Below are 57,671 nucleotides of genomic sequence, written 5' to 3'. Positions count from 1 at the left end.
CTCGTCCGTACCGCCGCCGTCCTGCTGCCGTGAGTGCCCGCCACCCGGCCGCCATCGACCACTCGGGCGGTCAACACGGGCCGCTCGGTGTTGCCGCGACGCGCTAGCGTCAGACGGTTCGCGTCCCCAGAACGGTGCCCGAGGAGTACGGTGAGCCACCCCCAGCCCCCAACCGGGCCGCAGGATCCCCACCAGCCGCACCCCGAGCAGGCCAGCGATCCGTGGGCACCGCCGCCGACGCCCGGCGGTACGCCGCAGGACGGCACCTGGGCGCCCCCGCCGCAGCCCGACCCCGGCAGCCCGTGGAGCGCGCCACAGCCGCCGGGCACCCCGCCGGCCGACCCGTACCAACCGGGCGGCGCGTACCCGCCGAGCGGTCCGTACCCTCCGGCCGGTCCGTACCCGCCCGGTGGCGCCGGGTACCCGCCCGGCGCGCCCCCGCCGACGGGGGTGGGATATCCGCCCGGCCCGCCGCCACCGGTGCCGACCGGCGGCAGCGGCGGCAGGACCGTCCTGATCGTGGTGATCGCGGTGGTCGTCGTGGCGCTGCTCTGCTGCGTCGGTGGGGTGGTCGCGCTCGTCGCCGGGCTGAACCGGACCGCCGAGCAGATCTCCGAGGCGTTGCCCACCCCCTCGGTCACCTACCCGGTGCCCGAGCCGAGCCGCACGCCCACCGAGGCCAGCCCGCCCCGGCCAGCCGGAGAGGGCGAGACGTTCAACATGCGGGCCGGCGACACGCTGGTCCTCAACGACGACGACGGCACCCTCGAGATCACCGTGACGAGGTTCCGCACCGTCACCGAGGGGTGCCGGGCCTTCGCGCCGAAGCCGACGAAGGGGCGGTACCTGATCGCCGAGGTGACCGCCACGGTGACCGAGGGCACCAGCTCGATCAACCCGTTCTACTTCGAGTGGGTGGGCGATGACGGGGCCACGGTCAACGGTCTGATCGGCGCGCTGTCCGGTTGCGGTGAACCGCTCGGTTCCGGCAACGGCCTGCGGGCCGGCAGCAAGCGGGCCGGCACAGTGGTCTTCGACGTCGCCGACACCTCCGGCGTGGTGGAGTACCGCCACCGTTTCGAGACCGCCGGATCCTGGAAGCCGTAGTCGGGCGAGCACCGCGCGCAGCCGGGTGACCGGAGTCTTTGTCCTGATTGGACAGCGCTACACTCCGCCCGGTGATCAACAAGAGATGGTCGTCAGCGGTCCTTCTCGGGCTGCTGGCGGCGACCACGCTGGCCGGCGCCCAGCCGGCATTGGCAGACGACCGGGCAGAACCCGTCACCGAACCGCCCCGCGTCCAGCTCGTACTCGACGTGAGCGGTTCGATGCGGGCCAAGGACATCGACGGACGCAGTCGCATCTCCGTGGCGCAACAGGCGTTCGGCGAGGTGGTGGACGCGCTACCCGACGAGACCCAGTTGGGCATCCGGGTGCTCGGCGCCACCTACCAGGGCAAGGACAAGCAGCAGGGCTGTCTGGACACCCAGCAGATCGTGCCGGTCGGCCCGGTGAACCGCGAACAGGCCAAGGCGGCGGTCGCCACCCTGCGCCCCACCGGCTTCACCCCGGTCGGTCTCGCCCTGCGGGAGGCGGCGAAGGACCTGGGCAGCGGCACCACCGCCCGGCGGATCGTGCTGATCACCGATGGTGAGGACACCTGCGCCCCGCCCGACCCGTGCCAGGTTGCACGCGAGTTGGCGGCCCAGGGCACCACGCTGGTGATCGACACCCTCGGTCTGGCGCCGGACGAGAAGGTCCGCCGTCAGCTGCTCTGCATCGCCGCCGCCACCGGCGGCACGTACACGGCCGCGACCAGCGCCGAGGATCTCACCGGCCGGCTGAAGCAACTGGTCGACCGGGCCCGCGACACGTACGCCACCACGCCGTCGAAGGTCGACGGCGCCGACGCATGTCAGGGTGCGCCGCTGCTGGCGCCGGGGGTCTACACCGACCGGGAGACGTTCTCCGAGCACCGGTGGTACCGGGTGCCGGTCCGGCCGGACCAGGAGCTGCGGGCCTCGGTCAGCATGGCGATGGACCGACCGGTCAACCCCGACTACGGCGTACTGCTGCGGGCCACCGCCACCGACGGCCGGGAGCTGGTACGCGGGGTGGACGCGGGCAGCGGTCGTACCGATGTGGTGTCGGCCGGTCTGCGCTGGTCGGCCGGGGCGGACGAGGACGCGGACGAGCCCGACGAGGAGACCTCACCGAGCCCGTCGGCCAGCGCGACGCCCGCCGTCACCACCGTGTGTCTGGTGGTCAGCAACATGTTCTCGCCACGGGCCGGCACCGAGAAGGATCCCGGTATGCCGGTCGAGTTGACCGTGGACGTGGTCGCCGCCTCGCCCACCCCGGACGGGCCGGATCTGGGCCGGGGCTGGGTGCTGTTGCTCCTGCTGACCCTCGCCGGTCTGCTCACCGGGCTCGTCACCGGCCTGCTCACCCGCTGGTGGGTGGCCACCTGGAGGGAGAACTGATGCGTACCCGATCGGCAAGCCTGGCCGCGCTGGTGGCCGCCGGTGTCGTACTGTCACCGGCCACGGCGCTGGCCGCGCCCACCCCGACTCCCTCGCCCGGCTCGACCACCGTCACCAAGGCCGGTACGTCGTTCCTGAGTGCCACCCCGATCGCCGCCGGTCAACCGGTCCGGGTGGGCGCCTCCACCGGCGAGTACCTGTACTGGTCGTTCACCGCCGGGGCGGGCGAGATCCACGAGATCGACGCGAGCGTGTCGCCGGCCGAGGACCGGACCGGCAGCTCGACCTGGACGGTCGAGGTCTTCGACGGGCTGCGTCGCCGGCAGGCGTGCACGGCCGGCGCGCAGACGCCGACGGCCGACGCCTCGGTGCGCAGCGTGGCCCTCGGCTGCACCCTGCGCCGGGTCCGGCCCTGGGCCGAACCGTGGTCGGTCGACCCGCTACCCGGCACCTACTACGTCCGGTTGGCCGTGGTCGAGGTGCCCGAGCGGGACCTCGGCCTGCCGATCGACGTGGAGCTGCGGATCTCCGCCACCGGCGACGCCGGCACCGCGCCCGAGGACGGCAGGCTGGAGACGCCGTTGGTACCGCCGACCAACGCCGGTGAGGTGCTGGAGGCGGTGCCGACTCTCGCCCCGGCGGCCGAGGACGACGGCTGGAACCTCGATCTCACCGGTTGGCTGCCCGAGGCCGGTTCCCGGTGGATCTGGACCACGGCCGGCGGGGTGCTGGCCGCGGTCGCCGGTGTGTTCGGCTTCGCTCTGACCCGGCGCCCCCGGGTTCGCACCGCCGTCCGGTGAGCCGCTGCTCTCCGTAGACCGTCCGTTCGGTGGACCGTCCGTCTCGGTGGACCGGGAACAACCTGCCCCGGCGGTCGTGATTGCACTCAGAAATATTTATTTCAGTGTGCAATCACGACCACCAACGGCAGTCAGCCCCGCCGCCGGTGCGCTACATCGACAGGACCGCATCCCGCGAACCGCGCAGGGGCACGCCGCCTCTTGTTTGGGCGCCCGACCGTCTATTAGTTTGTTTACCATCCAGACGAACTCACTCCCCCGGTGAGCCCGCCCGCACCCCTGAGCCCTTCTCGAGAGGGAGACCGATGACACGGCACAACCCCGGCGCGGAGACCTCACGCCGCAACTTCCTCGGCCTGCTCGGCCTCGGCGCGGCCACCATCGCCGGCGGTCCCGTGCTCGCCGGGTGTTCCGAGAAGCCGGCCGGCACCGGCACCGCGCAGAACCTGGACGCCTTCGCCCACCTGCTGCCCAACCAGAAGGACCTGGCACAGCGCATCGCCCCCGACATCGCCGGGATCCGGCCGGTGCCGGACGGCTACACCCGGTTCCCGGACACGCTCGTCGACCTGATCACCGAGAAGCCGGGCACCAGCGGCAAGGAGATCACCGCGATGACCCCGGCCTGGGGTCCGGCCCCGCCGGGGATCGGCCAGAGCGCCTACCTGCAGGCGGTCAACGCCGAGCTGGGCACCCCGGTCAACTTCACCATCCAGGACGGCAACACGTACGCCGACAAGCTCAACGCCATGCTCGGCGCCCGTGACGTACCCGAGCTGCTCTGCGTACCGAGCTGGGAGGTGGAAAAGATCCCGCGGTTCGCCGAGGCGATCGGCGTACTCTTCGAGGATCTGACGGAGCACCTCAAGGGCAGCGCGGTCGACGCGTACCCGATGTTGGCCAGCTTCCCCACCGGGGCCTGGCGGCACGCCATCTGGAACGAGCGGCTGGCCGCCGTGCCGAACCCGACCGACGGACCGTTCGCCTGGGTGATGTTCAGCCGCAAGGATCTGCTGGACGCGCGGGGCCTGGCCGTCCCCACCTCGCTGGACGACCTGCTGGCCGTCGCCAAGCAGGTCACCGACCCGGGGCGCAAGGTGTGGGCGTTCAACGACGTCTTCCCGATGATCCAGATGTACCACCGGGTGCCCGGCGCCAAGCAGGGATGGCGGCTACGCGCCGACGGCACGCCCGAGTTCAAGTACGAGACCCCGGAGTTCCGGCAGGCCCTGGAGGTCATGGCCAAGATCTACCAGGACGGTCTGGTCCACCCGGACGTCGTGGCGAGCAAGGGCGCGGACGCCAAGCAACTGTTCGCCAAGGGCGGCAACATCGTCTTCATGCAGGACGGCTTCGGCTTCTGGCAGGCCGGCCAGGCCGAACACCAGAAGGTCAACAAGGCGCTGAACATCCAGCCGGTGCCGGTCTTCGCCGCCACCGGCGGCGACCCGCTCGTCTGGGGCAGCGACCAGCCGATCTCCTACACCTTCGTGCGCAAGGGCGCCGGCCAGGAGCGGGTCGCGGAACTGCTCCGGATCATCAACTGGTGCTCGGCGCCGATGGGCAGCCAGGAGGCACAGCTGCGTGACTTCGGCGTCGAGGGCCGGCACCACACCCGTACGCCGAACGGGCCGGTCAAGACCGACCTGGCCTTCAAGGAGATCAACAACCAGTACTTCTTCATCAGTGGCCGCAACCCCACCATCGGCCCGTTCGCGGACACCCCGAACTACGTCCGCGACGCACTGACGTACTCCAACGAGATGGTCAAGTACCTGGAGCCCGATCCCTGGGTCGGCGTGAAGCTCGAGATGCCGGCCGCCTTCAAGGCCAACCAGGTGCCGACCGAGGACAAGTTCACCGACGTACTGCGCGGCCGCCGGCCGCTGTCCGACGTGGACGCCATCCTGCAGGAGTGGAAGGCCGGAGGCGGGGAGGCGGCGCGGCAGCTGCTCGCCGACTCGCTGCCCAAGGCTGGCTGATGAGCACCCGCGAGGCCACCGCCGGAGCCGGGCCGCAACGGACCCGGCCCGGCGCACCGGCCCCGGCTTCCCGGCCACCCGCCCGCCGTCGGCGCGTGCCCCTGCGGACCCGACTCCGCCGGGACTGGCAGCTGCTGGCCATGGTCGCGCCCGGCTTCGTCATCCTGCTGGTCTTCAGCTACGTGCCGATCCTCGGCAACGTCATCGCCTTCCAGGACTACAACCCGTACCTCGGCGCCAACCCGCTGGAGGCGTTCCTGCAGAGCGAGTGGATCGGCTTCGGCCAGTTCCAGCTGCTCTTCGAGGACCCGGCGTTCTGGCACGCGTTCCGCAACACCCTGGCGATCACCGCGTTCCAGCTCGTCTTCTTCTTCCCACTGCCGATCCTGCTGGCGATCGTGCTGCACAGCCTGCTCTCCAGCCGGTTGCGCGGGTTCATCCAGACCGTCGTGTACCTGCCGCACTTCTTCAGCTGGGTGCTGGTGGTCAGCTTCTTCGTCGCCATGCTCGGCGGCGCCGGTCTGCTCGCCCAGACCATGCGGGAAGCCGGGATGGAACCGTGGAACGTGATGACCAACCCGGACACCTTCATCATCCTGGTCACCGTCGAGGCGATCTGGAAGGACGTCGGCTGGGGCACCATCGTCTTCCTCGCCGCGCTGTCCACCATCGACCAGAACCTCTACGAGGCGGCGGCCGCCGACGGCGCCGGACGGTGGCGTCGGCTGTGGCACATCACCCTGCCCGGCCTACGGCCGGTGATCGTGCTGCTGTTGATCCTGCGCCTCGGTGACGCGCTCTCGGTCGGCTTCGAACAGTTCCTGCTGCAACGCGACGCCGTCGGCCGGCAAGCCGCCGAGGTGCTGGACACCTTCGTCTACCACTTCTCCATCGCCACCGGGAACTACGGGTACGGTGCCGCGGCCGGCCTGTTCAAGGCCGCCATCGGGCTCATCCTCATCCTGGCCGCCAACAAGGTCGCGCACCTGCTCGGCGAACGAGGGATCTACTCACGGTCATGACAGCCACCGTCGCCCGCAAACCGCCCGGCGCCCGCCCCCGGCGCCCGGCCTGGGAGGAACCGCCCAGCCCGCTGGGCCAGGGCGCCAAGGCCGTACTGCTCGGCCTGCTCGTGCTCAGCGTGCTGTTCCCACTCTGGGTGATCCTGGTGACCAGCCTGTCCTCGCGCGAGACGATCGCCCGGGCCGGCGGCCTCGTGGTGATCCCCCGGGGAATCGACGTCTCCGCCTACGAGACGATCTTCGCCGGTGGCGCGGTCACCCGGGCCCTGTGGATCAGCACCCTGGTCACCGTCATCGGCACCGCGCTGGCGTTGACCGTGACCGTACTGGCCGCGTACGGCCTGTCCCGGCCCCGTTCGCTAGGCTACCGCTGGCTGCTCGCGTACTTCCTGCTGCCGTTCCTGATCTACCCGCCACTGGTGCCGAAGTACCTCGTGGTGACCGGGCTGGGCCTCAAGGACACCATCTGGGCGCTGGTCCTGCCGCCCGCGATCAGCGTGTTCAACCTGGTCGTCGTGCGCGGCTTCTTCCAGGGCATCCCGCAGGAACTGCTGGACAGCGCCCGCATCGACGGTGCCAGCGACTTCCGCACCCTGACCCGCATCGTGCTGCCACTGGCCCGGGCGGTCATCGCGGTGGTCGGCCTCTTCTACGCGGTCACCTACTGGAACGTCTGGTTCGACGCGCTGCTGTTCATCGACCGCAACGACATGTACCCGATCCAGCGGGTGTTGCAGAGCTACCTGCTCGCCGGTCAGGCGCCCACCACCTCCGGCGCGGCCAGCGGCGCCACCATGCCGCCCACCGAGGCGATCAAGATGGCCGTGGTCGTACTGACCGTGGCACCCATCGTCGCTGTCTACCCCTTCATCCAGCGGCACTTCGTCAAGGGCGTCCTGATCGGCGCCATCAAGGGCTGACCGGGGGCGGTGTGGCGGGCGGCGGCGATCCCGCCACACCGGCCCCGGTCGCACGGGCGCGCCCGGAGGTGGTGCCCGGGCGACGATCGGCCGGGCACCGGTCGGCGTCAGAGCCGGGCGAGGATCTTCTTCATCGTGTCGATCTCGGCCTGCTGGGTGGTGACGATCTGCTGGGCCAACGCCTTGGCCTCCGGGTTGGCCCCCTCCGCGATCTCCTCCTCGCCCATGGTGATCGCGCCCTCGTGATGGGCGATCATCATGGTGAGGAACTGCCGGTCGAACTCCGGACCCGTGGCGGCTTCGAGCCGGGCCATGTCGGCGTCGGACATCATGCCCGGCATCTCGTGATCCATCTCGGGCGACCCGTGGTCGGTGCCGTGCCCGTCGGTGGTGGGCATCGGTGCGCCCCACTGGGCGAGCCAGCCCCGCAGTTGGGTGATCTCGGGCGCCTGCGCGTCCTTGATCTGCGCGGCCAACTCCTTGACCTCCGGGTCGGCCGCCCGGGTCGCGGCCAGGTCGGACATCTCCACGGCCTGTTCGTGGTGCGGGATCATCATCTGGGCGAACATCTGGTCCGCCGCGTTGTTGGCGGCGGCCTCCCCGCTGAATGCGCTGCTCGACGGGGTGGCGGGCTTGTCGTGGCCGGCTCCGGCCTGGTGATCCGAGCCGCAGGCGGCAAGGCCGACGGCAACGGCGAGACTCACGCCGGACAGCAGGGCCCGACGCAGGTGGGTGCGGTTCATGGTGGGTGAAAGCCTTTCGGTGCAATGGGCAGGAGTCATCGGCGCGCCCCCTGGCGAGGGACACGCTGGTCGCTCCTATATCCGCAGCACCGACACCGCGGTCGTGGTCAGACCGATCGGGACGCGCGCCGGTGGGGCCCGACCGCCGTTCGACGGGGTCGGCGTACGGCCCCGTGGTCGCCGGCCCCGGGTCGCCCGCAGCAGCAGGACGGCGAGCACCACGGCGAGGGCGAAGCCGGCGGTGATGGCGAGGCAGACCGCCCAGCCGGCACCATCACCGTGCCCCGGCTCCTCGGAGGCCGGGGCGGCCGGGGCGGCCGGTGGAATGCAGTGCCCGTCGGCGCAGGCGGGGGCGGCCTCGACGTGACTGCCGTGCCCGGCCGCCCCGATCATCGGTTCGTGGCCGAGGCTGTGCATGCTGGCCAGCCCGAACAGAGTGCAGGCCAGCAGCACGAACCGGGCCCATCGCCCGGTGGTGGCCGCCTCGCCTCGCACCCGATCACGGTATCGTCCGGCCGACCACCACCCGCGCCGAACCCCGGCATCCGGCCCGCCCCGTCGGGTTACCCGCCGGAGCCGATCTGCCGGGTGATCGTGACATCGGTGATCTCGGCGTCCTTGGCCAGCAGCATCGCCTTGCTGAGGATGACGGCGAGCATGCCGTCCCCCTCGAACGGAAGGAACTGCTGGTCACCCAGCCGGCCCGCGGCACGGTCCGCCACGATGCAGAGATAGGTGTCGTTCGGGCTCATCAGGATGTTGCCCGACCCCAGATGGATCCGGTAGGTGCGCAGGTCACCATCGACCACCAGAAACCGGCCGTCGATCCGGGCCCGCTGCCCCACCGCGAGCCGGGGCAGCAGCCGGCTCAGCAGGTCTCGCCGGGTCTCGGCCGTGGCGGACAACTCCCCGAAGCTGTACGACGACCAGTAGTCCCGGAACCGGCCCTGCGGCCCCCCGTCGGACCAGGTCGGGTCGTTGCCGACGCTGGCCACCCCGACGAACAGGTCCACGTCCCGCATGATCTCGCTGAGCACCAGCGGCGGGATCTGGTCAAGCGGCAGCGGGTCGGTCGGCCGGGCCTCCGCCCACGCCCACCGGCCCGAGGTGTAGCCACCACCAGAGGCGTGGGACCAGTTCTGTGCGGCGGCGATCGGGTAGAAGCGCACCTGGTCGGTGACGAGCCGCAGGTAGGACCCGCTGTCGGTGGTGTCGACGCCGTACTCGTCGCCGCAGCCCTCCACCCAGTACTCGGCGCGCAGTCCCCAGCCGGGCAGTTCCCGGGAGGTCGGCGGGTACGAGTCGTCGACCATCAGCCGGAGCCGGTCGCTCCAGCCCCGGATCGCGGCCAGCGCATGGTACTGGTGTTGGCGCAGGATGTGCCCGGCGAACCGGTTGGAGTAGGTGCCGGTGTTCTCCTCGGCCGGGGTGAGCAGGTAGACCTCCCGGTGTGCCTGCTTGAACGGCTGGACGACCCGGTGCCGCTCCAGCCACTCCCGCCAGCCGACGACCTCCGCCACCGGCCGGCCGATCGGATGCCAGATCCGCACCTGCGCGTCGTCGACGGCGGTGACCGGGCTGTCGTCCACGGTGCGCAGCGCGCCGTCGGCCCAGCCGCACGGCACCCCGTCGACCAGCCACAGCAGTCGACGGGCCAGCGCGCCGACCAGCGGATGATCCAGGTAGCGCTGCCGCCACCCGGCAAGGGTCCAGGTGCGCTGGGCCAGGAACAGCCCGTCCAGTCGGGCCGTCTGGGCGGCCATCATCCCGGTGATCTCCTTGGCCAGGCCCTTCAGCTCGGCCAGTCGCGCGGCGTGGTCCCGGCGTACCGCCGCCGGTGGACTCTTCACCTGCCGACCTGCTTCGTTGTGCCAGATCAGGCTGACGCCGGTGCCGGCGATCAGCAGCTCGGCCCGGCAGCCACCGAGGACCACCTCGTGCCGACCCACCTCGGTCAGGCCGTAGTCCGGTACGGCCAGTTCCTCGATCTCGTCCCGCCCGATGCCCATCGCCGCAGCGCGGGCGTCGAGCGCCCTGCCGATCTCGTTGCGGGTGCCCTTGTAGGTGACCCGAGTCGACAGCCGGGCCAGCTGCGCCAGCGCCGCCTCGCCGGCGAGCCGCCCGAGCACCCCGACCGCCGCGTTGGCCACCTTCGGGCAGGCCGGACCGATCCCGGGCAGCCGCCGCAGCATCGCCTCCACCAGGCCGCCGATCAGGCGGACCTGCTCGGGCGCCGGGCCGGTCCGCTCGACCAGCCAGAGCAGGCCACGCAGCAGATCCGCGTTGATCGAGGTCGGTTGGCGTTGCGGGGCACGCCCGGCGGCGGCCAGCCACCGGTCGAGCAGCTGCCTCGCCTCGGCCGGGTCGACGGCGGCGAGCAGCCGGGACGCCTCGGTCGACCAGCCGGTCGACGGGCGGGGGGTGGTCGCGGTGCTGGCGTGGCCGACCAGGCGCTGCCAGGCCGGGTCGAGGGTGGGCAGCTCGGCCAGGATCTGCTCGGCCCACGGGTCAGCCGGATCGAGCGGCAGGCCGGCCAGCTCGACCAGCAGTTGCCGCAACCGCTGGCTCTCCCCCGACCGGGCGGCCAGCACCTTCTCCAGGTCGGCGGGGAGCGGGCCGGCGGCGGCCAGGCCCCGAGCCACGATCTCCAGTGCGCCCGGCGGCAGTCCGTACGACGCCCGGACCGCGTACCTGGCGAGCGCGCCGAGCTGTTCCGGGGTCAGCTCGGCGGGCAGCCGGCGGGCCAACTGCCCGATCAGCTCCAGCGTCGACCAGCTGCGGTTGCGGCTCTTCTGCTGGCGGCGGACCATGGCGTGCACCAGACGCGCGACGTCCGGCCGGGACAGCGGGCGCAGCTCGGCGCGCACCTCCGGGCTTTCCAGGCAGAGCCGGGCGTGCGTGTGGAGGTGGTCGGCCAGCGCGGTCAGGTCGTCCGCGGCGACCAGGTCGCGCACCCGGGTGGCATACCAGGTGGTGTCGGTGGTGGTGGTCATCAGCCACCCACCAGCGGGACGAGCTTGAGGAAGATGACCTCGGTGTCGCGGCGCAGGTCGACCTCGTCGTCGAGTTCCTCGGCCTGGCGGTCGCCGACCAGCACCACGAAACCGTTACGGCCGAACGCCTCCTCGGCCAGTGCGACCTGCCGCGCGGCGTCGACCCGGCGGTGCGACCGCTCGGCCGGCTCCCCGTTGAGCGCCCGCTCGGTCGGGGTGGGCTGCACCAGCAGCCGGCGCGGCGCCGGGGTGGCCGCGTTGTGCTCGGCCACCTCCTGGTGGATCCGCCGCCGGATCAGCTCACGCAGCGTCAGCCGCTCCTCGAAGATCTGCAAGGCCCACGCCGGGGTACGAGCACCGGCCGTGCTCTCGTCCACAAAGGTCACCGTCGCCATGTCGCGGAAGTCTAGGCAGGCCCCCCGACACGAATCCGGCTTCGGTTTGCCGCCACCGCCACGGAGCTGCCCCGACGCTGCGTACACAGCGTCGGGGCGTCCTCCCGACCGATCAGCCGGGCCGTTCACTCAGAGCGACAGTGCCCACCGGTTGATGTAGCCGGTGTCGGCGGTGGCCGCATCCTGTACCCGCAGCCGCCAGGTGCCGTTCGGGGCCTTCCCGGAGAGGTTGACGGTGTACGTCTGCTGGATGTTGTCGGCGCTGCCGCCGGACCGGTTGTGCAGGACGTACGCGCTACCGTCCGGCGCGACCAGGCTGACCACCAGGTCACCGATCCAGGTGTGGATGATGTCCACGGTCACGGTGCTGGCCGGGGACGGGGTTGCCGCACACCCGCTGATCACGATCGCGCTTTCCACAGTCGTGTTGTCGGAGATCGGCACGTCGGTCTCGTTCGATCCGGAGCAGCCGGGCAGACCGTTGACGGTCAGGCTCAGCACCGTGGTCCGGGCCACCGACGGCGAGGTGCCGACCAGGGTGAGCGAGTAGGAACCGGTACCCACCGTCGGCGTGCCGCTGACGGTGACGGTGGCCGAGCCGCCCGCGGTGACCGAGGTGGGGCTGAACGAGACCGTGACGCCGGCCGGCACCGAAGTGGCCGAGAACGTCACCGTCTCGGCGACGCCCCGGACCACCGCCGTGCTGACCGTGGTGGTGGTCGAGGAGCCCGGGTCGATCGTCACCGCGCTCGGCGTGGCCGAGACGGAGAAGTCGTCGGTCACGCAGGTGTCGCTGCCGGCCACGTTGACCGCGGTCCAGGCGGCCTGCACCGCCTTGTACTCGGTGCCGCAGAAGCCGTACAGGTCCGCCGCAGCGGCCAGGGTGTGTACCCGGGCGGTGTTGGTGGGCTGGGCGGTGTTGACGTAGCGGGTGTTCGAGACGAAGTACACGTCCAACGCCCGGAACCAGATCTGCTCCGCCTTGGCCCGGCCGATGCCGGTCACCGGCGGTGCCGAGCCGCAGATCGGCGAGGTCCCGTACGGGGTGGCGCCGGTACCTTCCGCGAGGTTGAAGAAGAAGTGGTTGCCCACGCCCGAGGAGTAGTGCACGCCGACGCTGTTGGTGCTGGTCGACCAGCAGCCATGCGAGGAACCGTCCAACGTGGGGTTGTACATGTACCGCAGCGGCGTACCGTTGCCCCTGATGTCGATCTTCTCGCCGACCTCGTAGTCACCCGGGTCGTTGGCGTTGTTGGCGTAGAACTCGACCATGTTGCCGAAGATGTCGCTGGTCGCCTCGTTCAGCCCACCGGACTCACCGGAGTAGGTCAGGCCACCCGGCACCACGTTGGCGGTGACCCCGTGGGACATCTCGTGTCCGGCCACGTCCAGGGAGACCAGCGGCCGGGCGTTGCCGGCCCCGTCGCCGTAGGTCATCTGGGCGCCGTCCCAGAAGGCGTTGACGTACGCGTTGCCGTAGTGCACCCGCGACGGCACACCCGCGCCGTTACCGAAGATGCCGTTACGGCCGTGCACGTTCAGGAAGTAGTCGAAGGTCGTGGCGGCGCCGTAGTGCGCGTCCACCGCCGCCGACTGCCGGTTGCTGTTCGTGCCGTTGCCCCACACGTTGTCGGCGTCGGTGAAGGTGGTGCAGGTCGAGGTGCCGTTGTTCATGTCGCAGGTACGACCGTTGCCGCGCAGCGGGTCGATCATGTTGTAGAGCGAGCCCGACGCGGTGGTGTCGATGGTGACGCTGCCGGAGTAGATGCTGTTGCCGGTGCCGGCCACGCTCTCGATCTCATCGTACGAGCCGATCAGCTCGCCGGTCAACGCGTTGACGATGACGTGCAGCCGGGACGGGGTCTGTCCGTCGGGCGCCCAGCCGGCCACCACGGTCTCCCAGGCCAGTACGCCGGTGCCGGTGCTGGCGTCCACGAACAGTTCGGGCGCCTCGACGCTGGTGACCTTGCCGGAGAACTCGGTGCGGGCGAGCTTCCCGGCCCGGTCGGCAGTGATCTTCGGCGTGGTGACCACGTTCAGTGGTGCCACCAGACCGACGGAACTGCCGGTGTAGTCGCCGTCGGAGTCGGTGCGGATGATGAGATCACCACCGTAGACCCGCAGGCCGGCGTAGGTGCGCGTGTACCGGACCAGGCCGTTGCCAGCCCTGTCCTTCTTGCTGCTGTAGACGGCGTACCGGTCCTTGGCCGAGCCCTTGATCGCCCCGGCGTGTCGCTTGAGCGCCGCGTCTGCGTCGGCGATCAGGGACGGACCGGGTACCGGCGGTGCTGCTGCGGTCGCACTCGTGGTGCCGACCGCGAGACCACTACCAACCAGCACGGTGATGCTGGCCAGCGCGAGAGCTGATCTCAACTTTCCTCCCCACTTCAGGATGCCGACGCATCCAGGTATGCGAATATCATTCGCCACTTGTCGGCGCCCGGGAAGGACGTTGAGAGCGCTCACAACATACCGATTGATCTATACCTCAGAACTATGATCGAGCCCATCACGCGGGTGGCCGGCGCGACATGCACGTCGCGCCGGCCACCCGTCCGAGGAACCCGGCTCAGTCCAGCGCGAAGGTGGCCGACGCCCGCCCGGCGGCGTCCGGGACGGCCTCCAGGTAGAGCAGCCCGTCGCGGTGCCGTACGTACTGGCCGGGGAAGTTCACCGACTCCAGCGACACCTTGGACGCGTCGGCCAGACCGGCCCGGCGGCCGAACGTCGCGTCCTGCCGGAACAGGGTCGAGCCGTCGTCGCGCTCCACCCAGACCTGATGGTCACGGTGCCGCAGGTAGTAGCCGGGGTAGTTGGTCGACTCCAGTGAGATCGCCGACGGGTCGGCCAACCCGGCGACGATCCGGAACTGCGAGTCGGCCAGGTTGGTCACGTTCGGCTCCAACCTGACCCGGAACTCCCAGTGCCGCAGGTAGCGATCGGGCAGGTCGTGCGCACGCAGCCGGACCGGGGTGACCCCGTCCGGCACCGGTACGCCGAAGTTCGGCGTACCGTCGGCGTTCCAGTAGACGCGCTGGAGTCGGGTCCGCCGGTTCGGGTCGGTCAGCGGGTCGTAGCCGTTTCCGAGGTACCGCTCGTAGTTGCGGGAGTGGTAGACGATCACGTCGGTGCCGTCCTCGGCGACGGTGAACGAGTTGTGTCCCGGTCCCCACTGGCCGGTCCGGCTGTCGCTGGCCAACACGGGCGTGGCACGTTTGCTCCACGACGCCGGGTCCAGCAGGTCGCTGCCGGCGGCGGTGAGCAGCCCGATGGCGTAGCTGGCGTCGGTGGCGCTCGCCGAGTAGGTCAGGAACACCCGGCCGTTGCGGATCAGCACCGCCGGCCCCTCGTTCACCCGGTAGCCCCGGGTCTCCCAGGCGTACGTGGGGGTGGCGATCAGGGTCGGCGGGCCCGCGTACGTCCACGGGTTGACCGCGCGGGCAAGGTAGATGTTGGAGTTGCTACCGGCGTACTCGGCCCAGGCCAGGAAGCGCTGTCCATCGTGGACGAAGGTGGTCGCGTCGAGCGAGAAGCTGCTCCGGGCCGGCTGGAGTTGACCGCGCTCCACCCACGGCCCGTCCAACGGGTTCGCGGCGCTGGACTCCAGCACGTACGGCCGGATGGCCCAGACGTCCTCGGCCCGACCGGCGGCAAAGTAGACGTACCACCTGTCGTCGATGAAGTGGATCTCCGGAGCCCAGATGTGCGCGCCCATCTCGCCGGCGCTGTGCCGGCGCCAGATGACCTGCTCGGTCGCGGTGGCGAGCCCCTGGAGCGTGGTGGCGCGGCGCAGCACGATGCGGTCGTACTCGGGGACGGTCGCCGTGAAGTAGTAGTAGCCGTCGGAGTGCCGGTAGATGTGCGGATCGGCGCGCTGCTCGGCCAGCGGGTTGGTGAAGACGGCGGCGGCGGCTCGCACCGCTGCGGCCGGCCCGACCAACGCCACGGTCGCCGCCATGACCAGGGCGGCGAGTGTGGCCACCAGCCTCCTGCCGGGGAGCTTGAGTCGCATGTCCCATCGCCTCTCGTCACCGCGACCCAGCGTCGCGCTAACGGATTGATAGCGTTAACAATCGCCATCGTCAAGAGATCGACACCCGAGAGTAATCAGCCGGTAACGTCCCCCTCGACTGGCCCTACTTCGACCTGTCGGAGGATCTCCACTTCCCGCTGACCATCGACCCTCGCCGGACCCGTGGATACCACCATTGCGCCGCCGGTCAGGCGGTGGCGCCGCCGTCGACGGCGATCGACGCGCCGCTGATGTGCCGGCCGCCGGCACCGACCAGGTGGCTCACCGTGGCTGCCACGTCGGCCGGGTCGGCGTACCGGCCGAGGGCGATGTGCGACCGCTGGGCGTCGGCGCCGGCACTGCCCGCCGGGTTCATGTCGGTGTCGGTGGAGCCGGGCAGGACCAGGTTGACGGTGATCCCACGCGGGCCGAGTTCCCGGGCGAGCGCCCGGGTCAGCCCGTTGACCGCGCTCTTGGTCATCGCGTACGCGCTCACCCCGGGGGCGGGGACGCGGCTGGCGAAGCTGCTGCCGATGTTGACGATCCGACCCCCCGAGCCCATGTGCCGCACCGCCGCCTGGGTGGCCAGGTACACGCCGCGTACGTTGACCGCGACGGCCCGGTCGAGATCCTCGAAGCTGACCGACTCGATCGGCCCGCCCGCGAACACCCCGGCGTTGTTGACCAGGACGTCCAGCCGACCCAACTCGGCGACGGTCCGTTCGACCGCACCGACCACCGCGGCCGGGTCCGCGCTGTCCCCCTGGATGCGGAGACCGGTGCGGCCGTACGCCTCGATGTCGGCCACCACCGCCCTGGCGCTCTCCTCCGCAGCCCGGTAGGTGAAGGCGACGTGGATGCCGTCCTCGGCCAGGCGGCGTGCGACGGCGGCTCCTATACCACGGCTTCCACCCGTGACCAGGGCCACCCTGTCGGCAAGTCGGACCGTCATGTCGCAATCCTGACAGTCGACTCAGGACGATCGCCATTCGGGGTGCCGTCTGTTGATCTCCAGGATCCGTGCCGCGTCGCGGCACGGATCCCCGCCCCGGCGCGACGGCTACTTGCTCATCAGTCGCAGCATCTGCTGGATCTCACCCTGCCGGGAGGCTCTCACCCGCTCACCGAAGGCCATGGTGTCGGCGTTCCGGCCGCCGTCCTTGACCAGGTTGGCCAACTCCATGGCGTTGTGCTGGTGGGCCAGGAAGAGGCTCAGGAACGCGGTGTCGAACTCCGCATCCGCCACCGTCGTCAACGACTCGATCTCGGCCGGACCCGTGCCGGGCAGTCCACCGTGGTCGGCGTGCAGGTTGGGCGCGGTGTCGACCTCCGTGGGCTTGCCCCAGCCGCGGAGCCAGCCCTCGATCATCTTCAGCTCGTCCTGCTCGGTGGCCCGCACCGCCTCGGCCAGCGTCCGCAGCTCCGGATCCTGCGCCCGGCCCACGGCGGCGGCGGTCATCTGTAGGCCCTGCCGCTGATGATGGACGAACATCTGCAGGAACATCACGTCGGTGTCGTTGTAGTCCTGCGCGGCCTTGATCTCGGCGACCGCCGTACCGCTGGTCGACGGGCTCTCCGGCGCGGCCGGCGTGCCGCACGCACCGAGTAGGAGGGGCGCGAGCAGGGCCACGATCACCAGCCGGCGCCTCACAGCGGAAGCCAGAGCGCGAGGGTGAAGATCGACGGCTCCCAGCTGTTGATCGAGGTGTGGCCCTGCCGGCACTGGAAGCGCTTGCCCTGGTAGGTCACCACGTCCCCGGTCCGGTAGCTGACCCCGGCAGCCCAGGAGTCACCGGCGACGGGCGGCGGCGGACCGGCGACCGGCGGCGCGGTGGTCGGGGCTGCGGGCGGGGCGGTAGTCGGGGTGACGGGCGGCGCGGTGGTCGGGGGCGCGGTGGTCGGGCGCGTGGTGGGTACGGCACCGCCGCCGCCCACGTTCAGGTCGACGCAGTTGTAGAAGGCCATCGGCGTGTCTCCGATGTTCCAGACCGCGAGCAGCCGCTGGCGTCCGGGGAACCGACCGAGGTCGATCGTGTGCGACACGGTCGCGTCGGGCTGGGCGTTGCCGCCGTCGAACGTGGCGATCCTGGTGCCGTCGATGAAGTACTGCCAGTCGGCGGTCCGGTGCCGAGCGGTCATCACCCAGGTGAAGGTGACCGAGTTGCCGACGTTGCGGGCCGGCCAGTTGCGGGACTCGTCGGAGAGCACCGACCACTGGGCGACGCCGCCGTCGCAGCGCTGGGAGCCCTTCGGGGCCTCGACACTCTGCGGCTCGAACTGGATCGGGCCGCAGTCCCGCACGGTACCGGCGGCGCACAGGGCCTGCCGGCTGGGCGGGTTGGAGACGTACCCGTGGGCCTGGGCGGGAGACGGCACCGCCAGGCTCGACGCGATCATTCCGAGAGCTACCAGCGGATAGCTGATTCTCCTGCGCATGCGGACTCCGTACGGCTCGTACCGGCAGTGACGGCGAGACGCTATGGCCGGTTTCCATAAGGGAGCCTTAACGGACCCCGAAAGGATCATGAAACCGGGCGGCGGCCACTCCGGCGCTGCTGCGGGGCGGGTTCGACGGGGCGCAGCAGGATGCCGACCCGGGCGCCGCCGAGCGGACTGCGGGTGACCACCAGCTCGCCGCCGGCGGTCTCCGCGGCCCGGCGCACGATGTCCAGGCCGAGACCGGTCGAACCGGCGTTGCTCACGCCCCGCCGCACCGCGCTGGCCGGGTCGGCGATGCCCGGTCCGGCGTCGTCCACCAACAACCCGTCCGGCGAGACGCTGACCCGGAAGGCGGTGCCGTCCGGGGTGTGCGAGAAGACGTTGCCGAGCATCGCGTCCACCACCAGGATCAACTCGCTGCGCGGCATCGGCAGGACCACCGGCACGTCGCCACCGGTCACCTCCCACGGGCGCTCCTGGTCCTCGGCCAGCACCGACCAGAACGCCAGCCGGTCGGCCAGCACCTCCACCAGGTCGGCGCTCTCCGCGCCCCGCCCGTCGGTGCCCCGCCGGACGCCCCGGATGATCGCCTCGAGTTCCTCGTCGAGCAGGTCGCAGGCCTGCCGCATGCGTTCGCCGATCGGCCCCGGTGGCATCGCCTCGGCGTCGAGTCGCAGCGCGGTCAGCGGCGTACGCAGGCGGTGCGAGAGGTCGGCGGAGAGTTCGCGTTCCCGGTCCATCAGGCGCCGCAGGTCGGCAGCCATGGCGTTGAACGAGTGCGCGGCGTCCTGGAGTTCGCGTGGGCCGTCCAGTTCGACCCGGGCGGTCAGGTCACCGGCACCGAGCCGACGTGCCGAACCGGACAGTTCCCGGGTGGCCCGTACCAGCCGGGCACCGAGCCGGTCGGCGAGCAGCGTCGAGCCGGCGACGAGCACGATCGCCAGTACGCCGAGCACCAGCCAGGCGGTCCGGACGCCGGCACGCATCGCCGTCTCCGGCACGTACACCTCGACGATCACAGTGCGCCCGTCGGCCAGCACGGTGGGTTGCAGGTACGCGACGCCGTCGCCGGCCGGAGCCAGCGTCGGCCGGCGATCCCGGGCGGCGACCCGCACCTGGCCGTCGGTGACGTGCGTGGTGCCGACCGGGGCGAGGTCCGGCAGGTGTACGGCGAGCCGACCCGCACCGCCGGCGGTGGTGCTGGCCACCGCGTTGGTGAGCAGCGTCGGATCGGCGTCCACGCCCAGCACGGTGACCAGTGCGGTGGCCTGCTGGCGGGCGTCGCTCAGCGCCCGGTCCTCGGCGATCTGCCCGGTTGCCACGGCCAGCGGCACGAGGAAGGCGAGCGCCACCATCGAGGTGATGGCGAGGGCCAGCCGGTTGAGCGCCCACCTCATCGCGGGTCGACCATCATCACGCCGACGCCGCGTACGGTGCGCAGGAACCGCGGCTGCGCGGCGGTCTCCCCCAGCTTGCGGCGTAGCCAGGAGATGTGCACGTCGATCGTCTGTTCTTCGCCGATCCGGGCCTGGTTCCAGACCTCGTGCATCAACTCACGGCGGCTGACCACCTGACCGACCCGCTCGGCCAGGTACGCGAGCACGTCGAACTCGCGCCGGGTCAGCTGCAGCGGCTGTCCGCGCAGTTCTGCGAGGCGCTGCCGGGGACGGATCGTCAGCTCCGCCACCGTGATCACCCTGGGCGCCTCGACCGTGGTGGTCCGGGCCCGCCGGAGCACCGCGTCGATCCGGGCCAGGATGTGCCCACCGGAGAACGGCTTGGTCACGTAGTCGTCGGCACCGGCGCTGAGCAGGCTGATGATGTCGGTCTCGGCGCGACGGGCGGTGGCCACGATGACCGGCACGTCGGAGACCGAACGCATCATCCGGAGCGCGTCGGTGCCGTCGATGTCCGGCAGGCCGAGATCGAGGATGACCAGGTCCGGGCGCTCCTCGGTCACGATCATCAGCGCCTCGGCGGCGCGACCTGCGGGGCGTACGACGTGACCGGCGTCGGTCAGTGCACGGGTGAGGGCAGCCGCGATGTTGCGGTCGTCCTCGACCAACAGGATCATCGCCATGGCGTACACCATATTCGTGAATGAGACGATGTCCCGGTGCGGTTCTCCTGGTTGATGCCGGTCGCGGGGTGGTGCGTCGCCACCGCGTCCAGCATCGTGCTCGCGTCGGTGGCGATCCTGCCCGTGCTGCGAACGCCCGTCGGGCAGGACAACCCGCTGAGTCACCTACCATCGACGCAGGCGTCCAGCCTGCCGGCGCCGCTGCCCTCGGCGACGGTCGGTCCGGCACCGGCCACGACCCGCCCGAGCCCCCGCCCGACGACGTCGCCCTCGGCGGAACCGGGGCGGCGGGGTAGCAGCTCACCGACGCCGAGTCCGAGCCGGAGCACCGCACCGACGAGCACCACCGAGGACGGCTGGACGGTCACGACCGACGCCGACGGGGTACGCAGCTACGTCCGCTCGTTCCGGGTCGCGGGCGGCCAGGCGGTCATCCGGATGACCTCCGCGGGGGTGGTCGAACTGGTCACCGCGACCCCGGCGGACGGGTACGCGGTGCAGCGGGTGCAGAACTCGCCGGACAACATGGCCGTCTACTTCAACGAGCCGCACCACAGCTTCATCATCCACGCGATCTGGTGGGACGATCGTCCCTTCGTCCAGGTCAGCGAGGTCGGCGGGTAGCTCGTCGAGGCGCCCGTCGGCCCGTCCGTCGGGATCACGCCGCCGTCGTCCGTGCGCGATGGTCTCGATGCGGTGTACCCCGAACCATGATCTTCCACAGTGGTTTGTTGCTACGTACGATATCGCCCACCAGCGCGCCACCACCGGCGTTCCTGCCCGTCCGGCTCCGAATCCTGTTCCCCGACCACCCTCTGTGGTGGCGAGAAGTTGGGTGCCCGCATGCACGTGATGGCAATGGTTGGCAGCAGTAGAAGACCCGCCCGAAGAGCCCTGATAGCGCTCGCGATGGCCATCGTGCTGTTGGTCACCGCTTTCGCTCGACCAGTCGACGCGCAGAGCGTCGAACGATGCCAGCTGAGCGAATCCTCCTTCTCGAAGGGCCCGAGCGCGCCCGGTGATGCCGCACTACGCATCGGTTGCGCGCGCGACGCGGGCCGGTTCGGCGCGCTCGCCGACCGCGGTGACGACATCGTCGCGATCATGGAGTTCACTCCTTCCCGCGAAGAGGAAGAGCTACAGGAAACCCTGCAACGTCTGGTCGACGACGCCCAGCGGATGCGCGACTCGGGGCGCACCCTCGGCGACTTCTTCGAGCGTCAGGCGAACGCGTACGGGATCGACTTCTTCGCCGAGCAGACCGAGAACGTCGATTTCGACGGCGCCATCCACCGGGTGGACAACCACATCGTCATCGTGGTGCCGCAGGCCGAGATCGAGGCCGCGTGGAACTGGATTGCGATGCTGAAGAAGATCGCTCTCGCCATCATCTTCATCGGCACCTGGGCTCTCGTCGAAGGAGTCTGCCTGGCCACCTTCGCGCCCGGCGCGGCCCTTGCCGCTCCGGTGTGCGGTGCCATCGGTGGATTTATCGCGGGAGGCAGCCGAGAACTCCTGGCCGCCCGCTTCGACAACAAGCCCATCAACGGTGAGGTCTGGTCGAATGCGTTGGGGACCGCGCTCGGCTCCGCACTCAGCGGCGCAGTTCTCAGCGTCGCCGTCGAACGGGTCGCGGAGCTCGCCGGCAACTCGTTCGCCGGCATACAGCGCTACCTGCGGGACCTCGCCCTGAAGCTCTGGAGCGTGCTCACCAGCCCGATCCGGTACGTCGCCGACCTCTTCACCCCTCGGACCGCGCAGATCATGCGCAACGCCTTCGAGATGGAGGCCCGCCGCCGGATTGGCGCCACCGCGACCGGCGCCTGCCCTGCGCCGACAGGCGCGAACGTGGAGAGGGAGAAGTGGACCGAGATCGGTCGGCTGCAGGACAACATCCTCCGACTCCTGCGCCTACTCGCTGGCGGCACGAGCGGGACCACCGCCACCGAGGTGCGGTTCGCGGACATCGACGGGGACGGGCTCGCCGATCGGCTGCTGGTCGCGGCGGCCGGTCGCGCCGAGGTATCGCAGAACGTCGGCTGTGACGACGACGGCAAGCGGATCTGGTCGCCGCGAAGCGACACCGGGCCGATCGCGGAAACGTTGGAGCGGTTACGGGCCACGCAGATCCACTTCGGAGACCTGGACGGCGACGACCGCGCTGACTACATCGCGGTCCTCGACGCGGCCCAGTCGTCGACCGGGGCACCGAGCATTCAGGCGTGGCGCAACGACTCCTCGATCCAGGAGATCCGGTGGGCACAGGGCAGCAGGATCGCCAACAATCTCGGCTACGTCGACAGCGACCGACGGCTCTTCGTCGACATCGACGGTGACGGCGACGACGACTACTTGACGATCACGGCCGACAACACCGTCACCGCCTGGGAGAACACGGCGCGCGGCTTCCCGGGGCCGGGCGACTGGCGCCGGTTCGACGGCTTCGGGCACCCGGGTCAGGGTCAGCCCGGGAAGAAGGTCCACTTCGCGGACATCACCGGGGACGGCCGCGCGGACGTGCTGCTCGCCGACGACGCCACCGGCGATGTCCAGGCGTGGGAGAACGTCGGCGGGCCGTGGACCCGGACCGCCGGCTGGCGCTCGCTGGGCGTGATCCAGGCCGGCAGCCCGCTGGCGGGCCGGACCGGCGCCATCTTCAGCGACCTGGACGGTGACCGGGTCGCCGACCTGATGCTGTACGACCAGACGGCCGGCATCGACGCGTGGCGGTTGCCCCGGTACGGCGCCGGCCCGCAGGGCCCGGGCCAACCCGGTACACCGGGCTTCCCGACGCAGCTGCCGGCGGGCACCCTGCCGGCGTACGGCGGCGGAGAGCCACGACCGCAGGTGACCGGTCGGTTGATCCAGAACAGCAACTTCACCGGCGACTTCAAGCCGTGGTGGGTGAACGCGGGAATGACCCCGAAGGTGGACGGTGGGGTCTTCTGCGTCACCGCACCGGCGTCTGCGAAACCGTGGGACGTCATCGTCGGGCACAACAGCATCTACCTGCCGCGCGGGAAGTCGTACACGTTCCGGTTCCGGGTGCGCACGAGCCAGACGGTGAACCTCACCGTGCAGGTGGCGCCCTTCTACAACCCCAACAACACGACGTACCTGGTCAAGTACCCGACGGTGACCGGTGGGGCGTGGCGCCAGTACGAGTACACCTTCGACACCGGCTTCAGCGCCGACTACATGCTCTCTCAGGTGCAGTTCCGCCTCGGCGGTGCGGACAAGTCGTACGAGTTCTGCATGGACGACGTGACGCTCAACGGCGACAGCTACGTCTACCGGGCCGACCGGGGGCCGGCGGTGAAGGTGAACCAGCACGGCTACCTGCCCCGAGGCCCGAAGCGGGCGACGCTTGTGAGTGCCGCCACGAGCCCGCAGTCCTGGACGCTGCGGCGGGTCGGCGGCGGCACGGTCGCCACCGGGCAGAGCCGCCCGGCCGGGTACGACGGCTCGGCCGGCGCCAACGTCCATCTCATCGACTTCAGCTCGGTGACGGCGACCGGCCGGTTCGAGCTGGTGGTCGGCGGACAGGCCAGCTACCCGTTCGACATCCGCACGGACCTGTACGCCTCACTGCGTACCGACTCGATGCGGTTCTTCTACCCGAACCGCAGTGGCATCGCGATCGACGGCGGCATCGCCGGGGCGGAGTACGCCCGCCCGGCCGGGCACGTCGCGTCCTCCCCGAACGGCGGCGACACGCGGGTGCCCTGCCAGACTCCGCAGCCGTTCATGGACAACTGGACCTGTGACTACACCCTCGACGTCACCGGCGGCTGGTACGACGCGGGTGACCACGGCAAGTACGTGGTCAACGGCGGCATCGCCACCTACCAGCTGCTCTCGGCCTGGGAACGGGCCGTGGCGGTGGGCCGACCCGGGCCACTCGGCGACGCGACCCTGGCGGTCCCGGAACGCGGCAACGGTGTGCCCGACATCCTCGACGAGGCCCGCTGGAACCTGGAGTTCATGCTCAAGATGCAGGTGCCGGCCGGTAAACCGCTGGCCGGGATGGTGCACCACAAGGTGCACGACGAGTCGTGGACCGGGCCGCCGATGCTGCCGCACCAGGACCGCAAACAGCGGGAACTGCACCGGCCGTCGACGGCGGCGACGTTGAACCTGGCGGCGGTGGCCGCGCAGGGGGCACGGCTCTACGCCCCGTACGACGCCGCGTTCGCCGCCCGGCTCCGCGCGGCGGCCGAGCGGGCCTACGCCGCGGCGCTGGCCAACCCCGCGTTGTACGCGCCCAGGGCGGACCGTTCCGGCGGTGGCCCGTACGCCGACGACGACGTCACCGACGAGTTCTACTGGGCGGCGACCCAGCTGTACCTGACCACCGGCGGCACCTCGTACCTCAACGCGCTGCGCGCCAACCGGTACCACCGGGCCGGGGTGGCGTTCGACCAGAACGGCTTCTACTGGGGTTCGGTCGCCGCCCTCGCGCAGCTGGACCTGGCCCGGTTCGGCAGTGGACTGTCCGAGCAGGCGCAGATCCGCGGCTGGGTGACGGAGGCGGCCAGCCGGCTGGTCTCGTTCCAGCGGGCCGAACGGTTCGGCCAGTCGTACACCCCGACCAGTGGGATGTACGACTGGGGATCGAACGCGTCGATCCTGAACAACCAGGTGGTGCTGGCCACCGCGTACGACCTCACCGGCAACACGATGTACGCGGACGCGGTCTTCGAGGCGTTCGACTACCTGCTCGGCCGCAATGCCCTGGGGCAGTCGTACGTCACCGGCTACGGGACGAAGGACGCGAAGAACCAGCACAGCCGCTGGTACGCCAAGTCGTTCGACGCGACCCTGCCCAACCCACCCGTCGGTTCGGTGTCGGGCGGACCGAACTCCAGCCTCCAGGATCCCCTCGCGGCGTCCTGGCTGCACGGCTGCGCTCCGCAGCTGTGTTACGTCGACAACCTGGAAGCCTGGTCGGTGAACGAGATCACCATCAACTGGAACTCCGCGCTGGCCTGGGTTAGCGCCTTCGCCGCCGACGTGGCACCTCGCCGGTGACCAACAGCCGGCCCGCCGGGAACCTCCGGCGGGCCGGCCCGCGCGCAATCCGCGGGTCAGCTGGTGCCGAGCCGCCGGCCTTGTCCGCCGATCTCACCCGTTCACCCGTTCGGGTTGAGCTGATCCGGACCGTGCCGCGCGGCGCATCTCGACGGGCCGGGGGGCCTGGACGATCGGGGTGGCGCGCCGGGGGCAGCAGCGGAGGTTGGTCAGGATCTTCCAGCCCTTGAGGGTGGCGACGGTGCGTTCGCCGACAGCCGGATCTTGGCGTGGTGGCGGTTGACGGTCTTCTGTCGGCGGGACAGTCGGGGCCACCAGCACCATCACGATGAAAATGCCTCATTGTGGCGGGTTGGAGCCTCTGCTATACGAGTCGCGGCATCCTGCGGGCGGCCTCGGCGATGAGGGCGGGCAGTTCCTTCGGGACGACGAGTTCGGCGACGTCTGCTACGTCGAACCACGACACGTCGGCAACCTCTTCGAGTTGGGCGTTGAGGGTGTCGTTGTGGGCGTGGCAGATGTAGACGAAGTCGATGTGGCGGTGGGGGCCGACCTTGCGGTCTTCGATGTCCATTTCGATGATCGCGAAGGGTGGGGGGATGCTGCGTACTGCCGGGTGGGTGAACGATTCGGGTGCGAGGATCTCTGCCTCGACGCCGGTTTCTTCTACGACTTCGCGGAGGGCGGCTTCGGCGGGGTCTTCGTTGGGGTCGACGTGTCCGCCCGGGTACAGCCACAGTCCGATCTTGTTGTGGTGCACGAGGAGGACTTGTCCGCTGCTGTTGAAGACGATCGCTGAGCTGGTGAAGTGCCGGATCATGCTGCGGTTTCTCCCTGGGCGATTCGGGCGGTTTGGTCGGCGATCCACGCTACCGTCGCCTCTGGTAGTTGGGGGTGAACGGGCAACTGGATGGTGGCCGTGGCGAGGTGTTCGGCGTTGGGGCAGGCCGTGGCGTAGGGCTGGAACAGGGATTGGTGGTAGAGGGGCTGGTAGCGCCACCGGATCGAGTCCGGGGGTAGCCCTGCGCGGTGGAAGGCGTCCGCGATCTCGACCTGGCGGGCGGTCGCGACGAGGACCAGGTTGTAGTAGTTGGGTTTGTCCTGCACGCCGTAGGGCAGCTCGCGCAGGAGTCCTCCGGCGGGTAGCGCGGTGAGGATGCGTTCGGCATTGCGGCGGCGCTGGGCCAGTTGCGCGTCGAGGCGGGCCAGCCGACGCAGGCCGATGGCGGCCAGTGGTCCGGCGAGTTTGTAGTTGACGCCGTGGCCGCCGCGTAGGTGGCCGAGGTGGGTGTGGTGGTCGATGCGGTCGGCGAGGTCGTGGTCGTTGGTCAGGACGAAACCGCCTTCGCCGGTGGACAGGAGTTTGCGGTCGTGGGTGGAGAAGCAGCCGACCTGGCCGAGGGTGCCGGCGTGCTGGTTGGCGATGCGGGTGCCGTGGGCCTGCGCGGCGTCTTCGATGACGGGCACGCCCGCGTCGGCGAGCAGGCCGGTGACGGCTCGTTCGTCGTTGGGGTAGCCCCATAGGGGCAGTGTGATTACGGCGCGGGTGCGGGGTGTGAGTTTGCGTTGGAGGTCGGTGGGGTCTAGGGCGAGGGAGTTCGGGAGTGTGTCCACCAGGACGGGGGTGGCGCCGCAGGTGAGGATCGGCATGGCGGTGGGCAGTGGGGCGGTCGCGGGGACGAGGACCTCGGTGCCGGGGCGGACGTCGAAGGCGACGAGCGCGGCGTGTAGGGCTGAGGTGCCGGAGTTGACGGCGATGGCGCGGGCGGCCCCGAAGCGAGCGGCGAGGGCGCGCTCGTAGAGGGGCAGGACTTGGGCGCCGCCGGAGAGGCGGCCGTCGTCGAGGACGGCGCGGATCTCTTCGAGTTCCCCGCAGGGTGGTGGCGAGTACCGGTCATCGACCGGGTGGTCCAGGTCGTAGGCGGTGTCAGTGGTCATAGGTGAGTACCACCTTGATCGTCTCCTCGGGTCGGGTGTCGATGAGGCCGTACGCGGTGTGCGCGTTGGCGAATGGGATGCGGTGGGTGATGAGCCCGTCGACGCGGACGTGTCCGTCGGTGACGAGGTGACGGGCGGTGGCGCTGAGCCGTGGAAGGTCCCAGGCGGGGTGGGTGCGTTGGGGGCAGCCGTTCACGGTCATGGAGGAGACGAGGGTGATGCGGTTGCGGTGGTACTCCTCGCCGAGCCGCAGGCCACCTTGGTCGCCGTGGTACGAGGCGATGGTGGAGACCGTCGCACCGACGCGGACGCAGCGGATGGCCTCGTGTAGCCCGGCGTAGGAGCCGGATGCCTCGATGGCCACGTCGGCTCCGGCGGAGCCGGTCAGCTTGCGGACCAGTTGGGCGACGTCGGCTCCGGTGTCGGTGTGCATGGCGGTCATGCCGAGTGACTCGGCGGCTTCCAGGCGTATGGGGTAGCGGTCTATGCCGATGACGCGGCGTGCGCCGGCCAGATGCGCGAGTTGCCCGGCGATCAGGCCGACCGTACCAAGGCCGACGATGACGACGGTGTCACCGATGTGGATGTTGGCGTCGTGGACGCCGCCCAGAGCGACACGGGCGAGGATGAAGAACACGGCCCGTTCCGGATCAATGCCGGCAGGTAGGCGACCCGCCTCGGCGGTGTCGACGCTGACGACATGGCCCGTGGCGTGCGGGCGGTCCAGCGCTACCAGGTCCCCCACGGCGATCCGGTCACAGGCGGCGCTGCCAACCGCTGTGATGCGGGCGATGGTCTCGTAGCCGGGTGCTACTGGGTAGTCCCGTCCCGGTCCGCTGGTGAACAGGCGTTGCTCGGGCAGCCAGGAGCGGTGCAGGGCGGCGGCCGAGCCTCGCACCCAGGCCATTTCGGTGCCGTGGCTGATGCCGGACACGACGGCTTGGGCGTACACGTCGGTCGGACCGAGCGGCGGCAGGTTCTCCGAGATCAACTCGACCGTGCCGGGTCCGGTGATCATCAGGCGTGTGGTGGGCGGGCACACGGCGATGCCCTGGTGGGCGAGAGCGGGTTGGGTCACGACTTCTCCGATCCGGTGAGTTGCGCGATCAGCTCGTCGAGGTCCGCGTCGTTGAGGGCGTCGAACGTGCTGCCGTCGCGGTGGATGACGTGAGGGGTGAAGGCGCGCTGGAACGCCTCGTTGAGGGCGGCGAGATCGGCTTCGGACACGCTGGTCTCCATGTCCCGGCCCCGCTGCTTGACGCGGTGCAACAGCGTCGATGAGGGCGCGGTCAACCCGATCACCACATCGGGACTCGGACTGTCGGTGGACCAGATGCCGCAGGTCTGCGCGACCCGGCCCGCGTCGGCGGCGGCCAGCGTTTCGGCGGCGAAGATGCGTTGCTGCACCATCGCCCAATCGGCGACAACCCGACCACCAGCCCGGGTGATCATTCCGATCCGACGCAACTGCGCGACCCGAAGGGCGATGAAGGTGAGTTCCACCTTCAAGGCAAGATCATCCGGGGCGCGCTCAGCATCGGCGTACAACTGCGGCAGGTAGGGGTTGTCGGCGAACGGATCGAGCATCAGCGTCGCGTCCAGCCGGGCGGCCAGGCGACCGGCGAGCGTGGTCTTTCCGACTCCAGTAGGGCCAGTGATCGCGATAAACAACGGAATCCCCTTCAACGCGGGATGTCAGCGGTGCTGCCGGTTCAGGCCGGGGCTGACAACGGGGGTGGTGGACGTAGCCGGTCGCCATGGAATGTCGCCCCACCTCCGTGAGCGTCGGTCCGGTGGTCAGGGCATGGTGGTGACGTTGGGGGTGCGGGGGCCTGGGATGGGTGTCGCGATGGCGGTGGCGAGGTCGGCGGCGAGCGCGTCGATCTGACCGCGCGTGATGCCGGGCATGCAGATGAGGTGGCTGACCGTGCCGTCGGTGGCGAGTAGCCACTTGGCGCGTACCGGCTCGGGTGGGGTGGGTAGGACGACGGTGAAGGCGTGCGGCCACCGCCAGGCGTTCCAGCCGGTCGCGCGGATCTGTTCGACGGCGTACGCGGCGGTGCTGCGGGCTTCGGCGGTCCGCCACCGGTGCCCTTCGCGGCCGTGCAGGGCGATGGCGTGCCAGAGCAGGGCGGCGGCCAGCCCGCAGCGGGAGCCGGTGATGGTGGTGTCGGTAGCGGCGGTGTAGGCCACCACCTGCGGCCGGGCTGGTGTGCGGATGCTGTCGCGGATGAGCACCACTCCGCAGGGGGTGGGCACACCGAGGAACTTATGGCCGCTGATCGCGATGGAGCCGATGCCGCCGGCATCATCGAGGCGTAGCTGTCCGTCGAGGGCGAGCGGAATGCCGGACAGAGCGGCGTCGACGTGCAGATGCCCGCTCATGCCGTAGTCGGTGAGGATCGTGCGGATGCGGGTGGTGTCGTCTACGGCTTCGGTCATGGTGGTGCCAGCCGTGGCGACCACGATCGCCGGCCACCGTCGCCGTTTCCGCAGCTGCGCGGCCAGATCGTCGTAGCACATCTCCCCGTCCGGGCGGGCCTCCACGACCACCTTGTAGGCGCCGAGCATGTCCACGATCTTGCCGATGGAGTAGTGGGCGGCGGTGGAGTAGTAGATGCGGGCGGTCGGCCAGCGGCGGTAGGCGGCGTGCAGGGCGGACAGATTGCCCTCGGTGCCGCCGGTGGTGACATAACCCCACCGGTCCTCGACCGGCATGCCCAGCAGCTCGGCGACCCAGGCGATGACGGCCTGTTCCAGGACCCGCGTGTGGGCCACTCCGCCGGTGTCGCAGGGGTCGCCGATGTTGTTCCACAGCCGGTGACCGAGGCGGGTCATGACGGCGGTGTGGTCGAGGTCGACGGCACCCGGGTAGCCGATACTCGTCGCCACGGCGGCGTCGGCGGTGTGGATGAGGTGGTCGAGGACGGCGGTGACGTCGATCGGTGTCCGGCTGAGGTCCGCGGCGACGGCCAGGTCGAAGGTGTGGGTGTGGGTCATGTTGCCGGCCCTCGGTCGAGGTGGCCGGTGAGGGTGTGGTGCAGGGCGGTGAGGTGCCGCCACACCTCGCGGGTGGTGTGGTCGCCCTGCTCAGTCAGGTCGGCGTGCGGGTTGTGCCAGTGGGCGGGTCGGTCCGGGTCGAGGGGTTTGCTGCTGCGGATGCCGTCGTAGTGCAACGGTGCGTGCGGGTTACGGTCGATGTCGATGGCAGTGCCGTCGGTCAGCAGCAGGTAGCAGCGGCCCTTGAGGTCGAAGGCTGACCGGCGGTGGCCGGTGGCGGACGGCTCCCGCAGGGTGCGGGCGAGCTGATACCAACGGCCGTCGTCGGAATCGAGGGTGCTCACCCCGACACCGACGTAGACGGCGTCGGGGCCGATGGCCATGTCACCGCCGTTGACCATCGACCGTTCCGGCCCGAGTGGATGCCACCGACGGCCGGTGGCGGTCGCGTGGGCGATGTTGGTCGCGGCGATCCTGGTCAGGTCGGCGAGCATCCGGGGCAGGTCGTCGGACTCGGGTGCGGACAGGAACAGCCGCCACGCGGTGTGCAGCCGGTACCCCTGCGGCTCCGTCGCGGCCGGGGAGGTGAAGAACAGCATGACGGCGTGCGGGCCGAGGGCGTGTCGTGTGCCGTAGCGCTGGTCGGCCTCGATCAGGTGCCCGGAGTTGAGCCGCTTGGACCGGAACACCACCTGCTTGCGCAGATTCGCCCACCGCGCGTTGGCTCGGCGAACCGCCTCGTCGTCCGGTTCGTCGACCGGTGCAGGCGAGGGCGGGGGTGCGGGCGGCGAAGGGTGCGACGGGTCCGGTGGGCGTTGGTAGCCGGAGGGGCGGGGACCGTAGCCGGGCTGCGGCTCATACCCGCCGGGAGGCCGCAGGTCGGCGGTCGGCTCCGGTCGCCATCCGGGGTGCAGCGGATCTGGCGGACCGTAGGGTCCGGTCGGTCGTCGTGCGTAGGTCATCATCGTCGCCCCCTTGTCAGATCGAGACGTGGATGGCGTCGGGAACGGCGTTCGTGGCCGGTGTGCCGCGCCCGATACCGGCGTAGACGTCCGGCCGGGCCTGGCGCAGGTGCGTGGCCCACGTCCCGCCCACGGCTGCGGCGGCACCGACGATCGCGGGTAGCAGCAGCGGGAACAGCGACCCGGGCGCGGCACCCAGCAGCGGCCCGACGTTGCCGACCATCGCCACCAGCACCACCGACCCGGCGAACACACCCGCCCCCGGCGCGATACGCCACTGCCACACCCCGGCCCGCTCACCCCGGACCCAGTCCGGGGCGGCCAGCGCCGCTACCGACGTGGCCAGCAGCAGACACAGCAAACCCAGCGCTCCCAGGCTCGACAGCCAGGTGAACATCTGCGTGACCGGATCGACCCCGGCCACCGCGAGCCCCGCCACCACCACCGAGGCGACGACCGTCTGCGCCACCGAACCGCCGCGCGGCGCGGTGACCCGCGTGCCGCTGTCCGCGCCCGCGAGCCCGGTGGGCAGCACTCCTTCCCGGGCCATGGCGAACACGTAGCGTGCGATGACCGAGTGGAACGACAGCTTCGACGTGACGATCGCGAAGATCAACACCACGCCCGCCACGGCCACCCACCCGCTACCGAGCCGTCCGAGGATCACCGACGTCAGGTCACTGCCCGGCTGGGCAGCCAGCTCGGCGACGGCATACGGACCGACCGCCACCCCCATCGCCCACGCCGCAGCCGCATACACCCCACCGAGCACGAGCGCCCCGACGATCGTGGCCCGGCCCACCGCACGCCGATCGATCGCCTCCTCTACAAAAGAGCCGGGCGCGTCGATGCCGGTGAACGCCGCCACGCAGAACGCGACCGCCCCACCCATGCCGCCGACCATCAACCCGGAGGCGTCGAAACCCGCCCACGACAGGCCACCGTCTGCTGGCCGTCCCACACCGGCCACCACGAACACCGCGACGACCAGCAACGACACCGCCAACACCACCGCCAGGGCCCGGGTCGACAGCACGATCGCCCGTACTCCCAGCACCCCGACCAGGGCCACGGCGATACCCGCCCACACCCACCAGGACCCGCCCCACTGTGCGGCGAGGGTCGCCCCGAGCAGGCCGTACAGGCTGATCTGAATCGCGTTGTAGGCCAGCAGAGCCACCATGCCGCCGGCCACACCCCAACCCCGGCCAAGCCCTTGGGCGAGGATGCCGTAGTAAGCGGCGGGATGCCCGACCTGGCGGGCCATCGCCGTGTATCCCACCGCGAGCAGCGCCACCGCGCCTGCTACCAGCACAAACGTCAACGGCACCGCGGTCACACCCGTGGTCGCGTAGATCGCGGGGATACCGCCGGCGAGGACCACCATCGGGGCGGACGCCGCCGCGCCGAACACCCACAACCCGACCGGCGTCAGCGTCCGACGCGCCAGCGCCACCTGCACCTGCGCCGTCACCGTGACTCCCCCTGCCCCGGCTGGTTCGGGCACCACGAGTTGCGGCAGCCGTCCACCGGATGCCGCTCCACGTCGGCGGTGGCGGCCGGCACGACGAACACCGCCGCTGGCCGCACCGGGCCGTCATGCCAGTAGCTCTTGTCGCGGACGAGGTTCCGCTGCGCGGTGTCCTTGTCGGCCGTGAACCCGAACAGGTCATGCTCGCCACCGGGCCATTCACGACGGATCGCGTAACCCCACAGGTACTCCGTCGATGTGCCGCCTCCCGTTTCCAGGACGACACCGGCGACACTTCGAACGCCAAGGCGCATGGCCCACCACCTGACAGGCCGCCGTCGCCGGGCGGACATGACGGCGGGACGGCTGGTCATGGTCAGCATGAGCAGAACCCTCCTGTCGAAATTGGGTACGACGAGCTGCCCCGCTGGGCGAACAGATGACGCGTCAGCAGGTGAACGAGGTGATGTCAGAACACGTGGATCACGGAGAACGCGGTGATGCCGCCAGCCTCACCGCGCCGCGAAACGGCATCGCGGTGCGCTCGGCACGGACCCGTCGCGGCAGCCCGTCTCCGGCCGCCTCATCCGGCTGCCCAGGGCGCACGGGTTGCCGCCACATCCGCCACAGCGCCGGACCACCCGGCTGAAGCAGAATCGGAGACCGCGGCTCGTAACCCAGCCCAGCGAGCAGCCCCTCCCGAGGGCGGTCGGTGCTCACCTCCGCGTACGACGGCAACTGCTCCGCGTCGAGCAGGCGGTGGTGGCGGGCCAGCAACGCCGCACCCACACCCGCCTGCCGCCGGCCGGGAGTCACCGCCAGGTGCGCCAGGTAGTGATGCGCGGTGTACGGGTGCAACGCGTCGACATACGCGTGCAGCAGACCGAACCGGGCAGCGTGCACACCGAGCACCCGATGCAGGTCATACATCCACGCCGCCGACGGCGGCGGTGGCACCGGCCGCGAGTACCACACCGCCACACCAGCAAGGTCATCGGTCGTGTCGACCATGCCGTGCGCCAACCCCTGCGCCACCACAAGCTGCGCGTACCGCCGCACGACCCTCGGCCGTTCGATCGGATCGGACACCAGCCAGGCACTCAACCGGCTGGTCAACAGCGCGCCGGTCACGATCGCGGACAGCCCCTCAGCATCATCGTCCGTCGCGCGACGGACACCAGAGTTCGTCAGCCGCATGCCAGCTCCCCCGAAGATCCTTCAACACCGTCGCCTTCCGCGTGGTCCCGAGCAGGCAGTGGTCCGCGCGACGCGGCCCACTGATAGCTCATCCACACCGCCGAATCGAAGGCGCGGTCGAAAGTGGTGGCCAGGTGCAGACGGTCACCGGCAACACCCGTCAGAGGTAACCGCTGTCGAGCCGCTTCGATCATCTGTGGAGGGCCGCAAACATAGATCGCCTGACTGCTCCGGTGGTGATAGATCGCCAAGGTCAGCGCGTCTCCCTGCGCGGCCGGCTCGACATCACGATCGTCGGAGAACGCCACCACCACCGTCAGCCAGTCCCCATGCGCCGACGCAAGCTTGTCCAACGCCACCGCGTCATACAGGTCGGGCAGTGTGCGTGTCCCAACCACCAAGGTCACCCGCCGCCCGGTCGGTGCTGCCGCCACCTGCTCCACCAACGCCTTCAACGGAGCCAGCCCCGTACCACCAGCCACCAGCAGCAGGTCAGCGCTACCGGCGGCCTCCAGCGACAGGCCGACATCACATGTCGGCCCCAACCACAGCCGCTCCCCCAGCGCGACCTGCTCCACCAGCACCGGCGACACCGCGCCGCCCGCCACCGCGCGGATGTGGAACTCCACCGTCCCGTCCGGACGAGGAGCATTCGCCGGCGACAACCACCGCCACACCCCCGGCACCCGAGGCGTACACACCGGCAACGCCTGACCAGGCAGAAACCGCAACCGCCGCACCGGCCGTACGGTCAACACCGCCACACCATCAGACACCGAATCCCGGCACTCCACCTCACCGACCGTGACCTGGGGCCCATGCCCCACGATGTCCGCCGCCCGCTCCGCCAACCGCAACGCTCGCCGACAACCTCGCTCCCAGGCGACGGCAAGAGCTGGGTCCCACTTGTCATCTGCGAACCGACGCACCGTATCCACCATCGCCGCTGCGACACAGGTGTCGTGGTACGGCTGAAGACCAAATCGGCGGTACATCCGACCCAGGACCGCAAGCGCAGCCCGCCTCCCCGACGGATCGCCCGTCCCAGCGACAAGCTGCGAAAACGTCGAGAAGAATATCGGCGCCAGGCCCGACGGAAGAAGACGCACGCTTCGGTCCTCAAGGTGAGACCGGAAGTAGTCGGCGGCACGATCATGAGTTTCGGGTGCAGAAGCCTGTAGCGGCTCAAGTTCAGTCATCTTGCCGCCCTTGAACACAACGTATCCAGGACCGTCGGCTGCCGATCAGCCCAACCATCTCGTCCATCCGCCCTTCACGCAGCTCTGCCCGCTGGAGCTGCTATCCCGTCGACCGCATCGCCCCTGACGGCGTGGAGGACAGGGTTCCAACTCGTGACTGCGCGACACACCTGTTCCGGTGGCCATAGCCGGACTGGTCTGTGGGCAACGATGAACAGCGCAAACGCGTCACCGCGCCCATCTTGCCCATCAGGATGGGTATGGTGCGTTGGATCGTCGTCCATCGCTAGCGCCTCGCACCCGCCAGGAGGGAGCAAAATGGGCACTTCTGCATCTACTGGTCAAGCCGTCAGCCCTCAGTCGCGCGGTCGCGAGTTGGCCCGCCTTGGCAAGCAACTGTGGCAGGAAACGGCATCCGTGAAGGCGGTAGCTGCCGAGTTGATGAGTCGGCATCCAGAGGTTCCTAGCATCCAGGCGTACCGCTATGCAGCCGGGCTGTCCCAGGACCAGGCGGCAATTCGCTATAACGAGGTGACCGGATTTCAGACAACCCTCGGCGGAACAACCATCAATGCGTGGGAAACCTGGGCACGCAGCCGGGGGGCGGGCTCACCACCGACCTTCTCTAGCCTTCTAGTCCTTGCCGAAGCATATGGCCGGGGGCCGCTCGGGGTAGCTGCCGAGAAGATCTCGCCCAGCGATCTAATCTCAGAGGCATACGAACGACTCCCTCCAGAGGATCAGCTTTCACTAAAGAGCTTCTCCGCAAAAGAGAAGGAACTTCCGCATTCAACCGTCGATCCAGCCGCCCACCCAGCCCGGCAGACTGACAGTCAAAATCAAAGCATTGGTCCCGACTTCAACCTCGTCGCCCCTACCGTCGACTACGGAAACCCTGAGATCTGCGTCTTCTCGCTACCGAATCCCCATCCCGGAAACCTGCTAGATCTCGATTGGAACACTTTCGGCTTCGGGATCGAGAGACTCATAAGGCAAATAAAAAATCTGGGGAGACGCCTTGAGGTCGATATCTGCTTTGGCGTCAACGAGGCAGGCTTGGTGATGGCCACATTCCTTGCTTCCGCCCAATTTTCCCGCTGCCATATAGGTTACCTTCGTTGCAATAAGGTACGTGACAGCATCACCCTGGGCCCAACTTCTTCGTATCCGGAGGCTGGTGAAGCCCCTACGATTCTCATATGCGACTTCGAAGTCAAGCATGCGGACGTGGTCGGATTCATCGCCAGCGAAATTCGGCGAAGATACCCAGGCGCCTTGCTTTACTTCGCAGTGTTCGGTGCAATGACCAAAGGCTCGGACCTAGAAGTGACGAGCTTCGACGACCTAACGGGCGCACAGATCATGCGGGCGGCTGACTTTTCAGCCGTGTTCATAGCCGCAACGATGAGCCCACCCGGCATTGAGCCACCCCTCGAACTACGCTGACCATCATCGGAGGTGCCGTGAGTAACGCAGCCCACCTGCCTGAACTTGCCAAGAGCACAGCGGATGTAGTGGAAGCTCTCATCCTTGAGATTCGCCCCAAGCTGATGGAAGCCGCCTTTTCCGGGAATGCCGGCGAGAGCGATAATGTACGTCACTCTGACAATTTCCTGTCAGTTCACGACATGTGGATGCATGATAGGTATCGCGAGTTGATGGCCCATCACATCGACTCGTTCGTGTATGCATCCGAGGAGGCAGATCCACAGGTAGTCGGCAACGAGAGAGATCCGGACCTGTGCGTCCTTGTCGACCCACTCGACACCAGCGAGTTGGCCGTACGGGGACTTCTTGGATATACACATGTGATGATCTACTCGCGCTCTCTGGCGCGGCCGATTGTGTCAGTAGTCGGCGATATCTACCACCACGTTCGGCTCTACCTCGCGGCCCGGCACGACGACGGCAGGGACTACGCGTACGCGTACACCACAGACGGAGGTTTCTACAAGCTGGGCCAGCCAACCCGGAAGAGTCTATCAGATTCGCTACTCACAAATTTCCTCATGCGCCCAGGCGAACGCCTTCTTCCCCTGAGCCGCCAAGAGCGCCTGATCAGCGCCCTGGACCAGGCGGCCGAGGATGGCAAGCATCGAGGCAGGATCGGGGTTGATTTCGGCTCAGTAAGCCTTTGCCACGTCGCCGCAGGATTCACCGAAGGCGTACTGGAGTTCGCCAAAGGATTCGCCATCTGGGATCTGGCTCCGGGGCACTACATCCTACAATCCGCGGGTGGCACCGTGCTCGACCTTGCAGGTGAGCCAATTCCCCTGGACTACAGCTTGCAGTCATTGCCCGATATTGCGCGAGCGATGAACCAAAGGCAGAAGTTTGTTGCCGCCGGCACTTATGAGCTGGCTCGGGATATCCTGCGCCATCTAGACCTACCCCAATGAGGACTGGCAGTTCCGCCACCGGAGGTAGCGGCAGTTCATTGAGCAGCGCGATCCCGTGTCGGGCGTACTGGTTTTTCGAGGCCATTCCAAGCACGCCGGTGACTGCTGGCGTTCGTGGCCAGAGATCCAGAGCCGGGTGGTCGGGCTTGGCCAGTGCGCGGAGGTCGGCCCGACGGGCTCCTCGATAGATGTAAGCGCGATGGGAGGTACGGCGTTGTCGTTGATTGCCGACGTCGTCGCGCGGCTCAACGCGGTGCGCCTCGACCGGCGGACCTGCGTCGGTCTTGTCGACTGCATGCCACCGCTTCATGGGAGGCGCAACAACTTGCTGTCGTTGCGGATCCATAGACTCTGCGCGACATGGTCGTACCCGCTGCCGAGTCCCAGCATGAGCTGGAGGAAACCGGCGGGAGGGTCGCTCGGCATTCTTTGCAGTTCGATGACCTGATAGGCGGTCACGCTTTCGCTGTTCAGAGACTTCAGCCGCTTCATGGCCCGCTGACGGTCGGCCGCAGCTTCATCGCCCTCCGGGTAGAGCGGTGACAATTGCCAAGGTTCGATGTGGGGTCGGAAGATGTCGTGTACAGCGGGTAGGACATCGAGCGCAACGTTGTCGAGATCCTTGCCTTGCAGCGGGGGTACCACGATCAGCGTGACCTTAAGTGGCACGAGCAGCGTCTTCCACGCCGGCCACCGGCGGTGAAAGCAGTCCAAGCTCGACCGAATCGCCGTTCGGAAAGAGTCCCGCTCAGCTTGTGTTGCCGGTAGAGGCGGTAGCCGGATATTGAAGGGAAACGACAGGACGTGCTCCCAGTGCTCGGCGGCGTACCGGTCCCGCATCTCATCGAGCTTGCGGCGCCGATGGCCAGCGGCGGACTGCGCCAAACGGGTGTTGGCGATCCTGCGCCACCCGAGCTCAAGCGCGAGGTCGAGCTGAAGGTCCATCGAGGTCAGGGCCACCTTCTGCGCCCTCTCGGCATTGTGGAAGGAACCCCAACGGACGAGGAAGTCGTTGATTCGGTTCTGAACGGGATCGACTCCCGGGGATGGCACGTCGACGTCCCACGCCTCGGCTCCACCGATGTCGGGATAGTCGTTCTCGTCCAGTTCAGCAAGATCCGGCAGCTCGGGGTCGTTACGGGAGCGCAGTTCACCCATAACACGGATGTCCTCGAGGACGTCGCGCAAGGGCTGGGCGAAGATCCACGTCGCGGGTACGGCTGCGCTTCGTGAGCCGTCTTGCCCTGGCCAGTTCTGGTGCAGGGTGACGTGCAGAAGTTTCACCTGCCGGTCGTCGCGGTAGAGGCTGGGCCGCAGGTCGACTGACGAGTCGCTGACGTGTGTTTCTCCGAGGACGTCGAGGACCCACTTCGCCATTCGGTGGATGGCTGCAGGAGTCTTTCGTGTCGACCAGAAATGCAAGTCAAGCGCCACGTGGCCCGTCATGGGGCGTCGCTTTGTGCGCCGCAGTTGCTCGGCGACTTGGCTGCGGAACGCCTTCTCGGCGTGAGTTCCGCGCCGGCCCTTCCCCTCCGGCTCCCCCATGACGCTGATCCGTCGTGCGCGCTGGCGACGGCGAGGCGACTGGTACTGCCAGGCGTCGGGCGATGTCCAGAAGCTGCTCTCCGCCCCGTTTCCAGCCACAGAGCGACGGTACCGGGTGAGCGCAGCGCGGTCTATCGCCGGAACGAGGACGCCAGGGTTGTAGCGCGGTGTCATGAAGGCGGGGCGGTCACCAGGAGCACGTCCTCCGAGCGCAGACCCGGCTGCGTGAGCACCTCAGGGGTGTTCCCTTCGCCGGTCAGGAACTCGCTCGCGGCCTGCCCCTGAGCGAGCGCCGATGCAAGGGACTGGCCGCTCGCGATAGCGGCGTAGAACTTGATCACGAATGCTTTCGCGGCGGCGTCGCTGATCTCATCGACCATCGCCACAACCACTGGGACGACGTCCAGCAACGTTTCCGCGCCCTCATACGAGTCACATGCATTGAGCACCAGCAGCGTCGGCGGGTGATCCGTGCCCTTCAACAGCCGGGCCAACAGCACGAAGTCGACATCCACGCCTGCCACATCTACCGACTCTGACCGAACCGTTTGCATCCGTAACGTGATGTGACGACTCGGCCACCGTTCAGCCACACGAGTGACATCGTTCGCGCGCCGGATGAGCCGTCCAGCTTTGCCCCTGCGGCATCGCCACAGTCACGCCGCAGTCCTTCACGGTGGCTCCCGATGGTGTTCCTCGCGGGCGTCACGGTATGGCCGGTGACTGGTGCCGCCGGAGCAGATCCTCGACGTCCTGGCGGCTGATGCCGTGTTGCTGAGCGCCGACCTGGCAACAGGCCAGTGCTCCTGCGGCGGTCGCGAACCGCAGCGCCGCCGGCAGGTCGTCCCCACGGGCCAGCGCGGCGCCCAATGCCCCGACGAAGGTATCTCCCGCGCCCGTGCTGTCCACTACGGTTACCGGGAGCGGCTCTGCCTCCAGGTAGCGGCCGTCGCTGTGGGCGACACAGCCGTCGCCGCCGAGCGTGACGATCACATGTGGGACGCCATATCCGGCCGTCGCGTCGAGGGCGGCACGGGCGGACGCGCGGTTGGTCACCGGTACGCCGGTGAGCGCGGTGACCTCCTCGCGATTGAGCACCAGGTACGTGCAGCAGGCGAGCAGCCCGTCGGGCAGGGGCTGGTACGGCGCGGCGTTGAGGATCAGCGGCACCCGGTGCGCCCCGCACAGTTCGGCGAAGCGCGCCACCGTGGGCAGCGGTGTCTCCAACTGTGCGACGCCGATCCCCGCCTGCGCGATCACGCCCTCGTGGGCGTCCAGGTCGGTCGGGGTGAGCTGGGCGTTGGCGCCGGGCGAGACCACGATGACGTTCTCGCCGTGGGCGTCGACGGCCACGAACGCCACTCCCGACGGTTCGCCGGGCAGGGCGCGCAGGTGGTCGACGCGTACCGCCGCGTTGTGCAGTCCGGCGCGCATCCGGTCACCGAAGTCGTCGTCGCCGGTGCGCCCGATGAACACCACGTCCCCGCCGAGCTGGGCGGCGGCGACCGCCTGGTTGGCCCCCTTTCCGCCGGGCAGGTATCGGGCGGTGCTGGCCAGCACCGTTTCGCCGGGCCGCGGAATGTGCGGTGTGGTGACGACGATGTCCATGTTGATGCTGCCCAGGACCACCACGGTGGCCGGGTCGGGGCTCACGCGGCAGCCGCCCGTCGCGCGCTGGCCGGGTCGATGCGGCGGCCCGCCGGGTCGAAGACGTGCACGTCGGCCTGGTCGACAGTGAGCCGGACCGGCTGGTCGACCGTGAATCCGGGGCTGCCGGGCAGATCGACCTTCATCCGGGTGTCGCCGCACCGGACGGTGACCAGGGTGCGGTCGCCTAGCGGCTCCACCATGTACACGGTCGCGTCGAGACGCAGGTCGCCCGAGGCGGCGGCCACGGCGGCCGGTTCGAGGCGTACCCGGTGCGGCCGGAACCCGACGGTCACGTTGGCGCCGGTGGGCACCGCGTCGAGCAGCGTCGGTGGAGGGCCGAACCGTCCCCCGCCGTCGAGGGTCAACGTGTCTCCGCCGTCCGAACGCTCGGCGGAGACCAGGTTCATCGGCGGCTCGCCGATGAAGCCGGCGACGAAGGTGGTGGCCGGGGTGTCGTAGACCACGGTCGGGGTGTCGAGCTGTTCGATCCGTCCGTCGTCCATCACCAGGATGCGGTCGGCCATGGTCAGCGCGTCCAACTGGTCGTGCGTGACGACGATCATCGTCGACCCGACCTCGAGGTGGATGCGCTTGATCTCGGCGCGCAGGTCGTTGCGCAGGTCGGCGTCCACGTGCGACATGGGCTCGTCGAGCAGGAACACCGAGGGGTCGCGGACCAGGGCCCGAGCCAGGCCGATGCGCTGCCGCATGCCGCCGGAGAGACCGGCCGGTCGGGCCCGCAGCACATCGGTGATCTGCAACTGCTCGGCCACGGCGGTCACCTTGCGGCGGATGCCGCCGTCGGCGAGGCCGCGCAGTCGCAGCGGATAGGCGATGTTGTCGAACACTGTCCAGTGCTCGTACAGGCCGTAGTTCTCGAAGGCCATCGCGACGTTGCGCCGGGCCGGTGGCACGGTGGTGACCGGTCGGCCGTCGAAGCTGATCGTGCCGGAGCTGACCGTCTCCAGGCCGGCGATCATGCGCAGGGTCGAAGTCTTGCCGCAGCCGGACGGCCCGAGGATGACCAGCATTTCCCCGTCGGCGATGTCGAAGCTGATGCCCTTGACCGCCTCGGTGCGGCCGTACTTCTTGGTGACGTCGCGTAGGTTCACCCCGGCCATGTCACACCACCTCCCGGTGCCGGAGTGCCCGTCCCGTAGCGGTCTCGAAGACGTGCAGACGGGCCGCTGGCAGGCGGACCCAGGCCGGGCTTCCGGGTCGTGCGGCGATCCCGGCCGGCGCGGTCGCCCGGACCGTGGCGCCGGCGACGTCAACGTAGACGACGTCCTGGTAGCCGAGGGTCTGCGACAGCAGCACCCGGCCGGCGACCGCGCCGAGGACCGGCTGGGTCGACAGTTCGACGTCGCCGGGCCGGATGCCGACGGTGACCGGGCCGGGAGGGCCCTGACCGGCGTCGAACCGCTGGCCGAGCACGGTGACGCCGGTGGCGTCACGGCGTCCCTGGAGCAGGTTGATGCGCGGATCGCCGAGGGTGCGGGCCACCGTCACGTTGGCGGGTCGTTCGTAGACGTCCGCCGCCGAGCCGACCTGCCAGGCCCGCCCGGCGTCGAGCACCACCACGAGGTCCGCCAACGCCAGGGCGTCGCTCTGGTCCGGCGTTGCGTACAGCGTGGTGACGCCGAGTTCGCGCTGGATCCGCTTGAGTTCCGTACGCATCTCGTGCCGCAGCTTGGCGTCCAGGTGCGTGATCGGTTCGTCGAGCAGCAGCAGTCGCGGACGCCTGACGAGTGCCCGGCCGAGCGAGACCCGCTGCCGCTGGCCCCCGCTGAGTTGCGAGGGCAGCCGGTCCAGCAGGTGTGGGATGCGGAGCGTCTCGGCGACTTCTGCCACCCGGGCGGCGATCTGCGACCGGGACAGCTGTCCCCGGCGGACCGGAGCGCGCAGCGGGAACTCCAGATTGCGCCGGACGCTGAGGTGCGGATAGAGGGCGTAGTTCTCGAACACCATCGCGATGTCCCGCCGCTCCGGCACGACGGCGGCCAGCGATCCCCCGTTCAGGGTGATCTCGCCCGTGTCGGGCGACACCAGTCCGGCGATCATGTTGAGCAGGGTGGTCTTGCCGGCCCCGGACGGGCCGACCACGACTCCGAACTCGCCGCCGCCGAGGGTGAAGCTCAGGTCGGCGATCGCGGGGCGCGGGCCGCCGAAGGTCTTGCTCACCCCCGTCACCGTGAGTGTTTCCATCAGCGCATCCCTCCGATGAGGACCTGACGTGCCATGAAGCGGTCCAGCACCACGGTCACGATGGCCGGGGGAACCAGGGCGACGAGCCCGACTGCGGAGATCAGCCACCACAACGGCTGCGACTGCGCGTTGAGGGAGGTGATGTACAGCGGAAGCGTCTGGGCGTCGTTGAACGTCAGCATGAGTGAGAACAGGAAGTCGTTCCAGGCGAAGAAGAACGACAGTAGGAACGCGGCGGCCAGACCTGGCGCCGCCAGCGGGAAGACGACCCGCAACAGCCGCTGCCACTGCGGGTAGCCGTCGAGCGCGGCGGCGTGCTCCACCTCCACCGGGATCGCCTCGAAGAACGTGCGCAGCAGGTAGACCGTCAGCGGCAGGTTCATCGCCGTGTAGGCGAGGATCATGCCGAACGCGGTGTCCAGCAGCCGCAGGTTGACGAAGACGACGTACAGCGCGAGGACGGAGACGATCGGCGGCATGATGCGCTGCGACACGATCAGGAACGACAGGTCGTCGTTGCGGTACGGCCCGTACTTATAGCGGTAGCGGGCCAGTCCGTACGCGGCGAAGCCACCGAGGATGACCGCCAGCAGCGAACTCACCCCCGAGAAGACGACGCTGTTGGCGAACTTGCCGAGGAAGTCGCCGCCACCGTCGCCGAACAGCGTCCGCCAGGCCTGCAACGTCGGCTCGAAATCCACGAACGGGATGAACCTTGGCCCGTCGTAGATGTCGACCTGCTGCTTGAACGCGGTGATGAGCGTCCAGTAGACGGGGAAGAGCGCAAACAGCACCCAGACGAACAGGACCGCGCGGCGGCCCCAACCAGCAGTGCGCATGTCACCTCACCTCCGTGGTGACCGGGGAGTCGACGGTGTCGGTCAGGTCGGCGACGTCGTCACGCTCCACCTGCAGGGCGGCGTCGTCGGTGCGACTGCGCCGCCGCCCGGCCCAGATCAGCAGGCGCAGCAGCACCAGCGTGGCGATCAGGACGACGATCAGCAGCATGGTCGTCATGGCCGCGGCGGTGCCGAGGTCGCCGCTGCGCAGCCCGGTGAAGTACGCGCTCAGCGTGACCGTCGACGTCTTGACGCCCGGTCCCCCACCGGTCATCAGGTAGACGACGTCGAACAGCTTGAACGCCTCGATGCTGCGCAACAGGATCGCCGTCATCGACGCCGGCAGCAGCATCGGCAGGAGGTGGTCGAACAGCAGTCGCCGGCCAGACGCGCCGTCGACCATGGCTGCCTCCAGCGGCGCGGTCGGCAGCGACCGCAGGGCGGCGAAGAGGATGAGGAACATGAACGGGGTCCACTGCCACACGTCGGCGATGACGATGGCGGTCATCGCCGGCAGTTGCTCGCTGAACCACGGCACCTGTGGCAGCCCGACCAGGTCGAACAGCCAGCTGATCGGCCCGTAGCTGGGGTCGAACATGGTCTTCCAGACGAATCCGACCACGACCGGGGTGAACATCATCGGCACCAGCAGCAGCAGGCGCAGCGCGCTCTGTCCCCGGGTGCTCCGGTAGACCAGCAGCGCCAGGGTGAGGCCGAGCACGTACTGCAGCAGCACCGTGACCACGGCGAAGATGACCGTGTTCAGGAAGCTCTGCCGGAAGGTGTCGCTGGCGAGAATGGTGGCGTAGTTGCCGAAGCCGATGAAGCGGTGCTCACCGGTGATCGACCAGTTGCTCAGGCTGACATAGATGGTGAAGCCGAGCGGGAAGAGTGCGAACGCGGCGAAGAAGGCCAGTGGCGGGGACAGCAGCAGGTGCTTGTGCCACTGACCCCCGGCGGCCCGCGATTGCGGAGCCGCCATCACTGCCCCGTTTGCAGCGTGCGGTAGAGCTCCTGCTGGGAGTCCTTGCCAATCTGGTCGGTGATCGCCTTCCACTCCTCGGCGCACCGTTGCAGCGCCTGCTCGGGCGTGCTCTGCCCGGACAGCGCCAGTTGCGCCGCGGTGTCCAACGCCTCGAAGTACCGCCCGGCCTCGGGGATGCGCAGGTCGAACTGCACGTTCGGGTGGTTGAAGGAGTCGAGCTGCACCTTGAGGTAGTCGGCGGCGTCGACGAACCGGTCGTCGGCGGTGCTCCAGGCGTCCGGCTGGAAGTGATCGGTGCGGTACGGGCCACGGGCGGTGCCCGGCGTGGTGACCCCGGCCAATGCGTTCTCGGTGGTGTCGAGCCAACTCGCCACACTCCACGCTGCGGCGGGGTTCTTCGTGGTGCTGGTGACCGAGGCGTGCCACCCGCTCCAGCCCATGTACGGCGCCCGGGACACCTCCGCCCGGTCCTCCCAGCGCTTGTCCGCCGGGTTCCAGAGCCGCTTCGAGCCGGGGATCGGGGCGTAGCCGATCTTGTCCTGGATGATCGACTGGCTCTGGTCCTGGGCGAGCACGCCGATGTCCGGCCAGTCGATCGCCAACGCGTAGTTCCCGGCGACGAAGTTGCCGCGCTGGTCGCCGCCACCGTAGGTCACCATCTGCGACGGGCCGGAGGCCTTGAGCGCGGTCCAGTCCTTCAGGGCCTGCACCCAGCCCTCGTTGCCGATCTCAGGCTCCATCGTCGCCGGGTCGAAGAACAACCGGCCCGGGTGGTCGGGATGGGCCGCGTAGGCGGCGGCGTGGGCGGTGAAGACGTACGCGCCGACGTCCTTGGGTTTGAGCGCTTCGAGCACGCCGTAGCAGGGCCGCCCGTTGCCGGCCCAGTCCCAGCCGGTGAAGAATTCGGCGCATTCGAGGTACTCGGCCCAGGTCTCCGGGACGGTGAGGTCACGGCCCTTCTCGGCCCGGAACCGCTGCCGCGCCGTCGGGTTCTCGAAGGCGTCCTTGCGGTAATACATCATGAACACGTCGCCGTCGAGCGGCACGGTGTACCGCTCGTCGCCGAAGTAGGTCAGTTGCTGCACCTTCGGCAGCACGTCGTTCCAGTTCTGGGTGTACCGGGAATGCAGGTCCTCCAGGGACCGGATGAACTTCGCCTTGGCGAATCCGGAGACCCATCCGCCCGCGTAGATCACCACGTCGTACGCGTCGGTGCGGGAGGAGAACGCCTGGAACAGCTTCGAGTAGAGGTCGCCGAAGGGGATCTCTACGATCTCGATCCGCCCTCCGGTCTGGGCCTCCCACTGGTCCTTGAAGATCCGTACCCCGGTCGACATGAAGCTGCCCACCGCTACCCGGACGGTCACGCCCTTGAACGCGTCCGGGCCGGTCGGTACCTCGATCGGACCGCTCTCGGCGGGGCCGTCGTCGCCGCAGGCGGTGAGGAGGCCGGGTACTGCCAGGCCGCCGCCGAGCAGGGCGGCGGTGCTGAGGAAACGGCGACGGGACAGGCCCGCCCCACTGCTGATGTGTCGCGACATCGCGATTCCTTAGAATGAAAGTGCACTTCTCGCTCGCCAGAGCAGGGTGTGGTGCTCGGCCGGAACGCTCGCGGGGAAAGCCGCCAAGCAAGCCCGTTCGCGTTCCGGCCGGGCCGTCTAACCGCACGGGGAGTGACTAATCCCGTACGCGTGGTGCTGAGTCATGATCAGAAGCCGCCGTTGATGATCCGATCCGCGAACAGTTCGGTGAACCGGTCGGCGTCCACGTCGACCGCGACGTTCATGTTGGGTGCCTTCTTCTTGGGGATGGTCCGCAGGATGTCGTTGCGGATCAGCATGTCGCGCAGGATGACCGTCGGCGCGTACTCCGCGGCGACGTGAAGCTTGGCGACCGTGACCAGGCTCGGGTCGTACGCCACCGCGATGGTCAGCGGGTCGTGCAGCCAGATGCCGGTGTGCTCGGTGGGGATGCCGACGCTGAGGTAGATCAACCGCTCCTGCTCGGGCCACGGTTCGAGGATGCGGTGGACCATCTGGCCCGACTTGCTCGTCGCCGTCCGCATCGAGTCGATCTGGGCCTGGGTCATCGGCACCCGGAGGGTGACGTCGATCGGTACCAGCGTGATGTTCGCGCCGGAGTCGAAGACGATCTTCGCCGCGACCGGGTCGTTGTTGAGGTTGTACTCCTCGACCGGCGACCGCGTCACGCCCTTCTCGTCGACGATCGGGACGATGACGCCACCCATGATGATCAGGTGCTTGAGGTTCTTGACGAACTCCGGGTCCTGCCGGATCGCCGCCGCGACGTTGCTGACCGCGCCGAGCGTGCAGATGGTGATCTCACCCGGGTTCTCCCGGACCAGACGCACCATGAACTCGACCGCGCCCTCCTTCTCCGGCTCCTTGATCGGCCGACCGTCGTCGAAGACGCCCTCGCCCTCGAAGCCGAACATCAGCGCCTCGGCCTCGCCGAGCGGGTCGCCGACACCGGCGTACACCGGCACCTCGGGCGCGCCGACGAACTCCAGGATCTTGCAAGCGATCTCGGCGCGTAGCCGGGTGTCGCCGTAGACGGTGGTCACCCCCTCCAGCTTCACCTCCGGCGAGTTCACCGCGAGCAGCACGGCGAACGCGTCGTCGTAGTAGGTGCCGATGTCGGTGTCGATGATCATCCGTTCCATGTACTGCTCCTCCTTGTTGCGGCCGTCCGCCGGCCTAGCGGCCGGTAGGACGGGCGGTCGACTGCCGGATCTCGAGCGAGACCGGCAGCGTCACGGTGCGGCGCCGCGACGGCGCGCGCTCCGGGTCGATGAACTGCAGGCCGGCGCGGGCCATCGCCACGACGTCCTGGCGTACGGTGGTCAACTGCGGCGACGTGTAGCGGGTCAGGGAGACGTCGTCGAAGCCGACGAGTGAGAAGTCGTCGGGGGCGTTGCGCCCACGCTGGTGGGCCTCGAAGAGGGCACCAATGGCGATCAGGTCGTTGGCGGCGAAGATCGCCGTGTAGTCGACCTGCCGGTCCACCAGGTGCCGGTAGGCGTTCGCCCCGCCGACCTCGGAGAACGAGCTCTCCACGACCAGTTGCTCGTCCTCGGCCAGGCCCGCCTCGCGGATCGCGTCGAGGTAGCCACGGCGCCGTTCCCGGCTGACCGCTACGTCGGCCGGGCCGGCGAGATGCGCGATCCGCCGGTGCCCGAGATCGATGAGGTGACGGGTGGCGAGCCGAGCGCCGGCCCGGTTGTCGGACTGCACGAGGTAGCCGGTGCCGCCGGGCAGGGCCCGGTCCAGCGCGATGAACACGAGGCCGGCCCGCGCGTACTCCTCGATCTCGGCCCGGGGCAGGCCGAGGCCGACGACGAAGACGTGCCGGACCTGCTTGGACAGCAGGCCGTCGAGGTAGCGACGCTCGGTGTCGGCGTCACCGGCGGTGTCACCGAGCAGGATCATGTATCCGTAGCGCTGCGCCTCGACCTGTAGGGCCCGCACCAGGCTGGGGAAAAACGGGTTGCTGATGTCCGGCAGCAGCACCGCGACAGTGTCGCTGACCTGGGTGGCCAGGGAGCGTGCCACGGTGTTGAGCCGGTAGCCCAGATCCTGGGCGACCTTCAGCACCGCCTCACGGGTCGTCGCGGACACCGTGTCCCGACCGGCCAGCACACGGCTGACCGTGGACGTCGAGACCCCGGCATGGCGGGCGACGTCGTAGATGGTCAGCCGGGACGGCTCCACCGAAGCGGGTTTGGACACGTGCTGACCTGCCCTTCTTCGTGCAACCGGTTGCTGCAACCGGTTGCCCTCATGTTTCCGCCGTGTTTCCCGTCACGTCAAGAGGGCAATCGGACCTTTTCGAGATCTGCCCGTGCGATCGAGGCGATGCTTGCCCCATCTCAGGCAGCGGTCGGCGCCCGTTGGTGGAGCAGCGACGACCATCGGACCCATCGTGTCGCCGTCGCGGCGAACGCCAGTGGTGATGGTCGCCCCGGCCGCCGCCCAGTTCACGACTCGCTCGGCCGCCTCGTCGTCGACCATTGAACCGATGTCGGTGGCCGGATCGAGTGAGCTGCCGAAGGTCAGCTTCTCCACCTCGCAAGTGAAGTTGTCGAGAAACTCGACGTGATGCTGCGGTGGACGCAGACATGTGCACCGAAACGCAACTCTGACCCGCGTGGCTGTATCCGGCACGGCGCAGATCCGGGGCCCCAGCGGTCACGTCGGCGTCCTCGCACACCATGGTCGCCGCACTCCAGAACCAGGCCGCTCGCGCCTGCAGCCTGGGCGACCACCGCGCCCGTGGCCGTACTGCCGGTGAAGCTGACCGACCTGCGGCAGCTAATAATGATCATTCGGCTCACCCATGCTCGTCGGGCAATAATGGGAGCCCGCAGCCCGATCTTGCGCATCCGCCCCGGGATGATCTTCCCGGGTGCGTGGAGTCAGGTTGGTTGACTCGTCAGGACCGAGCACGAGTTTGAAGAGCCTGGATATGGCGGCGACACCCAATCCCCGGCACTCGTTGGTGGTGGACCGAGGCGACCAGCACCAACAGTGGATCTACCGTCGCCGACCATCCGGCAAACCGACGCCCGCCATGCCTGGGATGGCGCGCTGGAGGCGATCGGCGCGAACGGTGTTCCGCCTGGTAGTTCTGGCCACTCGGAGCTACCGGATGGTGGCGAACGAGTCGAGCGTCACGGCGCGGCGGGAAAGTCGAGCCCCCGGCGCGCGACGGAGCGACGGGTCACTCGACGTCCGCCGGCCCGCCGGTACAGCTGAACTCAACTTGTCCGGATGCCTGGGCTGACGCCATAGTCGGCGGGTGGGGGTGTGGGGGACACGGCGCAGCTTTGCAACCCTCACTGACGTGGCTCGGCACGCCGGTGTTTCGGTAACGACCGCTTCGAAGGCCGTTAATGGGCAGCGTAAGGTGTCAGCGGAGACACGTGCTCGGGTGCTGGCGGCTGCACGCGAGTTGTCCTTCACCCCCAACCCGATGGCGGGCGGGCTGATCAGCGGGCGCAGCGGTACGGTGGGCCTGATCGGGTACGACAGCTACTCCATCCAGCGGTTCATCCTGCTCGGCGCGGAGTCTGCGCTCAGCGACGTCGACCTGTGGGTGATCACCACGGACACCCAGGGTGACACAGGGCGTCTCCAGTCACTGATCGGGATGATGAGGCACCGCAAGGTAGACGGTGTGCTGATGGTGGGCAACAACAACGACCCCACGCCAGCCGTAGGGGAGCGGCTGAGCGTGCGCCGGCGACAACTTCCCGCCTGTAGAGAAAGCCGACATGGACGAGATCACCGTGGTGACCACGGTGACGCAGAGCGAGCCCCGTGCCACTGGCCTGCAGGTGACGATCTACAACAAGTCGGCGTTCCCGGCGCGCGCTCTGCTTAGTTCCTCGTACCGGTACTACTTCCGTCGGGAAGGCACCGCAGCTGTCCAGGTGACCCCGGGATACACCCAGGGCTACCCGGCGCCGACCGCCGCCAAGCACCATTCCGGCGACGTCTGGTACGTCGAGGTCAACTGCGCCGGTTACACCATCGCTCCGGCCGGACAATCCGCGCACCGGATGGATGTCGAGTTCAAGATCGGAGTGGCCGCGGGCGGGACCTGGGACCCGACCAACGACCCCTCGTACCTACCGGGCACGTCGGTCAACCCGAAGGTTCCGCTGTACGAGGCCGGCACCCGAATCTGGGGTCAAGAGCCCGACACTGGCCCGAGTCCCTCGACCAGCCCGGGCCCGACAGTCAGCCCCACACCCTCGACGAGCAGTTCTCCGTCGCCAAGCACGCCATCCAACGGCCAACGGCGGAATCGGCTGCCGGGTGTCGTACGACGTCAATGATTGGGGCAGCGGGTTCACCGGAACGTCACCATCACCAACACCGGCCGTACGGCCTGGGCAGCATGGACCCTGGCGTTCACCTTCCCCGCCAACCAGCAGATCACACAGGGCTGGTCCGGGCATTGGAGCCAGACGGGCTCTCAGGTGACAGTGACCAACGCGTCCTGCAACGGCAACGTGCCACCCGGCGGCACCGCGAGCCTGGGCTTCAACGCCACGTACAGCGGCAGCAACCCGAGGCCGACAGCGTTCGCCGTCAACGGCGTGGCCTGCACATAAGGGCTGACCGCGGACCGGGCCGCCGAATGGTGTGCTGCCATTCGGCGGCCCGGACCGCTGCCGGCCCGGTCGAAATCTACTCGGCTACAGGCGGCAGTCGTGTGCAACGGCGAGAGCAGGGGGTCGGTGGAGGCTAGGTGTTCGGCGACCTCCACCGACGGGTGCTCGAGGAAGACAGCGACAAGGTGCTCCGGGCCGTGTTTGTGCCGCGTTCACAGGTGGCGGCGGCGCCACTCGGACTGTTCGTGCTCGGTGGCGACCTGCTCCTGTAGGGCCGTTTCGCGTACCTGCCTTCGAAACGGGTCGGTGCTGCGTAGTCCGGTCACGATCAGTAGCAGACAGACCGATGCCAGCAGCGCTAACCCGATGATTGCGGGCAGTGTGCTGGTGGTGGGTATCAGGATTCCCAGCGCGGTGGCGCCGACGACCGAGGCGGGCGGACTCGCCGAAAGCTGCGCCATTGCAGGGCGACCAGACCGGTGATGTAGATGAGTACGCCACCGAAAAGGGCGGCATCGTCGATTCCCGACGGGCGGATGAACCAGCCGGCATCGGACTCGCCGATCCTCGTCAGATACCGCTTGAGTCCGAGAGCGAAGAAGATCGCTCCGGCGATCAGTACGAAGTGCAGAACGACATACGCGTCTCTGGCGAGCGCCGCCCGCTCGTCAGGATCGCGGGTGCGGTGCATGTGCTGCTCCAGCCCGAGAGCGAGGGAGTCGAAGTACATCCACCACAACGCCGCGATGATGGCGGCACCGCAAACCGCTGCGGTGATCAGCGGCCAGGCCAGTGGCAGGTCCGCGGCCAGCCCCGCTCCCACGCCCAGCGCGATGATCGACTCGCCGAGCGCTATGAGCAGGATCAGGGCATATCTCTCAGCCCAGTGACCGGCGGACACGACCGTCACACCGGAACCCCGAATGCCGGCACCAGCGGCGAACTCCACCCCCACAGCGCACGTCCACAGCCCGAGCTTCAACCACGCGGACCACGGCACCACCGTCGGATCGGGTAGCAGCGCGGCCACCAGGATCAGTGCCATACTGACGACCATCGGCAGAATCAACCGCCCCAGCCCTATGCCCCGGTTCGGGCTTTTCATCGCCAGCACGAGCACCTGCAGCCCTCGGATGATCAGGTAGCAAGCCGCGAACACCAGCGGCCCCGGCGCTCCGCCCGGCTGGTCAATGAGTGCCTCGGGCAGGGACAGCGTGAGCACCAGTAGGGCTACCACCGTCACCGACCCGACCAGCGGCACTATGCCCTGATCGGCCCGCAGGAAATTGCCGAGTGCAGCGAAACCGACCCAACACCACCACAACAACGCCAGCACCACTAGGCCGCTGAGGAGAGCCACCACACCAAGGTGCTCAGCCACGACGGTCGTCACGTTGAGAAACGCGAACACGAACACAAGGTCGTAGAACAACTCGAGACGCGTGACACGTGAACCCGGTGCCGCAGGCAGGAACCGGCCCGCACGACGGAAGGACGCCACTCCGACGAGTCTGACAGCCAGCCGCGGACACAGAACCTATATCGAACGAGTTCGTCCGCTACCGATGCTCGACGATCTTCGCGTTGGAGTCTTTGGCGAAGCGTGCCAGCGGGTTATGCAGATTAGATGTCGGCTATTCCGTTCAGACCGCGGCCTTGCTTGATCGGAATCCAGGACTGGTAGATGAATTCCTCATTTGTTTGCCATCGTCGGGTAGGTGATTCCGGCGTGAGCCGACTTTGAGCTGCTTGAAGATCATTCGGAGGCGGTGATCCACGGCCGGCTGGGCCGACGACAAGGTCGCTGAAAGCCTCGTCTACCGCGGCCACCAGATTGGGCATCTACCGTGACCACACCTACCGGCGCGCGATGGCGATACTCGCCGAGTGGGGCTACCCCGAACCGGGAGACCTCGGTCCCCGCGAGGCGCCGTCGATCATCGGCCACGCCGTCGACCTGCTCGCCTCACGCGGCACCACCCTCGACGAGCTCGCCCTCCGCGCGGCCATACCCGTGGATCTCCTCCAGATCATCCTCGCGGCCGGGACTCTGCACCTGCTTGATCGGCAGCAGGCCGACTTCATGCGGAGCTAAGAAGGCAGGCAACCATCAACCCCGCGGTTACTCGCTCACAGCGGGTACCAGAGAGGGCTTGCCGCCGGTCTTGAGGAAGGTGGCTGCTATCTGTATGGCGGTTTCGGGGCGGATCCGCAGGTGCCCGAGAGCCTCCGCAGAATCGCGGCGAACACTCCTACCGCCCCGGCAAGCGTCCGGCCCATCGCCGTACCCGCCCATCCGACTGCGGAGCGGGGTCAGCCCAAAGGCCGCGTCAAGTGAGTGCCCACCACTCCGTGACGGGGTGGTGGGCACTTCGGATCCGTCTACTCGATGTCGTAGTCGTCGTAGTCGTACGGATCTTCCGCCTCGTTGCGGCCAGCCGCTTCCTGCGCCCGGTCGTCGAAGCTGCTAGTCGCGGTCGGCGAACTGGGGTCGCGGTCGGCCGCCGCGCTGATGCGGTCGGCGGATTCGTGGTCCATTGGTGTGGATCGGGCCCATGACGGTTCCTTCGTCGGCTCGCGCCCTCGGTTATGCCTGGGGCGACTCGCACCTCGGCCGCCCACGCGACCTCGGTGTTCGATCCCTGGGCTACGTCGGCGCCTGGCCCGCGCTGCACGTACTGCCCACTGAACGCCGCGTGTGAGATGTCCGGCGGGATCTACCGGAAGTGCTCGCCCCACAGTTCCGGCTGAGGAATGCCGGTCCCTCTACTGAGGTCCAGACTACGTTGGCTGCCTGGAGAGCGCCGGCTGCCGCGCCGCGTGGAAATCGCTCGCCGCCATGAAGGCGGCGTGTCGGAAGACTTCCACTGCTTGGTGCATCGCACGAGCCAGGCTAACCAATGCCGGGGGCAATGCGGGTCGCACAAGCTCAGCCACTACAGTCACACCTCGAAGAGTGACCCACGGCAATACGCCCGTGGGTCCTCCTCGCGTGCCCGGCCGAGCTGTCATTGGCCGGGCACTCAGACGGGCCTCCGGGTCACAACCGGAACCGTCACTACGTCGATCCGACTACGTGCATAGCAGGAAGGAGTCAACGCAAGGATGACTATACGACGGGAAAATAGACCGCAACAACCTGGGTCGACTACTTCGGAACGAGTGATCCCCCTGCGAACCGTGGGAGTGCTCGCCCTGGCCAGCGGCATCGGCTACGCCGGACGTCACTTCCCCGACGCCGCCACGTCCGTCGTGCTTACCCTCGTCGCGTTCAACGCGCTCGACGAACTGACCCGGTCGGTGCGCTGGATCCGGTGAAGCCATTGGGCGGATCGCGACGGAGCGCGGTCCGCCCACGTCAAGCAGGCATGGACGGCTACGCCAGCAAATCGGCGGTCTTTGAAAAACCGGCTGCCGCGAGGTCCGCATCCAGCCAGGCGGGTTCGTCGCCGTACGCGGCTACCCACCAGTCGACGTGTTCAGACGCCGCATCGCCGAGGGGCACGATGAAAGTCTCGCGCACAAGGTACGGATTGGCGAGTCGCCGGAGGAAGACTCCGGACTCGGACCGCACGGTGATTGCTTGGGTGCCTGCGTCGTTGCCATCGAAGTTCACCCCAACACCGCTGGACAACACGACGCCACGTGCATTCGCGGGCCAGACAACGCTGGCACGAATCACCGCTGCAATCGCATCGAGGCGTTCTGTTGGTGCCATCTTGGTCCACTCTGTGAACTGAAAAAGCCCGTCCAGGCAGTCCACCCGCACCCAGGCGGGCAGCGGGCCAGTGATTTGCTCAGCCTTCTTGGCGAGAGTCCGACCCAGCCGACGCCACCCGTCACGGTATTGGACCGCGCCTGTGAAGCTCGGACCAGGCGGCGGCGGGTCCGGGTAGACCGTGACCACACCAATGTCCCACTGGATCACCTGCACCTGGCGAGACTCTGCCGCGATAGAGGCGATGAGATCGATGGCCAACAGCCACTCCTGCGTGTCGGCTTCAGTCGAATGATCATCTAATACGACGACGCATGTCACATTGCGCTTGCCCTCGATGCCCCTGATCGCGGCTAGGAAGTGATCCTCGTAGTTCTCCCACGCCATGTCGATGTCTGCCCGGGGCACCGTGACGGTCTCCACCATCCAGGGACTTCCGCCCTCAGGGTCGATGAGGAGATCCCCGCTCTTGACTGAGCCAGGAATCGGCGGCTCGAAGCTGAATGACGCTCCCGTGCTCGATGCCGCGCGGGAGATCTCCAGTTGTAGCCAGGTGTGCCGCCAAGTCGAGGTGTCCATCCCCCTCTTCATGTTGGTCCGGACGCTCGCAAACGTTGACTCGTTGGCGGCGGCGTCCAGCCACATCGCCCACGACAGCACTTGAGGTAGGGCGTAGCGGTAGGTGCCGACGAGAAGCAGCGCACGCGGAAACCACCCCTGCCTTTCGTACTGGCGGGTCGGCCACTTCTCCCCGAGATGCACGCGAAAACGACCAACGGCCCACCGTGCCGCAGCGGCTCCATTCTCGGAGAGGCCGCCCCGACCGATCATCTCGTCGATCAACTTCCAGGTCGGTCCGTCGTCGCTCATCTCGCCAGGATGGTCTTGGAATTTCGTTCGTACAAGCGCCTTCCGCAGCGATGAACGCCGCGAAGGCAACTTCTCCACTCAGCACCTGCCGAGCAGGGTGATCGCTGGTGCAGCTCAGGTCCAAACCACAAGGCCTTGGCTCCTGATCTACGGGGCTAAGCCCTGGACAGCTGCCACCGCGTGACGCTCTGTCCGGGCTGCCGCTGTCGCCCATCTCACCCGTTCGGCTTGAGTTTGCCCGCCACGTGCCACGGTCTGGGGCTCTGTCCGCCGGTCAAATGACGGTCAAATGATCAAGGGCGGGTTCTCGGCCATCCGAGAACCCGCCCTTGACCTGCTGCCTTGTGGTGGAGCTGAGGGGATTTGAACCCCTTACACCCACGGCAATGAACGAACATCATCAATCGGACCGATCGGCGCTCCAACCAGCGCGCACTCTGCCGACGCTTGTCAGCGTTTACCGTCGCTGGTTCCTCTCAGATGTACCGGATCTGTACCTGACGATCTTGCCGCGCCGCGCCCGTCGACGCTGCTGCCGGGGTGCCGCGCTCGAACCGAGCAGGCGACAAGCCTCCGTTGGCGCGGTACGCCAAAAAGAGCAATAAGGACATTGGTGGCGGTCCCCAAGAGGAGGTGCCAACCCCGATCGCGAGCAGCGCTCAACTACAAGCTGCTGCGGTACTGTTACTCCCCTGAGGGAGTTGTCGCCGCATTGTCGATCGGAGAGCTGCGTGCCGCGATCCAGGAACCGTCGGAGCGATGAAGCTCCGGCGAACTCGTCGGAGTCGCAGGTTGAGCGCAAGTGGATCTGGTTCCGCCCTGAGATTGGGGGACGCTCCCGCTCCCAGGAAGAGTTCGACGATCTTCCAGCGGCAGGAAGGGGTCGGCTGCTGGCCGTCGTCAAGCGGCACATCGCAGGCGAGTCCAGGCGCAAGGATATTGATCATTTGGGCAGCGGCATCTACGAGCTGCGCACTCGGGTGGGCAATGACCACTACCGCGTCCTGTTCGCCAACTGGGGCCCCCACTGGGTCGCACTGACGGCGTTCTACAAGAACCAGCAGACCACCCCGAAGCAGGATCTTGACCGGGCCAAGGATCGACGCGACCGCTGGGAAGCCAGGTTTGGCAAGACGCCCCGCTGAGTCGAGCCCAAGCTGTGATGCGCAAGATGGGCAAAGCTATAGCACGGCAGCCAAGATCCGGCTAGCATCGGGAGTAACCGATAGGGCTCCGCACTCGTTGTGGGGTTACGGTAAGTGAGGGGAGAGCAACAGTGGGCGGGGTTAAGGATTCGGACATCTTGGCCACTCCGTTCGATAGCTCCGCCTTTGAGGACGAATTCGCGCCCTACCTTGCGAAGGCGACCGAGAATCCTGAGGTTCGAGCCGCTTACGAGGACGCGCAGGAAACCCACAAGATCCTTGACAGCCTTGTTGCCCTGCGTCGCGCCCTGCGCCTGACGCAGACGGCCGTTGCCCGGCGAATGGGAATTCGGCAGCCTGCGGTGTCCGAGTTTGAGACCGAAGCAAGCGATCCTCGCTTGTCGACCATCCAGCGGTATGCTCGGGCGGTCGAGGGACGAATCAGAATTTCCCTGGAGCTTCCTGCTGAGTGCGACTGGGTTTCGCCTAGCGTGTCGGCATACAGTGCCGAAAAGCCTGCTCTTGCGGGTTCGAGCGTCCCTGTGAAGCGCGGCAACCTTGCTCGCGCCTGGGGAGCCAAGTCCGAGTGGGATCTGACCGCATGAAGGTACCTGACGACATCGATCTATACGCTGCCCAGCAGGCAGCGGCGCGGGTCGCAGCACGCGCAGAGATTCGGGATGTCCGGCTTTTTGGGTCGTCTGTCGAGTTGGATCACTTTCCAACAACAGGCAGCCGTCTCAAGTGGTCGCTGGATACGGATGTCGCGGTCGAGAGGGAAGAGGACGACAGCGCCTTCATCCTAAGGAGCAGGTACTCCTTAGTGGTTGCGGAGGCAACGGAGGTTCTTCCTGATACAGACGATGCCGGGGCTGAGACCGATGACGGCGATGACGAAGGGAGCATAGCCGACATTTCCTTTGAATTTGCGGCATTGTTCCATCTGGAGATGCGCGATGGGGACGATCCTGTCAATGATGCCGAGTTGCAAGCCTTCGCATTTACGACGGGACAGTTCGCGCTCTACCCGTTTGCGCGTGAATACGTCTACGACGTGACTGGAAGGCTCGGTCTTCCACCGCTCACGGTTGGTGTCTTGCAGCTACCGGTCCGAAGGGACTCATAACCCTTCGCCCTGCCCTCTTGGTAGATTGAGGCTGCCGAGCCTTCCAGCCATCCCGTCGGCCTTCGTCCGCACATCTGTGGAGTGGGTGGGGCCTGCCTGGTCAAGGTGGAGCACCCAGCGGCTGAACGACCTTGACCAGGCAGGCCCCACCCACTCGGCTCCGCCCGGACGGAGGTTGTCGGGATGGCCCAACCATCCCGGAGTGCCTGAGCGCCCCGCCGGAGGCATTGCTTTTGTGACCGCTTGACATGAAGCCCTGGATCTGCCATCGACCATGGCGGCCCGGGGCTTCTTCGTATGTTGCGCCGCCGGCGGGTTGGAACCGTCGCGCTGGCGGCCGGAGGCCAGAGGCGCGGCGGCGGGCCGGCAGGCCCGGCCCTGGT

At 68.5% G+C, this 57,671-nt stretch carries 54 protein-coding genes and 1 pseudogene (1 of these 55 running past the window's edge); 19 read left to right on the top strand and 36 right to left on the bottom strand.

Annotated features, from left to right (window positions below; all coding sequences use genetic code 11):
• The 7 genes from D2L64_RS08555 to D2L64_RS08525 all read left to right on the top strand — a co-directional run.
• Positions 1-33 carry the 3' end of a 4'-phosphopantetheinyl transferase family protein gene (locus tag D2L64_RS08555; protein ID WP_119574423.1) on the top strand. 621 nt of this gene lie to the left of the window's left edge, so the window shows 33 of its 654 coding nt (coding positions 622-654); the start codon falls outside the window, past its left edge; the stop codon is at positions 31-33.
• A gap of 117 nt (positions 34-150) precedes the next feature.
• Positions 151-1,107 (top strand): DUF4352 domain-containing protein, encoded by a 957-nt coding sequence (locus D2L64_RS08550; protein ID WP_119574179.1) that lies wholly within the window; start codon positions 151-153, stop codon positions 1,105-1,107.
• 71 nt (positions 1,108-1,178) lie between these two features.
• The gene (locus D2L64_RS08545) at positions 1,179-2,483 is read left to right on the top strand and encodes a VWA domain-containing protein (RefSeq protein ID WP_119574178.1); all 1,305 of its coding nucleotides are present in this window, start codon (positions 1,179-1,181) and stop codon (positions 2,481-2,483) included.
• Entirely contained in the window at positions 2,483-3,283 is an 801-nt protein-coding gene (locus D2L64_RS08540; RefSeq protein ID WP_119574421.1) for a peptidase, read from the top strand. The genes D2L64_RS08545 and D2L64_RS08540 overlap by 1 nt, the downstream gene beginning before the upstream one ends.
• Before the next feature lie 305 nt (positions 3,284-3,588).
• The gene (locus D2L64_RS08535) at positions 3,589-5,265 is read left to right on the top strand and encodes an extracellular solute-binding protein (RefSeq protein ID WP_119574177.1); all 1,677 of its coding nucleotides are present in this window, start codon (positions 3,589-3,591) and stop codon (positions 5,263-5,265) included.
• Positions 5,265-6,287: an ABC transporter permease gene (locus D2L64_RS08530; protein ID WP_119574176.1), complete on the top strand. Its 1,023-nt coding sequence runs from the start codon at positions 5,265-5,267 to the stop codon at positions 6,285-6,287. The genes D2L64_RS08535 and D2L64_RS08530 overlap by 1 nt, the downstream gene beginning before the upstream one ends.
• A complete protein-coding gene (locus tag D2L64_RS08525) occupies positions 6,284-7,207 on the top strand; it encodes a carbohydrate ABC transporter permease (RefSeq protein WP_119574175.1) in 924 nt (307 codons plus the stop codon). Before D2L64_RS08530 ends, D2L64_RS08525 begins: the two co-directional genes overlap by 4 nt.
• Positions 7,208-7,314: 107 nt before the next feature.
• Here the strand turns inward: D2L64_RS08525 and D2L64_RS08520 are convergent, their stop codons facing one another.
• The 11 genes from D2L64_RS08520 to D2L64_RS08470 form a co-directional block, all read right to left on the bottom strand.
• Positions 7,315-7,950 (bottom strand): DUF305 domain-containing protein, encoded by a 636-nt coding sequence (locus tag D2L64_RS08520; RefSeq protein WP_119574174.1) that lies wholly within the window; start codon positions 7,948-7,950, stop codon positions 7,315-7,317.
• Between the two features lie 75 nt (positions 7,951-8,025).
• Positions 8,026-8,445 (bottom strand): DUF6153 family protein, encoded by a 420-nt coding sequence (locus D2L64_RS08515; protein WP_119574173.1) that lies wholly within the window; start codon positions 8,443-8,445, stop codon positions 8,026-8,028.
• A 68-nt stretch (positions 8,446-8,513) separates the two neighbouring features.
• The gene (locus tag D2L64_RS08510) at positions 8,514-10,943 is read right to left on the bottom strand and encodes a DUF4132 domain-containing protein (RefSeq protein ID WP_119574172.1); all 2,430 of its coding nucleotides are present in this window, start codon (positions 10,941-10,943) and stop codon (positions 8,514-8,516) included.
• Positions 10,943-11,338, bottom strand: a complete 396-nt coding sequence (locus tag D2L64_RS08505) for a hypothetical protein (RefSeq protein WP_233558861.1) — start codon at positions 11,336-11,338, stop codon at positions 10,943-10,945. Before D2L64_RS08505 ends, D2L64_RS08510 begins: the two co-directional genes overlap by 1 nt.
• 129 nt (positions 11,339-11,467) lie before the next feature.
• Positions 11,468-13,711, bottom strand: coding sequence for a M4 family metallopeptidase (locus D2L64_RS08500; RefSeq protein ID WP_119574171.1), 2,244 nt, complete (start codon positions 13,709-13,711; stop codon positions 11,468-11,470).
• Positions 13,712-13,907: 196 nt separating this feature from the next.
• Complete coding sequence (locus D2L64_RS08495) at positions 13,908-15,350, bottom strand: family 43 glycosylhydrolase (RefSeq protein ID WP_233558860.1); 1,443 nt, start codon at positions 15,348-15,350, stop codon at positions 13,908-13,910.
• Positions 15,351-15,558: 208 nt separating this feature from the next.
• Positions 15,559-16,302, bottom strand: a complete 744-nt coding sequence (locus D2L64_RS08490; RefSeq protein WP_119574170.1) for an SDR family NAD(P)-dependent oxidoreductase — start codon at positions 16,300-16,302, stop codon at positions 15,559-15,561.
• A 108-nt stretch (positions 16,303-16,410) separates the two neighbouring features.
• Positions 16,411-17,001, bottom strand: coding sequence for a DUF305 domain-containing protein (locus D2L64_RS08485; protein WP_233558859.1), 591 nt, complete (start codon positions 16,999-17,001; stop codon positions 16,411-16,413).
• A complete protein-coding gene (locus D2L64_RS08480; RefSeq protein ID WP_119574169.1) occupies positions 16,998-17,786 on the bottom strand; it encodes a lytic polysaccharide monooxygenase in 789 nt (262 codons plus the stop codon). Before D2L64_RS08480 ends, D2L64_RS08485 begins: the two co-directional genes overlap by 4 nt.
• Before the next feature lie 86 nt (positions 17,787-17,872).
• Positions 17,873-19,186, bottom strand: a complete 1,314-nt coding sequence (locus tag D2L64_RS08475; protein WP_119574168.1) for a sensor histidine kinase — start codon at positions 19,184-19,186, stop codon at positions 17,873-17,875.
• Positions 19,183-19,869 carry a response regulator transcription factor gene (locus tag D2L64_RS08470; protein ID WP_119574413.1) on the bottom strand — a complete coding sequence of 229 codons (687 nt, stop codon included), beginning with the start codon at positions 19,867-19,869 and terminating at the stop codon, positions 19,183-19,185. Before D2L64_RS08470 ends, D2L64_RS08475 begins: the two co-directional genes overlap by 4 nt.
• A gap of 54 nt (positions 19,870-19,923) precedes the next feature.
• Between D2L64_RS08470 and D2L64_RS08465 the strand changes: the two genes are divergently transcribed.
• Together D2L64_RS08465 and D2L64_RS08460 are read left to right on the top strand one after the other, a co-directional pair.
• Entirely contained in the window at positions 19,924-20,493 is a 570-nt protein-coding gene (locus D2L64_RS08465; RefSeq protein ID WP_119574411.1) for a DNA mismatch repair protein MutL, read from the top strand.
• 285 nt (positions 20,494-20,778) lie between these two features.
• Positions 20,779-24,900 (top strand): glycoside hydrolase family 9 protein, encoded by a 4,122-nt coding sequence (locus tag D2L64_RS08460; protein ID WP_158603483.1) that lies wholly within the window; start codon positions 20,779-20,781, stop codon positions 24,898-24,900.
• A gap of 93 nt (positions 24,901-24,993) precedes the next feature.
• Here the strand turns inward: D2L64_RS08460 and D2L64_RS08455 are convergent.
• From D2L64_RS08455 to D2L64_RS08405, 11 genes and pseudogenes are all read right to left on the bottom strand, one after another.
• Positions 24,994-25,211: pseudogene (locus tag D2L64_RS08455) on the bottom strand (hypothetical protein); the annotation flags it as partial.
• A 53-nt stretch (positions 25,212-25,264) separates the two neighbouring features.
• On the bottom strand, positions 25,265-25,720 hold the full coding sequence (locus D2L64_RS08450) for an NUDIX hydrolase (protein ID WP_119574166.1): 456 nt from the start codon (positions 25,718-25,720) through the stop codon (positions 25,265-25,267).
• The gene (locus D2L64_RS08445; RefSeq protein ID WP_119574165.1) at positions 25,717-26,838 is read right to left on the bottom strand and encodes a DegT/DnrJ/EryC1/StrS family aminotransferase; all 1,122 of its coding nucleotides are present in this window, start codon (positions 26,836-26,838) and stop codon (positions 25,717-25,719) included. The genes D2L64_RS08450 and D2L64_RS08445 overlap by 4 nt, the downstream gene beginning before the upstream one ends.
• Entirely contained in the window at positions 26,828-27,916 is a 1,089-nt protein-coding gene (locus D2L64_RS08440) for a zinc-dependent alcohol dehydrogenase (protein WP_233558858.1), read from the bottom strand. Before D2L64_RS08440 ends, D2L64_RS08445 begins: the two co-directional genes overlap by 11 nt.
• Positions 27,913-28,524: a deoxynucleoside kinase gene (locus tag D2L64_RS08435; RefSeq protein WP_233558857.1), complete on the bottom strand. Its 612-nt coding sequence runs from the start codon at positions 28,522-28,524 to the stop codon at positions 27,913-27,915. The genes D2L64_RS08440 and D2L64_RS08435 overlap by 4 nt, the downstream gene beginning before the upstream one ends.
• Positions 28,525-28,635: 111 nt before the next feature.
• The gene (locus tag D2L64_RS08430) at positions 28,636-29,838 is read right to left on the bottom strand and encodes a histidine decarboxylase (protein ID WP_119574164.1); all 1,203 of its coding nucleotides are present in this window, start codon (positions 29,836-29,838) and stop codon (positions 28,636-28,638) included.
• A complete protein-coding gene (locus D2L64_RS08425; protein ID WP_233558856.1) occupies positions 29,835-30,527 on the bottom strand; it encodes a hypothetical protein in 693 nt (230 codons plus the stop codon). Before D2L64_RS08425 ends, D2L64_RS08430 begins: the two co-directional genes overlap by 4 nt.
• Before the next feature lie 289 nt (positions 30,528-30,816).
• Entirely contained in the window at positions 30,817-32,274 is a 1,458-nt protein-coding gene (locus D2L64_RS08420; RefSeq protein WP_233558855.1) for an APC family permease, read from the bottom strand.
• Positions 32,271-32,654, bottom strand: a complete 384-nt coding sequence (locus D2L64_RS08415; protein ID WP_147376219.1) for a hypothetical protein — start codon at positions 32,652-32,654, stop codon at positions 32,271-32,273. The genes D2L64_RS08420 and D2L64_RS08415 overlap by 4 nt, the downstream gene beginning before the upstream one ends.
• A 100-nt stretch (positions 32,655-32,754) precedes the next feature.
• A complete protein-coding gene (locus tag D2L64_RS08410; protein WP_233558854.1) occupies positions 32,755-33,468 on the bottom strand; it encodes an N-acetyltransferase in 714 nt (237 codons plus the stop codon).
• The gene (locus D2L64_RS08405) at positions 33,459-34,409 is read right to left on the bottom strand and encodes an FAD-binding oxidoreductase (protein WP_233558870.1); all 951 of its coding nucleotides are present in this window, start codon (positions 34,407-34,409) and stop codon (positions 33,459-33,461) included. The genes D2L64_RS08410 and D2L64_RS08405 overlap by 10 nt, the downstream gene beginning before the upstream one ends.
• A gap of 576 nt (positions 34,410-34,985) precedes the next feature.
• Between D2L64_RS08405 and D2L64_RS27065 the strand changes: the two genes are divergently transcribed.
• The gene (locus D2L64_RS27065; RefSeq protein ID WP_147376218.1) at positions 34,986-36,113 is read left to right on the top strand and encodes a hypothetical protein; all 1,128 of its coding nucleotides are present in this window, start codon (positions 34,986-34,988) and stop codon (positions 36,111-36,113) included.
• A gap of 17 nt (positions 36,114-36,130) precedes the next feature.
• Complete coding sequence (locus D2L64_RS08395) at positions 36,131-37,066, top strand: inositol monophosphatase family protein (protein ID WP_199714471.1); 936 nt, start codon at positions 36,131-36,133, stop codon at positions 37,064-37,066.
• A 306-nt stretch (positions 37,067-37,372) separates the two neighbouring features.
• Here D2L64_RS08395 and D2L64_RS08390 read toward each other — a convergent pair whose 3' ends face one another.
• The 11 genes from D2L64_RS08390 to D2L64_RS08340 all read right to left on the bottom strand — a co-directional run bounded on the left by D2L64_RS08390 (position 37,373) and on the right by D2L64_RS08340 (position 48,474).
• Positions 37,373-38,611: a RusA family crossover junction endodeoxyribonuclease gene (locus D2L64_RS08390; protein ID WP_147376217.1), complete on the bottom strand. Its 1,239-nt coding sequence runs from the start codon at positions 38,609-38,611 to the stop codon at positions 37,373-37,375.
• A 170-nt stretch (positions 38,612-38,781) separates the two neighbouring features.
• Entirely contained in the window at positions 38,782-39,126 is a 345-nt protein-coding gene (locus D2L64_RS08385) for a CHAT domain-containing protein (RefSeq protein ID WP_147376216.1), read from the bottom strand.
• Between the two features lie 190 nt (positions 39,127-39,316).
• Positions 39,317-40,264, bottom strand: coding sequence for a ribokinase (locus D2L64_RS08380; RefSeq protein ID WP_119574157.1), 948 nt, complete (start codon positions 40,262-40,264; stop codon positions 39,317-39,319).
• Positions 40,261-41,382, bottom strand: coding sequence for an ABC transporter ATP-binding protein (locus D2L64_RS08375; protein WP_119574156.1), 1,122 nt, complete (start codon positions 41,380-41,382; stop codon positions 40,261-40,263). Before D2L64_RS08375 ends, D2L64_RS08380 begins: the two co-directional genes overlap by 4 nt.
• Position 41,383: 1 nt before the next feature.
• A complete protein-coding gene (locus D2L64_RS08370; RefSeq protein WP_119574155.1) occupies positions 41,384-42,466 on the bottom strand; it encodes an ABC transporter ATP-binding protein in 1,083 nt (360 codons plus the stop codon).
• Positions 42,466-43,305, bottom strand: a complete 840-nt coding sequence (locus D2L64_RS08365) for a carbohydrate ABC transporter permease (protein ID WP_119574154.1) — start codon at positions 43,303-43,305, stop codon at positions 42,466-42,468. Before D2L64_RS08365 ends, D2L64_RS08370 begins: the two co-directional genes overlap by 1 nt.
• A 1-nt stretch (position 43,306) precedes the next feature.
• Positions 43,307-44,287: a carbohydrate ABC transporter permease gene (locus D2L64_RS08360; RefSeq protein WP_119574153.1), complete on the bottom strand. Its 981-nt coding sequence runs from the start codon at positions 44,285-44,287 to the stop codon at positions 43,307-43,309.
• The gene (locus tag D2L64_RS08355; RefSeq protein WP_119574152.1) at positions 44,287-45,831 is read right to left on the bottom strand and encodes an ABC transporter substrate-binding protein; all 1,545 of its coding nucleotides are present in this window, start codon (positions 45,829-45,831) and stop codon (positions 44,287-44,289) included. The genes D2L64_RS08360 and D2L64_RS08355 overlap by 1 nt, the downstream gene beginning before the upstream one ends.
• 167 nt (positions 45,832-45,998) lie before the next feature.
• Positions 45,999-46,973: a nucleoside hydrolase gene (locus D2L64_RS08350; protein ID WP_119574151.1), complete on the bottom strand. Its 975-nt coding sequence runs from the start codon at positions 46,971-46,973 to the stop codon at positions 45,999-46,001.
• Positions 46,974-47,007: 34 nt separating this feature from the next.
• Positions 47,008-48,039 carry a LacI family DNA-binding transcriptional regulator gene (locus D2L64_RS08345; protein WP_158603482.1) on the bottom strand — a complete coding sequence of 344 codons (1,032 nt, stop codon included), beginning with the start codon at positions 48,037-48,039 and terminating at the stop codon, positions 47,008-47,010.
• Positions 48,040-48,111: 72 nt separating this feature from the next.
• Complete coding sequence (locus tag D2L64_RS08340; RefSeq protein WP_267898664.1) at positions 48,112-48,474, bottom strand: aldehyde dehydrogenase family protein; 363 nt, start codon at positions 48,472-48,474, stop codon at positions 48,112-48,114.
• Positions 48,475-49,108: 634 nt separating this feature from the next.
• Between D2L64_RS08340 and D2L64_RS28470 the strand changes: the two genes are divergently transcribed.
• The 3 genes from D2L64_RS28470 to D2L64_RS28365 are packed head-to-tail and all read left to right on the top strand — an operon-like array spanning position 49,109 to position 50,429.
• Positions 49,109-49,693 (top strand): LacI family DNA-binding transcriptional regulator, encoded by a 585-nt coding sequence (locus D2L64_RS28470; RefSeq protein WP_119574148.1) that lies wholly within the window; start codon positions 49,109-49,111, stop codon positions 49,691-49,693.
• The gene (locus D2L64_RS28370) at positions 49,584-50,150 is read left to right on the top strand and encodes a cellulose binding domain-containing protein (RefSeq protein WP_325049901.1); all 567 of its coding nucleotides are present in this window, start codon (positions 49,584-49,586) and stop codon (positions 50,148-50,150) included. Before D2L64_RS28470 ends, D2L64_RS28370 begins: the two co-directional genes overlap by 110 nt.
• A complete protein-coding gene (locus D2L64_RS28365) occupies positions 50,151-50,429 on the top strand; it encodes a cellulose binding domain-containing protein (protein WP_325049900.1) in 279 nt (92 codons plus the stop codon). It begins immediately after the preceding gene.
• 397 nt (positions 50,430-50,826) lie between these two features.
• Here D2L64_RS28365 and D2L64_RS08325 read toward each other — a convergent pair whose 3' ends face one another.
• Entirely contained in the window at positions 50,827-51,930 is a 1,104-nt protein-coding gene (locus tag D2L64_RS08325; RefSeq protein ID WP_233558853.1) for a low temperature requirement protein A, read from the bottom strand.
• A 369-nt stretch (positions 51,931-52,299) separates the two neighbouring features.
• Between D2L64_RS08325 and D2L64_RS08320 the strand changes: the two genes are divergently transcribed.
• On the top strand, positions 52,300-52,524 hold the full coding sequence (locus D2L64_RS08320; protein WP_147376215.1) for a hypothetical protein: 225 nt from the start codon (positions 52,300-52,302) through the stop codon (positions 52,522-52,524).
• A 287-nt stretch (positions 52,525-52,811) separates the two neighbouring features.
• Here D2L64_RS08320 and D2L64_RS27240 read toward each other — a convergent pair whose 3' ends face one another.
• Positions 52,812-52,967 (bottom strand): hypothetical protein, encoded by a 156-nt coding sequence (locus tag D2L64_RS27240; protein WP_158603480.1) that lies wholly within the window; start codon positions 52,965-52,967, stop codon positions 52,812-52,814.
• Positions 52,968-53,591: 624 nt separating this feature from the next.
• Here D2L64_RS27240 and D2L64_RS27235 point away from each other — a divergent pair.
• Positions 53,592-53,747, top strand: coding sequence for a hypothetical protein (locus D2L64_RS27235; protein ID WP_158603479.1), 156 nt, complete (start codon positions 53,592-53,594; stop codon positions 53,745-53,747).
• Positions 53,748-53,805: 58 nt separating this feature from the next.
• On the opposite strand, the gene D2L64_RS08315 is transcribed toward D2L64_RS27235, so the two are convergent.
• Positions 53,806-55,017 (bottom strand): hypothetical protein, encoded by a 1,212-nt coding sequence (locus D2L64_RS08315; protein ID WP_119574146.1) that lies wholly within the window; start codon positions 55,015-55,017, stop codon positions 53,806-53,808.
• Positions 55,018-55,748: 731 nt separating this feature from the next.
• Here D2L64_RS08315 and D2L64_RS08310 point away from each other — a divergent pair.
• The 3 genes from D2L64_RS08310 to D2L64_RS08300 all read left to right on the top strand — a co-directional run bounded on the left by D2L64_RS08310 (position 55,749) and on the right by D2L64_RS08300 (position 57,288).
• Positions 55,749-56,162 (top strand): type II toxin-antitoxin system RelE/ParE family toxin, encoded by a 414-nt coding sequence (locus D2L64_RS08310; protein WP_158603478.1) that lies wholly within the window; start codon positions 55,749-55,751, stop codon positions 56,160-56,162.
• Positions 56,163-56,320: 158 nt separating this feature from the next.
• The gene (locus D2L64_RS08305; RefSeq protein ID WP_158603477.1) at positions 56,321-56,767 is read left to right on the top strand and encodes a helix-turn-helix domain-containing protein; all 447 of its coding nucleotides are present in this window, start codon (positions 56,321-56,323) and stop codon (positions 56,765-56,767) included.
• Positions 56,764-57,288, top strand: coding sequence for a SecB chaperone (locus D2L64_RS08300; protein ID WP_119574143.1), 525 nt, complete (start codon positions 56,764-56,766; stop codon positions 57,286-57,288). The genes D2L64_RS08305 and D2L64_RS08300 overlap by 4 nt, the downstream gene beginning before the upstream one ends.
• The last annotated feature ends 383 nt before the right edge of the window (positions 57,289-57,671 follow it).

Source organism: Micromonospora radicis, assembly GCF_003583405.1.
Taxonomy (GTDB): Bacteria; Actinomycetota; Actinomycetes; order Mycobacteriales; family Micromonosporaceae; genus Micromonospora; species Micromonospora radicis.
The sequence above is the reverse complement of the archived record's forward strand: the minus strand, read 5'-3'. Positions and strand labels throughout refer to the sequence as shown.

Bases quoted from the DNA above. Each gene is read 5' to 3' on its own strand.
- D2L64_RS08510 (WP_119574172.1), bottom strand. From the start codon at position 10,943: ATGACCACCACCACCGACACCACCTGGTATGCCACCCGGGTGCGCGAC.
- D2L64_RS08450 (WP_119574166.1), bottom strand. From the start codon at position 25,720: ATGATCCGGCACTTCACCAGCTCAGCGATCGTCTTCAACAGCAGCGGA.
- D2L64_RS08460 (WP_158603483.1), top strand. From the start codon at position 20,779: ATGGCCATCGTGCTGTTGGTCACCGCTTTCGCTCGACCAGTCGACGCG.
- D2L64_RS08410 (WP_233558854.1), bottom strand. From the start codon at position 33,468: ATGCGGCTGACGAACTCTGGTGTCCGTCGCGCGACGGACGATGATGCT.
- D2L64_RS08465 (WP_119574411.1), top strand. From the start codon at position 19,924: ATGCCGGTCGCGGGGTGGTGCGTCGCCACCGCGTCCAGCATCGTGCTC.
- D2L64_RS08405 (WP_233558870.1), bottom strand. From the start codon at position 34,409: ATGGTGGATACGGTGCGTCGGTTCGCAGATGACAAGTGGGACCCAGCT.
- D2L64_RS08320 (WP_147376215.1), top strand. From the start codon at position 52,300: ATGGCGATACTCGCCGAGTGGGGCTACCCCGAACCGGGAGACCTCGGT.
- D2L64_RS08315 (WP_119574146.1), bottom strand. From the start codon at position 55,017: ATGAGCGACGACGGACCGACCTGGAAGTTGATCGACGAGATGATCGGT.
- D2L64_RS08355 (WP_119574152.1), bottom strand. From the start codon at position 45,831: ATGTCGCGACACATCAGCAGTGGGGCGGGCCTGTCCCGTCGCCGTTTC.
- D2L64_RS27240 (WP_158603480.1), bottom strand. From the start codon at position 52,967: ATGGACCACGAATCCGCCGACCGCATCAGCGCGGCGGCCGACCGCGAC.
- D2L64_RS08350 (WP_119574151.1), bottom strand. From the start codon at position 46,973: ATGGAACGGATGATCATCGACACCGACATCGGCACCTACTACGACGAC.
- D2L64_RS08540 (WP_119574421.1), top strand. From the start codon at position 2,483: ATGCGTACCCGATCGGCAAGCCTGGCCGCGCTGGTGGCCGCCGGTGTC.
- D2L64_RS08505 (WP_233558861.1), bottom strand. From the start codon at position 11,338: ATGGCGACGGTGACCTTTGTGGACGAGAGCACGGCCGGTGCTCGTACC.
- D2L64_RS08495 (WP_233558860.1), bottom strand. From the start codon at position 15,350: ATGCGACTCAAGCTCCCCGGCAGGAGGCTGGTGGCCACACTCGCCGCC.
- D2L64_RS08365 (WP_119574154.1), bottom strand. From the start codon at position 43,305: ATGCGCACTGCTGGTTGGGGCCGCCGCGCGGTCCTGTTCGTCTGGGTG.
- D2L64_RS08525 (WP_119574175.1), top strand. From the start codon at position 6,284: ATGACAGCCACCGTCGCCCGCAAACCGCCCGGCGCCCGCCCCCGGCGC.
- D2L64_RS08300 (WP_119574143.1), top strand. From the start codon at position 56,764: ATGAAGGTACCTGACGACATCGATCTATACGCTGCCCAGCAGGCAGCG.
- D2L64_RS08360 (WP_119574153.1), bottom strand. From the start codon at position 44,287: ATGGCGGCTCCGCAATCGCGGGCCGCCGGGGGTCAGTGGCACAAGCAC.
- D2L64_RS27065 (WP_147376218.1), top strand. From the start codon at position 34,986: ATGGGCACTTCTGCATCTACTGGTCAAGCCGTCAGCCCTCAGTCGCGC.
- D2L64_RS08375 (WP_119574156.1), bottom strand. From the start codon at position 41,382: ATGGCCGGGGTGAACCTACGCGACGTCACCAAGAAGTACGGCCGCACC.
- D2L64_RS08445 (WP_119574165.1), bottom strand. From the start codon at position 26,838: ATGACCACTGACACCGCCTACGACCTGGACCACCCGGTCGATGACCGG.
- D2L64_RS08520 (WP_119574174.1), bottom strand. From the start codon at position 7,950: ATGAACCGCACCCACCTGCGTCGGGCCCTGCTGTCCGGCGTGAGTCTC.
- D2L64_RS08490 (WP_119574170.1), bottom strand. From the start codon at position 16,302: ATGACGGTCCGACTTGCCGACAGGGTGGCCCTGGTCACGGGTGGAAGC.
- D2L64_RS28370 (WP_325049901.1), top strand. From the start codon at position 49,584: ATGGACGAGATCACCGTGGTGACCACGGTGACGCAGAGCGAGCCCCGT.
- D2L64_RS08430 (WP_119574164.1), bottom strand. From the start codon at position 29,838: ATGACCCACACCCACACCTTCGACCTGGCCGTCGCCGCGGACCTCAGC.
- D2L64_RS08535 (WP_119574177.1), top strand. From the start codon at position 3,589: ATGACACGGCACAACCCCGGCGCGGAGACCTCACGCCGCAACTTCCTC.
- D2L64_RS08480 (WP_119574169.1), bottom strand. From the start codon at position 17,786: ATGCGCAGGAGAATCAGCTATCCGCTGGTAGCTCTCGGAATGATCGCG.
- D2L64_RS08475 (WP_119574168.1), bottom strand. From the start codon at position 19,186: ATGAGGTGGGCGCTCAACCGGCTGGCCCTCGCCATCACCTCGATGGTG.
- D2L64_RS08415 (WP_147376219.1), bottom strand. From the start codon at position 32,654: ATGCTGACCATGACCAGCCGTCCCGCCGTCATGTCCGCCCGGCGACGG.
- D2L64_RS08390 (WP_147376217.1), bottom strand. From the start codon at position 38,611: ATGGGGGAGCCGGAGGGGAAGGGCCGGCGCGGAACTCACGCCGAGAAG.
- D2L64_RS08530 (WP_119574176.1), top strand. From the start codon at position 5,265: ATGAGCACCCGCGAGGCCACCGCCGGAGCCGGGCCGCAACGGACCCGG.
- D2L64_RS08370 (WP_119574155.1), bottom strand. From the start codon at position 42,466: ATGGAAACACTCACGGTGACGGGGGTGAGCAAGACCTTCGGCGGCCCG.
- D2L64_RS08470 (WP_119574413.1), bottom strand. From the start codon at position 19,869: ATGGCGATGATCCTGTTGGTCGAGGACGACCGCAACATCGCGGCTGCC.